Genomic DNA, 48,552 nt, shown 5'->3' with positions numbered 1-48,552 from the left:
ATGAAACCGCCGTATACGGAACCGTACGTACGGTGGTGTGAGAGGTCGGGGGTTAGTCACCCCCTCCTACTCGATTTATGGAAGATTCCGGGCAAAAAAAATAGGACGATTCAATAATCGTCCAACAAATGAAAACAAAAGGGGGAATACTTAGAAAGCTTAGTTTCAGTATGAACCGTTTTGAAGACTTATATACTTAAAGTTTGAAATTAATTTTGAATTTGTCCAGCCCCGGCGGATGTGGACAATAAGCCGCTTCCGCTTCTCTTATTCATATTTCACTTCGTACAGCATTTGCATGACGCGGAGAAAATCTTCTTCTGAGAATTCCTTCGCTTTTCTTAGGATGAGCTTGGTCCGTTTTGGACCGATTTCTTTGATCAGCTGCTCGATTTCAGAATCGATTCCTGAAGGATGATGATTGACTTCTTCGCGCTCCAGAAGTTCAGAAGCTGGAATGTCAAGAACCGTCGACAGCTTCAGGATGGTCTGTGTATCGGGAATCTGTTCATTGTTCTCATACTTCTCGATAGTACTTGCGCCCAAACGCGCCTTAAAGGCTAACTCGCGCTGAGAGATATTGCGATCTTCCCTGACTCTCTTTAAATTCTCACCAAAGTGTGACATCCTGGATCCCTCCCAATGATCATAGTTTCTTCTTACTTCTATTTTATCACCGGCTGGAAATAATTAGACGTTGGATCCTTGAACATTGTGTTAAAAAAATCCCGTCCTGCACACCTTACAGTGCAGGACGGGATTTCATTGGTTCAGGATAAGAATACCAATACAATCGCCACTGGAACGATGTAGCGAAGCAGGATGATCCAGGCGTTGAACATTCCACTTGATATGGAGGAACCCTGCTGAATTTCGTGCCGGACGTCCTCCCTTTTCAAGCGGTAAGAGACAAAAATGCTGATGAGGAGTGCGCCGATCGGAAGGCCGAAGCTGCTCGTGATATAGTCTGCGAAATCAAAGAAATTCCGGCCGAACAGGGTGAAGTCACCCAATACCCCGAATGACAGGGCACTTGGAATTCCAGCGATGAATACAAGGAATCCCATCAGCCACGTATATGGCATCCTCTTTTTTTGATTTCCTTTTGTAATGGCTGCGACACCGATTTCAAGTATTGAAAATGCAGATGTCAGCGTTGCAAACAGCAGGAGGATTAAAAATACGGTCAGAAAGATCCCGCCGAAAGCTATTTCATTAAAGACGGCAGGCAGAACGACAAAGGCGATCCCGGGCCCTTCGTCAGGCTGGAATCCCAGTGCATAGACAGACGGGAAGATCACCAGTCCTGCCAGCAGGGAAATGAAAATATTCAATCCAGTTACGGAAATCGCCGAACGCGGCATACTGTCCTCCTTTGAAAGGTAGGACGCATAGGTCACCATGACGGACAATCCCACCGTCAAGGAGAAGAAGGCCTGTCCAAGCGCAAGCAGGGCTGTTTCACCCGTCAGGTAGCTCCAGTCGGGGACCAGCAGGAACCTGACCCCTTCCATTGCACCTTCAAGGGTGAGCGAGCGAGCCATAAGAATAAGAAATAAAATGAATAAAGACGGCATCATATAGCGGCTGGCACGTTCTATCCCTTTTTGGATCCCGCCCTGCACGACCATGACTGTCAGGACGATGAATATTGCTTGTGTGATCAAGATTTCCCACGGGTTTGCAATAATGTTTTCAAATAAGGCTCCGTATTGTTCCTGGGTTTTACCGGAAAGTGCCCCTGTAAAGCTTCTAACAAGGTAAGAAAGGATCCATCCACCCACGACACTATAAAAAGAAAGGATGATAAAGGAAACAATCGTACCGAGATAGCCGATCAAATGCCAGGCTGATCCGGGTGCCAGCTTCTTATAAGAAGTAATGGCATCGGACCCTGTCCGTCTGCCGATCACAAACTCAGCAAGCAAAATCGGTGTGCCGATCAAAATGGTGAAAATGATGAAAAGGAGAAAGAAGACCCCTCCGCCGTTTGCCCCGGCCATATATGGGAATTTCCAAATGGCCCCGAGGCCGATCGCAGACCCCGCAGCAGCCAAAATAAATCCAATTTTCGAAGACCATTGTTGTTTCTTTGACATGTCGATGCTCCTTTCAGAAAACTATTTTTTAAGGATTAAAAACAAAACGATTTTTCCATACTACTATGTTTTACAAGGAGTGTACACAGGAGTTTTAAATGTTCAATATATTTTAAAAATGGTTGTAAATGTAATGATTTCATGGATTTTTCAAAAAGATCGGGATCCCTTCAGAAATAGTATGGTTGAAAGCACTTTAAATCATGAAAAAACTCCTATTTTATTGAAAATTTAAAAACGGGCTGGAAAAGTTAGAAAAGTATAGTATACTAATGGTAACAACACGTTCACAAATTGGACAAAAATTCGACATTAATTAGTCAAAATTGTAAGCGCTTAAATCAGGAGGGATCAATTATGGATATGTTTATGGTGTATTTATTCGTTGCCACGGCCACTCCTTTATTTTTATGGATCGAGCACCGGAAGTGGGCATTGATCCACATTCCATTTTTACTCGCATTATGGGCGATCTTCATTTATTACGTAGCTGTTCCTGAAATGGGAGGGTGGGGCCACGTTACATTCTGGAGCCTGTTTGTCTTTAACTTTGCTTTCGCTCATTTCGCAGCGTTCTGGTTATATGCTGCTCCGTACATGAGAAAGCACAGGAAGAAAATGATAGAAATGCGCAAATTTAACACTGAAAAATAAACCTTCGGCTCATGGGGGTTTATTTTTTTTGCCTCCAATCCCCAATGGTAGAATGGAAAGTGCGTATAAGATTTAAAAAATTTCCTCTTTTATGAAACAATATCCAATCCTGAAGCGTTACATAGTTAAGAAGAGCAGTATGGAAGGAGAGTTTACCGAAGTGGATGATCTAGAGCTCATCAAGAGAGCGAAACAAGGCGATCTGTCCGCCTACAGCAAACTGATCACTATTTATTCCCCCGTGGTGGAACGGTTCGCTTATCAGATGGGAAATCACATTGATGATATACCGGACATCAGCCAGGAGGTTTTCATCAGGGTCTACCGGTTCATCGACGGGTTCACCCATGCGAAGTTCACTACCTGGTTATATAAAATAACACTGAATGTATCGAGGGATTTCAAAAGAAAAGAGAATCAACATGCAAAGCGGCTTCAAAAAGTATTGAACGAACCGGGTGAAGGTGCAGTCCAAGAGAATGTACAATTAATAAGGGAAGAAGAGGATCGTGTTCTCCATGAGTGCATCCAGGAACTCGACGACAAATACAGGGCACCGATCATCCTTTATTATTTCCACGAAAGAAAATATGAAGAGATCGCAGACATTCTCTCTGTCAATCTTTCCACCATAAAAACAAGGATCCTGAGAGGGAAAGGTTTGTTGAAAAAATTGCTTGAAAAAGCGGAAAACGGGGAGGGGACAATCAATGGATGATAAAAGGTTTGATAAAAGGATGGAACTGCTTGACAGGTCATATAAGAAAATGCCAGTTCAGACGGATGCAAGTGACATCATCAAAGCCATCAGGGAGGAACAAAACCAATCTGTCAAAAAGCGCAGACCCCTCATTCACTGGCCTTATGCCGCCAGCTTCTTGGGTGTCCTTCTGATCGGGACCGTTTTGGCGTTTCAATTGACGATGGGCGGCGATAAACCTGGTGATGGAGAAGGACAAAGCCGTCAGGCGGCCGAGCAGCCGCATCAAAACGAAACGCTTCAGGCAGAAATGAAGGATGCAGAAGCTCTCTATGACCTCAGGAAAACACAGGCGATGGAGCGGCTCGGCTTTAATGAGGCAACCTTCAGCACCACACAGCTCGATAAGGATGCAAAAGGCCACTTGGTTTATGTGGAATCGATTCCCAAGCGTGATTATCCGCTTGGAGAGAAACTTGACTGGGTGGATCGGGGGAAGGACTGGATCGAAGAGTCACTGAGGACCCCGGATATGATGATGAGAAGCCTCAAGGACGGGATCCCAATGATGGAAGCTGAAGTGTGGACCAAAGAGTTCATGGAAAAACAGACTGATCTGCTGCCCATCTATGAGGTCAAATTGAATGAATACAAAGAAGCGTGGGAACCGCATATAGAGAATGGGGAAATCAATATGAAGAGCCTGAATGCCCCTCAACCGTATCCAGGTGAATTCAGAAAGATGCTCGACGGAATCACGAACAATGCCGTTCAACTGACTTACAATGAAAAGGAAGACATACTGGAAACATCAATAAACTTTGAGTATTTGGATATGATATCAGGCAGCGCCCTTCCGGATGTGTACGTATCCTATATGAAAACGCGGCAGTCAATCCTGAAAGCCGGGGAGTTTACAACCTCATGGAAGGAAGCGGGGGACCGCCTCATTCTTTTGGAACAATTGTTGAAGGAACTTCCTGAGGATTCCGCATTCAGAAATGAAGTAAGCAGGGATTTTGATCTGCTCTATCATTATTTTGTGAACGGGGGTGTCGATCAGCCGATTTTTTCAGAAAATGGCAGGCTGAAACCCGAAGTGCAGGAAGCGTATGAATATGTGGCAGAAACATATCCTTCATATGAAACCGGAGGCAAAGTGAAAGAAGTGCTTGAGGAACTGAGGGAATCAGATTATATGGAACCTGAGCGCTGGGTCCAGAATCCGCCGGTCATTATATCCTCCGAAACGGAAGATATATACGAAAGTCAGTAAAAAGCAAATATAGCCAATTGTTTTAATAATGAGGAAAATAGGGAAACATAACTAGTGAGATACGCATTTTTTAGATGAATGAAAGGAATAATCGATGCTCCTGTATAATTCCTTTTTGCCGAAAACCATAATCTATGGTATAATCTAAAATTGCGTGTAAAAGAGAAAAATAATATATATACTAGGAGTGTTACCATGACTACAAAATTCGAAACAGGATCTTTTGTAACAGGTAAAGTTACAGGCATCCAGCCATACGGAGCATTTGTTGCACTAGACGAAGAAACACAAGGACTTGTTCATATCTCTGAAATCACACACGGTTTCGTAAAGGATGTAAATGAACACCTTTCAGTAGGAGACGAAGTAAAGGTTAAAGTATTATCAGTGGACGAAGCAGCTGGTAAAATCAGCCTTTCAATCCGTGCTACAGAAGAAGCTCCTGCACCACAAGCAAAGCCTGCGGCAGCGAAAAAAGCACGCCGTCAAGGAAGTGTGAAACCGGCAGCTGAAGAAACAACTCCAGCTGGCTTCAACACACTTAAAGACAAGCTTGAAGAGTGGATCGAGCAATCTGAACGTGAAGATCTAATCAAGAAGTAATAGATTGAAGACCGCCCGGCTGTCCAAGCCGAGGCGGTCTTTTTTTACAATATAAAGGAAATAAAAGATTTGTATCGAATAGGTGTATTAAGGGGAAACGAAAGGAGAGTGTCAAGTACTGATGATGGAAGAAGAATTAAATGGTTTTGTAAAAACAAAACCTTGTACACACATCCTTTACTGTTACCACAACATAGATATGTATATAAAAAAGGTGACTGCCTATCTTGTGGATGGGGTGAAGTCAGGGGAGACGGTCATCCTGATCGAGAGTGAAAAAAACCTGATTGCTATGAACGAGCGTTTAAAAGCTGATTTGACGGATGATCAAATGAAACGGGTACATATAATCAGTAATTTCGATTTTTACCTGTCAAGCGGAAGTTATCATCCGCCTGCCATCTATGAGCAATTAATGAAGATCTACACACCATATTTCAACGGTGATACCCCGTTCAGAACCTGGACAAATGTAGAGTGGGGAGCGCTTGAGGACCCCGCACACATCGTGGATTGGTTTGAAAAAGAAACGGATAAATTGGTTAATGAACAGCAGCTTACTCTTGTGTGTGCATATGAAGCAGAAAAAATGCCGGCAGATATGCAGGCGATATTAGAACAAAGTCATCCTCATATCATGACTGACGAAGACCTTATCGAATCAACTTTACACAATAAAATCAAGCTGTAAACAGGAAAAGCGGCGAATTCCAAAAGAGGAATCCGCCGCTTGTTTTAGGTGCAGCAAATAATTTGGCGAAAAATAAATAATTTTCAAACAATATACTTGTCCGTACAACTCTTATCTACTATAATGATAAATGAAAGCGCTTTAATAGATAGGGGTACATAACAATCGGGAGGGAATACAATGCTTTATAACAATCCGAATACAGAAGGTTCACTGGTTCAATTCAAAGACACATATGATAACTTCATCGGCGGTGAATTTGTTCCGCCGGCAAGTGGAGAGTACTTCGAGAATGTTTCACCTGTAACCGGAAAAGTATTTACGAAAATCGCACGCTCAAACGAAGCGGATGTGGAAAAGGCCCTGGATGCAGCCCATGCTGCCAAGGATGCCTGGGGGAAAACGTCCGTAGCTGAAAGATCGTCCATTTTAAATAAAATCGCCGATCGTATTGAAGAAAACCTGGAAATGCTTGCAGTGGCCGAAACATGGGATAACGGAAAACCCGTCCGTGAGACATTAGCTGCAGATTTGCCGTTAGCGGTCGATCACTTCCGTTATTTTGCAGGCTGCATTAGAGCGCAGGAGGGGTCCGTCGGCGAGCTTGATCAAGACACGGTATCTTACCATTTCCATGAACCGATCGGGGTAGTGGGACAAATCATCCCTTGGAACTTCCCGATTCTGATGGCTACTTGGAAGCTTGCCCCTGCCCTGGCTGCCGGAAACTGTGTTATCCTGAAGCCGGCAGAACAAACACCTGCTTCTATCATGGTTCTTGTGGAATTAATCCAGGATCTGCTTCCGAAAGGGGTATTAAACGTCGTACAAGGGTTTGGTGTTGAAGCAGGTAAGCCGCTTGCACAAAGTAAGCGCATCGGCAAGGTTGCCTTCACAGGGGAAACAACGACCGGACGCCTGATCATGCAATATGCGTCTCAAAACATCATTCCTGTGACGCTTGAGCTCGGCGGTAAATCACCGAACATCTTCTTTGAAGATATCATGAATGAAGATGATGATTTCCTTGATAAAGCGGTAGAAGGCTTCGTTATGTTCGCGCTGAACCAAGGGGAAGTATGTACATGTCCTTCAAGGGCGCTTATCCAGGAATCAATCTATGACAAGTTCATGGAAAGAGCGATTGAGCGTGTGAAGCAAATCAAGCAGGGCAACCCGCTGGATACAGACACTATGCTTGGCGCACAAGCTTCTCAGGAACAATTGGATAAAATCCTTTCTTACATCGAAATCGGCAAACAAGAAGGGGCAGAATGTCTGATCGGCGGAGAGCAAAACAAATTAGACGGCGATCATGAAACTGGTTTCTACGTGAAGCCGACTGTATTTAAAGGCGACAACAGCATGCGTATCTTCCAGGAAGAAATATTTGGCCCGGTTGTCTCAGTTACAACCTTCAAAACAAAGGAAGAAGCGCTTGAAATTGCTAATGACACACTTTACGGCTTGGGAGCGGGAGTCTGGACCCGTGATATGAATACTGCTTACCGTTTCGGCAGGGAAATCCAGGCGGGACGCGTATGGACAAACTGTTACCACCAATACCCTGCACACGCAGCATTCGGCGGATACAAAATGTCCGGTATCGGCCGTGAAAATCATAAGATGATGCTGTCACACTATCAACAAACGAAGAATCTATTGGTCAGCTACAGCCCTAAGAAGTTAGGATTCTTCTAAAATGGAAAATAGACTGAAGGCGACAGAGCAGGCCGTCCAATTGATTGAAAAGGTTAAGAGCAAGCACGGACCTCTCCTTTTCCATCAATCAGGAGGCTGCTGTGACGGTAGTTCCCCGATGTGTTTGAGCCAGGATGATTTGATCATTGGTGACAGCGATGTATTGGTGGGTACTGTGGCTGATTGTCCTTTCTATATGAACTCACAGCAATATGAATACTGGAAGCATTTTAAGATCATATTGGATGTGAAGCCAGGGAGGGGAGGCGTGTTCTCTTTGGAATCCACCGAAGGCATGAGATTCATCACGGATTCCGAATTGATCAAGTCTTAGTCTTCTGGGGAAGTTCTATTCTTATTAACAGAATAATAGTGTAAAAAGACAACTTATTTCATTAAGTTGTCTTTTTTTAATAGTTATTAATTTATAATTATTATAATTTATTATTGACTTTCATTCTCAATTGATTAAAATAAAAATATACTTACTTAATAATGATTCTAATTTAAAGGAGTGTTCAATATGGATAGAAATAAATTAACGACAAATCAAGGTGCGCCAATCGGTGATAATCAAAACTCGATGACAGCGGGACGCAGGGGCCCGTCTTTATTGGAGGATTATCAATTGATTGAAAAACTGGCACATTTCGACAGGGAGCGAGTACCTGAACGAGTCGTTCATGCAAGGGGAGCGGGTGCTCACGGTGTCTTCATCACAAAAAAAAGCATGAAGAAATATACGAAAGCACAATTTCTGCAAAACCCCGGGACAGAAACGCTGGTATTTGCACGTTTTTCCACAGTCATCCACGGGCAGCATTCTCCTGAAACATTAAGGGATCCACGCGGGTTTGCCGTGAAATTTTACACGGAAGAAGGAAACTGGGACTTCGTAGGGAATAACCTCCCTGTCTTCTTCATCCGCGATGCCATGAAGTTCCCGGACATGGTACATTCCTTAAAGCCGGATCCGCGGACAAATATCCAGGACGGGGAGCGCTATTGGGATTTCATGTCCTTGTCTCCGGAATCGACCAATATGCTCGTCCATCTTTTCACCGATGAAGGGATTCCAGCCGGCTACCGCCAGATGAGGGGTTCAAGTGTTCATTCTTTCAAATGGGTGAATGAAGCAGGAAACACGGTTTATATCAAATTGAATTGGAAGCCGAAAGAGGGAATCGTGAATCTCTCGGCTGAAGAAGCGGCTGAAATCCAGGCTCATGACTTCAACCATTCAAGCCGCGACTTATACGAATCAATTGAAAAAGGAAATTACCCTGAGTGGGATCTATATGTACAGATCCTCGATCCGATGGATATGGATTCATTCGATTTCGACCCGCTCGACGCAACGAAGGACTGGCCGGAAGAAGAAATCCCGTCCCATTTCGTTGGCACGATGATTTTAAATCGGAATCCTGAGAACGTGTTTGCGGAGACGGAATCTGTCGGCTTCAATCCGGGAGTGCTCGTAAACGGCATGCTTCCTTCAGAAGACAAACTGCTGCAGGGACGGCTATTCTCCTATTCCGATACGCAGCGCTACCGTATCGGGGCGAACTATCAGCAGCTGCCGATCAACTGCCCGTTTGCAAAAGTCAATAATTATCAAAGAGACGGTGCAATGCCATTCAAACAGCAAACGAGCCCGATTAATTATGAACCAAACAGCTTCTCCGGCGAGCCAAAGGAAGTGGAAGGCTACACAGAAGTGAATCAGCCTGTCAATGGCGAAAGGGGTCGGCAGAAAATCGAGAAGACTGATGACTTCGGCCAGGCAGGACGTGTGTACAGAAGCTATTCACCTGACGTGAAGGCTCAGCTGGTAAAAAACCTTACTGCAGAGTTGAGTGCTGTCAGCGAACGCATCGCTCTCCGTTCAATCTGTAATTTCTACCGCGCTGATGAGGAACTTGGGAAGAGGATTGCAGAAGGTGTGGGAGTGGATCTGACTCCGTATTTGGAATATGTGAAATAGAGGTTTGTTGTGGAGTCGACTCCATTATTGGGAGTTTTGGAATCGTTGCTAAGGATAGCTATTATTGTTGGAGTGCCAGTCACTTTTCGGTGTTTTCCGGGAGTGGCTGGTGCTTTTTTGTTGGGTGCTGGTTTAGGGCGGGGGGTGTGTGGGGGTTTTGGGCTGATATTCGGGTGGTGTCTGATGCTTATTGGGATTTGCCGACAAAAAATAGGGGCTTGCCAACAATTATTGGGATTTGCCGACAAAAATTTAGAATTACCAACAATTTTTCCGATTTACCAACAAAAATCAATCACTTACCGACAATTCTTCAAAAATCGACAAATTTCACCCGCTCTCTATTGCATGGAAATGCTGCCTGCCAGATGACAAATTGCAGGAGAGATGGGCAAACTTTTTTCATCCGTTTTAACGACCGGAATTTAAATATATCGCCCATTTACTCAAGTTTTCGCCCGATTTTTAAATATATCGTCCAAATTAATCTCATATCGACCAAATCAACAAGATATCGACGATTCTTTAAAAATCGACAAATTTCGCCTCCCCCCCTCGCTGTGCAACTCACCAATCCCATATCGGAGCTGGAGGGTGGTGTTTTGCGCCCCCAATCTCCAACCTCAAATTCCATCCCCATCCCAATACAAAAAAGCCACACCCCAACCCCGGGGCATGGCCACTCCACCACAATACCAAACCTCACTTCAATACCCTGCCCCGCGCTCAATCCCATACTTTCTGATCCGGTACTGCAGATTCTGACGGCTCATGCCAAGTGATTTTGCAGTCTGGGTAATATTGTAATCATGGTGTTTTAAAGCTTTTTGAATATAATAAGTTTCGGCTTCCTCCACAAACTTTTCCAGTGGTTTTATATCGCTCCCCGTCTGGTAGAGAAAGTCAGATTGTTCTTTGACTCCCTGGCTGTAAAAACCGTGGTGCAGACGCTGTCTGAAACCGATGGGCAGATGATAGAAATCGATCATTTCTTCGAGGCCGGCCAGGTTGAAAGCACCTTCGATCACATGCTCCATCTCGCGAACATTCCCGGGCCAGTCGTATTCCAGGAAAGTATCTTCGACTTTCCTCGTCAGCCCCTTGATGTTCAAGGAGAAATGATGATTGAACTGCTTGATGAAAAATGACAGCAGTTCTTTCAAATCTTCTTTCCGCTCGCGTAGGGAAGGGATGAAGATGGAAATAACACTTAATCGATAATACAGTTCTTTCAACAGGCGTCCTTCTGCAATCGCATCGATCGGGTCTTCATTTACGGTGGCGATCACCCGCACATCATAAGGGAGATTCGATTCCCCTTCCAGGATGTTTAACAGCTTTTTCTGAAGGGAAGGGGTTAATAGGTTGATTTCATCGAGAAGCAGCGTACCGCCATGCGCCTGCTGAAAAAGGTTTTGGTGATTTACCGTTTCACTTAGGCCGGATGCTGCGGTGTGTCCATCGACCAGCATACTTTCAAGCATATCTTCCGGCAGGGAGGCGCAATTCTGTGCGATGAATGGATGGTCAGAGCGGGCGCTTCCGTTATGGATGCTCTGGGCGAACAGCTCTTTACCGGTCCCTGCTTCTCCGCAGATCAAGACCGGGGAAGAGGTCATTGCCGCTTTTTTGCCGGTTTCGACGGCTTCCTTCAGCCGGATGTTCTTTCCGACGATACTGTCGAATGTATAGAGGGTATTCATGCGTTTGTGCGGATTATCCCGCATCATCTTTTCCAGCATGGTGATATCCCGTGCGATTTCAATTGCGCCGATCAATACACTGTCATGGAAGATCGGAAACGTATCATTGATGGTCGTGATTTCGATTCCATTTATATTAAAGTAGGTTTGTTTGACATTGAGCGCCGGCTCCCTGGTTTTCAGGACTTTAAGAAGGGTGCTTTCCTCTTCGCCGCGGAATTGGAATACATCAAGCAGATTCTTGTCCAATACGTCTTCTATTTCCATTCCTTCTATTTCCCGCATTTTGCGGTTGTAGATGATCGTCCTGGCCCGTGAGTCGATGACATGGACACCCGTTTCGAGATGTTCAGCTACTTTTTCATACATATACAAGCGTTTTTCGGATTCCTGCATGATGTCCCTCTCCTCAATATTGATGTTCCGGATTCTTTTTATGGCGGTGTAAATCCAATAAAATAATTATTCCAGTAGAACAAATTTATTTGTAAGCGCTTAATGATAAAATTTTAAAAAAACTCTTGAAAAATGCAACCATCTTTTGCATTATTATAAATGTAAGGGTTTTCTAAATGCAAATTTTTTTTGCATGTCTGTTATTTAACCTTAAAAAAAGATTCCGCAAAGCAGTAATTTTTATAAAAGGCATCCGTCATTTCAAGTAAGGAGGAATTTTGTTATGTCAGTAAGTACTCATTCAATTATCGAACAAACAGAAAAGTATGGTGCGAAAAACTATCATCCGCTTCCAATTGTCATCTCACATGCAGAAGGTGTCTGGGTGAAGGATCCGGAAGGCAATAAGTACATGGATATGCTGAGTGCCTATTCAGCGGTCAATCAGGGGCACCGTCACCCGAAGGTCATTCAGGCGCTTAAGGATCAGGCAGACCGCGTGACTTTGACATCACGTGCATTCCATAACGATCAGCTGGCTCCATGGTATGAAAAGATCTGTAAACTGACTGGTAAGGATATGGCCCTTCCGATGAATACAGGTGCAGAAGCGGTAGAAACGGCCATCAAGACGGCTCGCCGCTGGGCTTATGATGTGAAAGGCGTGGAAGAAGACAGAGCGGAAATCATCGCTTGTAACGGAAACTTCCATGGAAGGACGATGACGGCAGTTTCCCTTTCTTCAGAAGAAGAATACAAGCGCGGATTCGGTCCGATGCTCCCGGGCATCAACCTCATCAATTATGGTGACCTTGATGCATTGAAAGAAGCGATTACGCCGAACACTGCTGCATTCCTGATCGAACCGATCCAGGGCGAAGCGGGAATCGTCATCCCTCCTGAAGGGTTCCTGAAAGCAGCTTACGAGCTTTGTAAAGAAAACAATGTGTTGTTTATCGCTGATGAAATCCAGGCCGGCCTTGCACGTTCAGGTAAAATGTTCGCATGTGAGTGGGAAGATGTGGATCCGGATATGTACATCCTTGGAAAAGCACTCGGCGGCGGAGTATTCCCGATCTCCTGCGTTGTTGCAAGCAAAGAAGTGCTTGGTGTATTCAATCCAGGTTCACATGGCTCGACTTTCGGCGGAAATCCGATGGCTTGCGCAGTATCGGTCGCATCCCTTGATGTCCTCCTTGATGAAAAGCTTGCAGACCGTTCACTTGAACTCGGTGAATACTTTATGAGTAAACTCCGTGAGATAGACAATCCTATGATTAAGGAAGTCCGAGGAAGAGGATTGTTCATAGGGGTTGAACTGCATGAACCTGCACGTAAATATTGTGAACAATTGAAAGAGGAAGGGCTGCTTTGTAAAGAAACGCATGACACTGTGATCCGTTTCGCTCCTCCGCTTGTGATTTCACAGGAAGAGCTCGACTGGGCAATCGAACGCATCAAGAAAGTCCTTTCCAAATAAGATAAAGCGGATTGGATAGAGCCCGAGCTTTCACGTTTTTCTTACGCCTTGAATAGATAAGTAGTGTCCCTTTAAAGCGCGTACGAAAGATTGTATTTATTTTTGAAAAGCCAATGGTTTAGTACAAGGTAATATGTTACAATATCTACGTTTCAGATCACATAATAAAGAGGCGAATGTTTAAAATGGGAGAAAACCTTAATCTGTTTACTTCTACACAGCATGTCATTAATGATGCTTTATCAAAATTAGGTTACTCAGAGGAAATGTATGAACTCCTGAAAGAACCGATCCGTATGCTGACTGTCCGTATCCCTGTGCGCATGGATGACGGCAGCATCAAGGTATTCACGGGTTACCGTGCACAGCATAATGATGCTGTCGGACCTACCAAGGGGGGCGTTCGTTTTCACCCTGAAGTGGATGAAGAAGAAGTGAAAGCTTTGTCCATGTGGATGAGTCTGAAGTGCGGAATCGTCGATCTGCCGTATGGCGGAGGAAAAGGCGGTATAGTATGTGATCCGCGTACAATGTCTTTCACAGAACTTGAAAAGTTAAGCCGCGGATATGTGAGGGCGATCAGTCAGATTGTAGGACCGACTAAAGATATTCCTGCCCCTGATGTGTACACAAACTCGCAGATCATGGCTTGGATGATGGATGAGTATAGCCGTCTCCGGGAAAATGATTCACCCGGCTTCATCACGGGTAAACCGATCGTTCTCGGCGGTTCGCAGGGCCGTGAAAAAGCAACTGCTCAAGGGGTCACAATCTGTATCGATCAGGCAGCGAAGAAACGGGGCATCGATATTAAAGGTGCAAAGGTTGTCATCCAGGGGTTTGGTAATGCAGGAAGTTTCCTTGCCAAGTTCATGCATGACGCCGGAGCGAAAGTGATCGCCATTTCCGATGCACATGGGGCACTTCATGATCCTGCTGGTCTGGATATTGATTACCTGCTGGACCGTCGCGACAGTTTCGGTACGGTGACGACATTATTCGAGAATACAATCTCGAATAAAGAACTGCTGGAACTTGAATGTGATATCCTCGTCCCGGCAGCGATCTCCAACCAGATCACGGAAAAGAATGCTCATGATATCAAGGCATCCATTGTGGTAGAAGCTGCAAATGGACCGACTACTCTTGAAGCGACACGTATCCTTTCAGAAAGAGGGATCCTGCTCGTGCCCGATGTACTGGCAAGTGCCGGCGGTGTGACGGTATCCTACTTCGAATGGGTTCAGAACAATCAGGGGTACTACTGGTCCGAAGATGAAGTAAACGAGAAGCTTGAAGCTAAACTTGTCGATGCATTTAACAATGTATATGAAACATCCCAGAACCGCCGGGTCAATATGCGCCTGGCTGCATACATGGTCGGCGCTCGCAAGATGGCAGAAGCCTCAAGATTCAGAGGTTGGGTGTAACCCATCAAATAAGAAGAACCTGTTCCCGATTCGTTCGGAACAGGTTCTTTTTGTTTTTTCAGCATATTACATAAGAATTATAATGGTGATTCATGCTATATTAACTTATATATGAATTTATGCAGAACGAGGAGGGATCTCATTGACGACAGCAATTGAAGAAACATCCCGTGAAATCATACATGACACAATTATAAAGCAGAAGCAGTTTTTTAAAGAAGGCAGTACGAAGTCTCTGGATATGAGGAAACAAACGCTGCAGAAACTGGCAGATATTATCTCAAAGCACGAAAAAGAAATTATTGTTGCGCTGAAACAGGATTTGAATAAATCCGAAATGGAGAGCTATACAACAGAGATAGGTTTTCTCCTTGAAGAGATCAGGTTCACCCTGAAGCACATCGATGATTGGGCGGCTCCTGTCAAGGTGAAGACGGCAAAGACGCATGTTGGATCGAAAGCATATAAAATACCGGAGCCATACGGAAGCGCCCTTATCATTGCACCGTGGAATTATCCTTTTCAGCTGGCACTTGCCCCTGTCATCGGAGCGATTGCTGCTGGAAATACAGTTGTCATAAAACCGTCCGAGCTCACACCGCACACATCGAACCTGATTTCGCGTATCTTCCATTCCCATTTCGATCCGGAATATTTAGCGGTCATCGAAGGAGGGGTGGAAACGACACAGCATCTCTTGGAGCAGCCCTTTGACTATATTTTCTTTACAGGAAGTGTGCCGGTCGGGAAAGTTATCATGGAAGCAGCAGCGAAACAGCTGATACCCGTCACTTTAGAGCTCGGAGGGAAAAGCCCGTGTATTGTAGACGATACGGCCAATATCCCCCTTGCAGCCAAACGAATCGCTTTCGGCAAGGTGACGAATGCAGGCCAGACTTGTGTGGCCCCTGATTATCTTTTCGTTCATGAAAATGTAAAAGAACGGTTCATCACTGAATTCCAAAAAGCGGTCCGGGATTTTTATGGGAAAAATCCGCTTACCAATGACTCTTACGGCAAAATCGTGAATGAACGGCATTTCAACAGGCTGACCGATTATTTGCAGGACGGAGAAATCCTGACCGGCGGACGGGTGGACCATGCCTCACTGAAGATAGAGCCAACTCTCATGGTTCCGAAAGACCAGACTGTACCTGTCATGCAGGATGAAATTTTCGGACCGATATTTCCTGTATTGGGCTACGAAGATTTGAATGAAGTGATTGATTTTATCAACGACCGCCCCAAACCGCTTGCTCTTTATCTGTTCACGAGTGACGACCATGTTGCGGATAAGGTAAATGAAGCTGTATCTTACGGCGGGGGCTGCGTGAACGACACGCTCATGCATCTGGCTACTCCCTACCTTCCATTCGGGGGAGTTGGGGAAAGCGGGATCGGCAGTTACCACGGGGAATCGAGTTTTTCAGCATTTTCGCATTACAAAAGCATTTTGAAGCAAACAACAAAATTTGACGCCAGTTTTAAGTATCCCAATTCGAAATGGGGATTGAAAATAATAAAAAAACTGATGAAATGATACGGAAGGGACTCATCGCAGAGGCTGATGAGTCCCTTTTTTTAAAAAACGAAAAACCCGCCCCCATGTGTTAAAAGAGAGGGACGGGTATAATCTGTAAATGTTAGCGCGTAGGTTCTGTGTGTGGTTCTCTTTCGATCTCTTCTGTTGGCTTGAATAATAATCCGAGATTTATGAGACCTGCGATTCCCACTAATCCGTAAATGATACGGGATAGGGCAGAATCTTGTCCACCGAAGATTGCCGCTACCAGGTCAAATTGGAAGAATCCGATCAAACCCCAGTTGATGGCACCGATGATCGTCAGAACCAAAGCAATACGTTGAATTGCACTCATGTTATTTTCCTCCTTAAACAATGGCTCATTTATAAGATGTCCACCCGCAGCATTCTTATTCCTGAAAAGAAAGTTTTTCTGTGTGCAGTTTCTTTGCATTTTGGGAAAGATATATTCGATAATAGAAAGGTGGATGAACGAGGCTGTAATGAAAGCCCGTCATGAATAAAGGAGGTAACGCAATATGAATACTTTTACTTTTTATAACCCGACCAAGTTGATTTTCGGTAAGGGGCAAGTGGAGCAATTGAAAGAACTGGTACCTCAATATGGAAAGAAAGTACTTGTCGTGTATGGCGGCGGAAGCATTAAACGAAATGGACTTTATGATCAGGTGATCTCCATTTTAAATAGCATTGATGCAGAAGTACATGAGCTTTCGGGTGTAGATCCGAACCCGCGTCTGTCCTCTGTAAGGGAAGGCGTTAAGATTTGTAAGGAAAACAATATCGATTTCCTTCTTGCGGTAGGCGGAGGCAGTGTCATCGACTGTACAAAAGCAATCGCAGCGGGAGCGAAATATGACGGCGACGCCTGGGATCTTGTGACGAAGAAGGCTATCGCACATGAAGCCCTTCCATTTGGAACAGTGTTGACGCTTGCGGCGACTGGTTCTGAAATGAATGCAGGATCCGTCATCACGAATTGGGAAACTCAAGAGAAATATGGCTGGGGCAGCCCTGTTACATTCCCTCAGTTCTCCATCCTTGATCCGGTAAACACATTCACTGTACCGAAGAATCATACGATCTATGGAATCGTGGATATGATGTCTCACGTGTTCGAGCAGTATTTCAATGACGCAACAAACACTCCTTTACAGGATCGTATGTGTGAGAGCACATTGAGAACAGTCATTGAAACGGCTCCGAAGCTGATCAATGACCTTGAAAATTATGAACTGCGTGAAACGATCCTTTATTCAGGAACAATCGCGCTGAACGGAATGCTTCAAATGGGCTATCGCGGCGACTGGGCAAGCCATAACATCGAGCATGCGGTTTCTGCGGTATATGACATTCCACATGCCGGAGGACTTGCGATTCTATTCCCGAACTGGATGAAGCACAACCTGAAGGTCAATCCTTCACGTTTCGCACAAATGGCTGAGCGCGTATTCGATGTGGATCCAACAGGAAAAACAGAAGAAGAAACGGCGCTTGAAGGAATCTCTAAGCTTCGTGAATTCTGGAGTTCAATCGGAGCACCATCCAGCCTGGCCGACTATGATATCGATGACAGCAAACTCGACCTCATGGCCGACAAAGCAATGGCAAACGGAGAATTCGGCAACTTCAACAAACTAAACAAAGAAGACGTCCTTGCAATCCTGAGAGCTTCTTTATAATACCCATCAAAAAGAGCAGCTTCTATGGCTGCTCTTTTTTTAGGCTGATAATATAATAACTAATCGGATATGAACGAAAGTTGCTTCATGAGAAAATTCCAGCATATTTGTTTTTTTAAGTATCCGCCATTATAAATGTTAGGGTGATTGGAGAGGAAGAAGACTACGGCGAAAATAACAGCCAATCAGAGTATCTTCTGTTCCAGCAAGGAAACTCAGGATCTCGATCGATCTAATGAAAGCTAACATCACATTTTTGTGTGTTTTTGGGGAGTATTATCCAAGTTAAAAACGGTTCCAGAGTTTGATTGGAGTGCAAAACGTAGACTCCTGCGGGAAAAGCGTGTTAGGTGAGACCCCGGAGGCGAAGCCGAGGAGGCTCACCAACCGCCCGCGGAAAGCGAAGTTTTGCACGGAAATCAAAAGCGGTGATGAATGGAATCAAATAAGTTGGGAAGTTAAGATTGCTTCTCTAATTAGGGCACTGGTTTCGTCAATAACATGAAGCTCACAAGCTACCCGCGGAAAGCGAAGCCTTGCACGGAAATCAAAAGCGGCGATTAAAATCCGTTTTAAATCACCAAAAACAGGGGAAAATCAACAAGATAAGAAAAATTTCATCATGACTGCGCTTTCATAAATGGCGCGTTCTTGATTATCGTCTCAGCATTCGATAAAGTGAGATAGAATAAAATAATTTAATCGGAGGATGGTTATGACACACATTCGTTTTGATTATTCAAAAGCGCTATCGTTTTTTGGAGAACATGAACTTACATATTTAAGTGATGCAGTGAAAGTTGCGCATCATTCTTTACACGAACAAACAGGGGCAGGCAGCGATTTTCTTGGATGGGTCGATCTTCCTGTCGATTATGATAAAGAAGAATTCTCCCGCATCCAGAAGTCTGCAGAAAAAATCAAAAATGATTCCGATATCCTTCTTGTGATTGGAATCGGGGGTTCTTATCTTGGAGCACGTGCAGCCATCGAAATGCTGAACCACAGCTTCTATAATGCCCTTCCAAAAGAAAAGCGTTCAACGCCGCAGGTCCTTTTCCTCGGACAGAACATCAGCTCCACTTATATGAAGGACCTTATGGATCTTTTAGAAGGAAAAGACTTCTCGATCAATGTGATCTCAAAATCAGGTACTACGACCGAGCCGGCGATTGCATTCCGTATTTTCCGCAAGATGCTGGAAGAGAAGTATGGTGTTGAAGAAGCACAGAAGCGTATCTATGCAACAACGGATAAGGCGAAAGGTGCATTAAAAACACTTGCGAACGATGAAGGTTATGAAACGTTTGTCGTACCAGATGACGTCGGCGGACGCTACTCTGTTCTTACAGCTGTAGGGCTGCTTCCGATTGCGGTGAGCGGTGTTGAAATCGAGCAGATGATGAAGGGTGCTGCAGAAGCACGTGAAGACTTCAGCAAGTCTGAATTAACTGAGAACCCGGCGTATCAATACGCAGCAGTGAGGAATGTTCTTTACAACAAAGGCAAGACAATTGAAATGCTGATCAACTATGAGCCTGGCCTTCAATATTTTTCTGAATGGTGGAAGCAGCTGTTCGGCGAAAGTGAAGGGAAAGACCAGAAAGGAATCTTCCCTTCATCTGCGAACTTCTCAACCGATCTTCATTCTCTTGGACAATATGTTCAGGAAGGGCGCCGCGACTTGTTTGAAACAGTTATCAAAGTACAGGAGCCGCGTCATGAGCTGAAAATTGAAAAGGCTGACAGTGACCTTGACGGTTTGAACTATCTTGCAGGAGAAACAGTCGACTTTGTGAATAACAAAGCATTCGAAGGGACCCTTCTTGCTCATACGGACGGAGGAGTACCTAACCTGATCGTTGAGATTCCGGCGATGGATGCTTATACATTCGGCTATCTCGTCTATTTCTTCGAGAAAGCATGTGCCATGAGCGGATACCTTCTCGGCGTCAATCCATTTGACCAGCCTGGTGTGGAAGCATACAAAGTCAACATGTTCGCCCTTCTCGGAAAGCCTGGATTCGAAGAGAAAAAAGCTGAACTGGAAAAGCGTTTGAAATAAAACTGCATCGTAAGGAGCACGTGGAAATCTATTTCACGTGCTTCTTTTTTATACATCTTTCCCCCTCTTTAGGAAAAACTACTCCTAAAGAAAGGGGATTGATTTGAGTGATTGAGCTTTCATCCAGTATTGAAGGTAAACATTATCAATTATACAAACTTGAACAGCTTCTGAAGCCTCTCGGTTATACGATCGGCGGAAATTGGGATTACGACCACGGATATTTTGATTATAAGATAGACGATGAGGTCGGCTATCAATTTTTAAGGGTACCGTTCAAAGCGGTTGACGGCCAGCTTGATTCGAGGGGTGCGACGGTTGAATTCGGCAAACCATTCCTGCTTGGGCACAAATATCAAAGGGGACTGGATGACTACGCCGCTGCAGGTGATTTTTCGGGGACGGTCAATCAATTCTCAGAGCCTCAGGATCCGGATGCGAGTATACCTGACAAGTACGTCGATATCGGCCGGGAGCTGGTAAAGGAACTTGAAGATATTATGATGACCAATTAAATTATACGATGAATAAAAAGAAGCTGGCTCCATTACGTGGGGACAGCTTCTTGTTTGTTAATTTGTGATGACGAGCAGTTCGTCTGAAGAATCTGCAGTTGTCGTCAACGGAGGGTTCACTAATGTTTCTTCGCCCTTTTTAATCCCGAGCAGGATGATGTTATGCTCCAGCAGCCTCTCGCTTAAAGATTGGAAGGTTTGGTTGAGGCAGTCCTCTGTAACGGGAACGAGCTGCAGATGATTCCCTTTAAGATGGTTCAACAGTTTCAGGATCGCCTTTGACATTCCTTTTGATATGATGCTGTTGATCATCACATAGCTTGACTGCAAATTAGTCTGGATTACTTCATCGGCGCCCGCCCGTTCAGCATTTAAGACCTGATCCTTCTGGAGGATTTCAACCACGGTATACACATTGGGGTGATTTCCTTTCACTGCGAGGAGTGTGAGGATGGAATGCATATCAGCTTCGATTTCATTTCGGTTCTGATCGGCTGTGATGAGGGCAATCGATGCTTCGTGCATGCTTGCCTTTTCCAGTACTTTATCTTTAAAAGGTTCTCCCTTGATAAAATGGATATGATGGTTGCGATAGGGGTTTTGCTGCAATGTTTCATCTATCAGGATGATATCCCCGCGGAAGTGGAGGGAATTTAACTGGTTGATGATTTCCCTGGCACGTTCATTCCAGCCGATGATCACGACATGATCCTTTCCTTTGAATGTCGCTTTCCCTTCGATATATGCATTTTGGGACATGACCGTATTTGTAGCAAGCGTGATGAAATAGGTGGATAGGAAACCCGCACCTACAAGGATGAGCAAGACGCCGAACAGCCTTCCTTCGGTAGTGGCCGGGACAAAGTCTCCGTAACCGACTGTCGACATCGTGATGACCGCCCACCATATCCCATCAAAATAGGAAGGGAACGTATCGGGTTCGACATAGTGGATAAGGATCCCAAAAACGGTCATTAGGCTTATCGCGATTAAAAAAATCCGCACTAATAAAGGCCAGCGCAGGAATTGATGAAACACTTGCTGAACCATTTCATCCAGCCTCCTTTTTCTTCTGCACTGACCATTATTGCCTATTAAGCCTTATTTCATAACTAATCCAGCCATTCTTTCTTTAACAGGCTGTACATATATGCATCATACATGGTGTCTTCCTGCAGGATATAATCACGCAGCAGTCCCTCACGACGGAATCCGAGTTTCTCGACAACCCTTGAGGAGGCCATATTATTAGGCACGATCACCGCTCCGATGCGGTTCATCTCCCTTTCTATGAACAGGTACGTGATAAGCGGTTTCAATGCTTCACCCATTATGCCGTTTCCCCAGTAATCAGGATGAAGGTCATATCCGATTTCACAGCGTTTATAAGACTTTGCAATCCCATGAAATCCGCATGTTCCCATCATCTGATCTGTGCTTTTATCCACGATCGCCCAGCGCATCGGGCCCCCTGCTTCGAACTGTTTTTCGAAATTATCGACCATGTTTTCAGCCACTTCTTTAGAAGAGATGGGGCTCATGCCGAAGTATTGCAGGACCTCCCTCGAAGTATAATGTTCAAATAAAAAATTGACATCCTCTTTTGTGATCTGCCTTAAAATAAGGCGCTCTGTTTCAAATATTGGATACGTTGTCGTCGTCATCTTCATCTCTCCTTCAGGCTCTCTATTTATATAAAACAGCTCTCTTTTAAAAGAGTATATCATGAGTGAATTAGAAAATAAGGAAAATTTCGAAAAAGTGAAGCGTTTGGAAGATGCATCTTAGCTTTCTGTTGAAAAATACAATAAATGGAATTAAACTAGTAGAGTATAACTATATGATATATTTTGGAAGTGAGGGGACAGTGCTATGAAGAAAGCGGTAAGGACAGGTTTGAAATGTTTACTCGCACTGGGTATGATTGCACCGGGTGCAGCGGCAATCAGCGTGACTTCTGCTTCGGCAGCAGGGGACTTTAACCGGGCGATAGAAGGGCCGCCGGGGGGATACGGCAGTCTATCATGGGTGTATCATGGGCAAAGCAGCACGACCTATTACACCATCAAAGAATACCTCGATACGACCCAGCAATACTGGAAAAAAGTATATTATGATAAAAACAATCAATATGTAAAATCAACGTTTGGCATAAATTAGCAAAAAAAGATTATGTCCGATGACATAATCTTTTTTCACTCATTATTTGAAAGATTCGGCGATCATCTTCAGGTCTCGCTTCCCCAATAAGATGTTTGAAGAACGGCGTTTATAGCCGACGTAGTACAAGGTACCATCTTTATACCAAGTCACGTGGCTCACTCCAAACTCCCGGTTTTCCCTGTAGCTGCCTTTCACACCCCAGATTTCCACCGGATCATTCATGGCCGGTGTTGCGGATTCAAGGCCGATATCCATATTGATCGTCAGTTTTTGTTTCTCAGGTCCCGTCAGTTTGATTGAAACCGAATCAATTCCATCTTCCCGGGTCTTTTTGTAGGTTCGGTCAACTACTTCAAAGGGGACCACGGTCGGCAGCTTGATATTATCCAGGTTTATATCATCTTCAACCACTTGAAGGTCGAGCTGCTGAAATTCAGCCTGACTCGCATTCTGTCCATCTTCGAAAATCCCAAGCTGGCTTCCGCCAAAATATACAAATAGTGACAGGCAGGCCAGCATAAATACGGCCGACAACATTGGTGCAAGTACCGGTCTCCTTTTATAGGAGGATTTGCTTTTACCGGAATGGATTTCGTTTAATATGTTTCTTCTCATTTTGTCAGTGAAGCCGTGATGCTTAAACGTTTCTTCTCTCATCAGTCCACGAAGGCGGCTCAATTCATCCATTGTCATACACCTCACTGTTTTGATATGCGGCACCAAGAAGCTTACGCCCTTTTGCCAGACGCGTCTTGACAGTATTCAGGTTCAGATCCATACACTCTGCAATCTCTGCCAGCTTCATTTCTTCAAAATAAAACAAAAATATGATTTCCCGGTATTTTACCGGGAGGGATAATAGATTTTTTACCAGCTCGCTTTTGGTTTCTTCCTGGATGAGGCTTTGTTCGGGTGTTCCGAATTTACCCTTCACCATTTCATTGATGGAGTTGGTGAACGAAATCATCCTCGTATCCCACCGCCTGAGGTAGTCCTTGCAGTGGTTGATTGCCATCCGGACAATCCATGTCTTTAAGGATGACTCTTCCCGAAAGGAATCGAGTTTCTTATAGACCTTCACGAAAACTTCCTGGGTCAGGTCTTCAGCCAGGCTGTGGTCTTTCACATACGAATACACTATGTAATAAATATCGTTGCCATACTCACTCATCGCTCTTTCCAGAATGAGGTCCCTTGATGAATCAGGAAAGGCTTCTTCTTGATTTTTCAGCAAAAAATCACCTGCTTTCGTCCTCTCCATTCTAACAATTTGACGTACGCGGTTGGAAAAAAGTTGTGGAATTTGTGAAAAATGTGAAGGATTATGAAACTTTTTCCAGTTGAAATCGTAGAAATAGATGAACGCTGAAAAGAGGGAGGGGGAGGGAAGCATGAATTATTATGTGAATGCCGGGTTTACAATCGTTCTTTTGATTGTCTTGACGATGGGGGCCTTTGCAATTGACTACATAGGCAAAGTACTGCAAAAGTCGATCAAACCTAAATATCTTAAAAGTACAATCATTTTTATGCTTCTTTTATTAATGGCAGGCGCTTCTTTTGCGTTGAGCACGCTCGGAGACTGGAGATTCATCGATACGATCTTTGTAACGAGCCTCTGTTTCTTCGGACTGGGCTGGATCACCAATATCACGAATCGGGCAAGCAGGAATGCGGCTGGGACGACGGCAAAATTCATCACGAACAATGCCTATAAACATCAATATGAAGCAGCCGGTACATACGGGATGAGTCTCTATTTCCTAGCCAGCCTGATTTTTCTTGCCGGGAGCTGGACAGTGGCATTTGCTGAGGCATTCTTATGAATATTCGGGCTGAAGGGAGAGGGGATACCTGATGAGGACAAGTGGCATTATATTGACAGCCATCATGGCAGGGGTATATTCAGGGATATTGGATGTTTTTGAAGAAAGCAGGGGGCTCGCTCCGATTGTCAGCGCGCTGCTATTAATTATCATGACATTCGGTACAGCTATCCTATTAAAAAAAGTCCTCCCGCAAGAGGGTGTGAAAAAATAGCAGGAGAACCGCACAATGGCGGTTCCCCTGCTATTTTATTTCTTCGAAACGGTCCAGGGCCCGCTGCCTGGCAGCTTTATGGTCGACAACGGGGTATGGGTAATCCACACCAAGTTTCACACCGGATTCTTCTAATACATCAGCGGGAGCCGTGGAAGGGGAGTGGATGTATTTGGACGGTATGTCCTTCAGTTCTGGAACCCACATCCGGATGTACTCGCCTTCCCCGTCGAACTTCTCGCTTTGAAGGGTTGGGTTGAAGATGCGGAAGTAAGGCGATGAATCAAAGCCGCTTCCGGCCACCCACTGCCACCCCATCGAATTGTTGGCGGTGTCGGCATCGATCAGCGTATCCATGAACCAGTCCGCTCCTTTTTGCCATGGGATCAACAGATGCTTTGTTAAAAAGGAAGCCGCGATCATTCGGACGCGGTTATGCATGAAGCCTGTTGCCCATAGCTCCCTCATGCCCGCATCTACAATTGGATATCCGGTTCTGCCTTTGATCCAGCTCTTCCAATGTGAGGCATTTTCTTCCCATTGAAACGCCTTGAATTTCTCGTGCAGAGGCTCTTCCGGGGACTGCGGGAAGTGCATGAGGACGGAATAGGAAAAATCCCTCCAAATCAACTGCTTGATGAACGGTTCGGTCTGTTTCTCGATTTTTTCAGTGAAGTGATGGAACAGGCTTCTTACTGAAACTGCCCCGATTGCCAGATAAGGGGAAAGAGTGGAATGGATGCCTGCTGCCGGATAATCCCTGCCTTCATCATAATCCTGGACTTGTTTGCTGAATCGCTTCATCCGTTTTATTGCTGCCTTCTCTCCGGGATCCCAGACTTTCTCCATTATCTTGTACCATCTGATTTGTGGCAGCAGCCGGAAATCCTCAAGCTGCATTTCATTGTCAGCAATTTCAGGTGCAGACAATGATTTAACGGTCGGAACAGGTTTCGGGACCTCCACTTTCCTAAGGGCCTTGTAGTAGGAGGTATACACTTTGTAAGGGGATCCGTCTGCTTTTGTAATCTTCCAGGGAGGAAGAAGGAGGGTCCCTTCAAACGTTTTGACCTCGATTCCATCCGCGGCCAGTTCCTCTGCAAGTTTCTTATCCCTTTCAAATATGTCAGGGGCGTACAAGCGATTCCAGTATACCGCTGCCGCCTCTGTCTTCTTTACCCATTTGGGAAGCACTTCTTCCAATTTGCCTTCGTCGAACAGCAGGCATCCGCCAATCGCTTCGAGGGATTTTTCATACTGTTCGAGATTCCTGTGGAGCCACCATTTCCTGGCTTCGCCCGGCGGTGACATGCTCTCATCATGAATATAAAGCGGGATGACGAGTCCCTCTTTGGACGCGTGATAAAGAGCGGGATGGTCATGGAGACGGAGGTCCTGCCTGATTAGGACGATCGTCGTTTTTGTCATGGCTGCACCCTCGCTTTCTTGTTCAAGTTGTTATGAAAATTATATAAAAATTAGGGGTCATGGTTCAAAAATGGATGGGTTTTTAGAATTCAGATTAAAAAAAGACATGATTGGGGCCTGTTTGTATATTTCTTATAGCCATTTGACTGTACCCCGCCTGATATATTATCAAAAACAGGGATGATATTATCAAAAACTGTGATTATATTACCAAAACCCATTAATTGGTAAAAGAAACCCACCATATTACTTTGCAAAGGCAGCATACCTCCGGAAATTTCAACAAAAATAGTCTAAATTTTCAAAACAGTCCATATGTCATACATAATTACGACATTCTGCGCACTAACAGGACTTAAGTGGTATAGACATCTATACTTTTAATTCCATAAACTAGAATAGTAAAGTAATTGGAAACCCTTACATTTATAACTAAAAGGAGGGAAAGATGGATGAAAAAGAAACCAGTTTCGATCGCTTTGACCGCTTTGATGTGTACGTCGTTACTTAGTCCCGCAGTATTTGCGGAAGGTGGGGATAAAGACAGACCGGCATCAAAAGCGGAACAGGTACGGGTGCATCCTGCATTCACATGGGGGAACCCCGCACCATCATCGCCTGTTCTCCATCCGGGCTCTGCACGGGGTGCAGGGATGATTCAGTCTACTTTGGACCGGATCGATCCAATGATGAAAGAGAAGATTGAAGAGGGTGTCATGCCAGGGGCTGTAGCGCTTGTTGCGAGAAGCGGCCAAATCGTGAAGCATGAAGCTTATGGGGATGCTTATCGTTATACAGATGGGGATTTCACAGAAGCTGACTCTCCGATGGCGATGCAGAAAGATACGATTTTCGATCTCGCCTCTATCAGTAAAATATTTACCACCACTGCCGCGATGATCCTTTATGAAGACGGGGCATTCGGGCTCGACGATCCGGTGGCTGAGTATATCCCCGAGTTTACAGCGAATGGGAAAGAAGATGTGACGATTCGTCAGCTTATGACGCATACGTCCGGATTCACGGCCTGGCTTCCTCTTTACAGTAAAGGGAATGATAGAGAAGACAGGCTGCAACTGGTATTCAACCAGCCGCTTGCGAATGAACCCGGCACCGCTTATACATACAGCGACTTAAACATGATTACCCTGGGTGCCATCATCGAACGATTGTCCGGCCAGCGTCTGGATGAATTCGTGAAAGAAAATATAACGGAACCTATCGGAATGAAAGATACAATGTACAACCCGCCTGCATCCTTAAAAGAAAGGATTGCGGCAACTGAATATCAGCCTGCGATCGGACGCGGGCTTGTGTGGGGAGAAGTACATGATGAAAATGCCTGGTCACTCGACGGAGTTGCCGGCCACGCCGGAGTATTTTCAACAGCAGAGGATCTGGCGAAATTTGCCCACATGTTTGTAAAAGACGGGCGTTATGGAAACAAACAGATCCTGAAACCGGAAACGGTCAAACTGCTCTCTGAAAATCAAATCCCCGAATTCCCGGGTGATGACCACGGACTTGGCTGGGAACTGAACCAGGGGTGGTTCATGGACGGTCTTGCAGGAGAGAATTCACTGGGCCATACAGGATACACAGGAACTTCAATCGTAGTAGATAAGGATAACGATACGATCGCCATCCTCCTGACAAATCGTGTGCATCCTTCACGGACCACAGTTTCGACCAATACGGTCAGACGTCCGTTTGCACAGTTGGTTGCAGATTCAATCCCTGTGGATATGGAAGGAAAAAAGAAGGAACAAGCCTGGTTCGCTGGGTACGGAGATAAAATGGAACGAAGCCTGGCGGCGGAAGTGAACGTTGATAAGGAGGCAGTTTTATCCTTTGATACCTGGTACCGGATCGAGAAGGATTCCGATTTCGGTCATGTAGAAACCTCAATGGACGGGGAGACCTGGACAGCGGCGGGAACTTCTTTTACAGGAAACAGTGAAGGCTGGACAGAAGAGGAAGTGAAAATACCTGCAGGGACAAGGTTCATCCGTTTCAGCTATGAAACAGATGCATCCGTTAACTACCGAGGGTGGTATGTGAAAGATATCGAACTGAAAGCAGATAACGGTCATAAGCTGAAGACGCATTTCCAAGGCTGGACTAAACGCAGTTATTAAAAAGCAGGGGAGGAACACGCATGAAACACTTTAATAAAATCTTTTCATTAACCGTCCTGGTACTTGCGCTCATCATTTCCGGGCTGCCGCTGAACAATGTGAAGGCGGAAAGCGTCCTGAAAGATTTGATCATTTATCAAAATGCACCGCAAGTGGAGGCGGGGGCAGGTGAAGAAATTGGCATGAAGGCATTGAATATCTATAACGACGGGCACTTTACGCTTGTGTCCGAAGGATTGAACTGGAGTTCTTCGAACAAAACAGTGGCCTCAGTGGATGAGGATGGAAAAGTCACTTTGACCGGCAAGAACGGGAAAACGTTTATCAAAGTGTCAAACGGAACCTATTCCGACCGCATTGCCGTGCATGTGAAGCCTGTCCATCACAAGGGTAAAAAAGGCAAACCTGCATCGGAAGCGAAAATTATTAAACAAAAAGGAGAGCGCTACAATCTGGTTGATGAAGCGATCGAAAACATGACGATCGAAGAGAAAATCGGTCAGATGCTCATGCCCGACTTCAGGAACTGGGACGGCGAGAACGTAACGGAAATGCTTCCTGAAATCGAGCAGCTTGTGAAGGACTATCATCTCGGCGGGGTTATTTTATTCCGTGAGAATGTGGTCACGACCGAACAAACAACGAAGCTGGTAGCAGATTATCAGGATGCTTCAGAGAAATATGGCCTGCTGATGACAATCGACCAGGAAGGCGGGATCGTCACACGTCTTCAATCTGGAACTGACTTCCCTGGTAATATGGCATTGGGGGCGACAAGATCACCTGAAATTGCCCGTAATGTCGGGAAAGCGATCGGGGAAGAACTTCATTCCCTTGGAATCAATGTGAACTTTGCGCCGGTTATGGACGTTAATATCAACCCTGACAACCCGGTGATCGGAGTCCGTTCTTTCGGCGGTGATCCCGAATTGGTCGCCGAAATGGGAGTTGCCTATACGGAAGGACTTCAGTCCGCCGGTGTAGCAGCGACTGCCAAGCATTTCCCAGGCCACGGTGATACTGCTGTTGATTCACACCTTGGGCTGCCGGAAGTTCCTCACGATAAGGAACGGTTGAAGGAAGTGGAGCTGTATCCATTCCAGAAAGCAATGGATGCTGGGATTGATGCAATCATGACGGCTCACGTCACGTTCCCTAAAATCGACGACTCCAAGGCCATTTCGAAAAAAACAGGAGAAGAAATTGCGGTCCCTGCCACTCTTTCTCATAAAGTCCTGACAGAATTGATGCGTGAAGAAATGGGATATGAGGGCATCATCACGACAGATGCCATGAACATGAAAGCGATCGCCGACCATTTCGGTTCAGTCGATGCGGCAGTCCGCGCAGTAAAAGCGGGAACGGACATCGTCCTTATGCCGGTTGGAATGAGCGAAGTGAGACAAGGGCTTCTTGATGCGGTCGACAGCGGTGAACTGACAGTTGATCGAATCGAAGCATCTGTTGAACGAATCCTTACCCTTAAAATCAAACGGGGAGTCATCAAGGAAGAAACCCCGCTTCCACTGGAAGAAAAAATCGCTGAAGCAAATGAAATCGTCGGATCTGAAGAACATAAACAAGTGGAAAAAGAAGCGGCAGAGCGTTCCATCACTCTTGTGAAAAATGAGCAGGCGCTTCCATTAAATACTACTGAAGATGAAAAGGTCGTTGTGATCGGCAATACGTTTATCGAGGATCTTGGAGAAGCTGTACAGGAACAGCATGAAAATACAACAGTCGTCAAGGTTTCATCGAATTACCAATTAACTGAAGAACAGAAAGCCGAAATCAGAGGTGCTTCGGCTGTCATCGCCGGTACTTACACCTACAATGTCTCGGGCAGATCTCCTGAGAGTGCCCAGATGCAGATGGTCAAAGCTTTACAAGACGAAACAGACGCCCCTGTAATCACTGTCGGCATACGCAACCCATACGACATCATGGCGTATAACGAAGAGGTTGACGCTTATCTTGCTCAATACGGTTTCCGCACGGCAAGCTTTAAGGCATCCGCCGCGACGATTTTCGGAGCGAACGCACCAGGCGGAAAGCTTCCGGTATCCATTCCGGGAGTGGATGAAGGCACCCTGTATGAATTCGGACACGGTTTGACGTATTAAATTTCAGTTAACGGGAGGGGAAGAATTTGAAAAAGTGGATGATTGCAGTGCTCACACTGATACTCATTTTTTCGACGATGTCTGCGGGCTCTGCGCATGATAACGGCAAAGGCAATGGACACGGGAAAGGGAAAGGAAAACATAAAGAATTCTCACTTGGTGTTGAGCAGCTCTTAAAAGAGGAAAAAGATCTGATTGAAGGGAAGAAAGTCGGCCTGATCACGAACCCTACCGGGGTGGATCAAGAGCTGAACAGTATCGTGGATACATTGCATAATGATCCGGATGTGGAATTGACTGCTCTTTACGGGCCTGAACATGGTGTGCGTGGAGACGCACAGGCAGGACAGTATGTCGATTTCTACATCGATGAACGCACAGGTCTTCCGGTATACAGCCTTTACGGGGCGACAAAGAAACCGACACCTGAAATGCTTGAAAATGTAGAAGTCCTTCTCTTTGATATCCAGGATGTGGGAACTCGTTTTTACACGTATATTTACACCATGGCATATGCGATGGAAGCTGCGAAAGAAAATGATATCCCGATCATCGTGCTCGACCGTCCGAATCCGCTGAGCGGATCAAAAGTCGAAGGTCCTGTACTTGATATGGAATATTCTTCATTCGTCGGAAACTACAGCATCCCGCTCCGTCATGGAATGACAGTCGGGGAACTTGCAAAATTGTTCAATACAGAATTTGATATCGGTGCCGACCTGACCGTTGTGGAAATGGAAGGCTGGAAACGCGACAAGTATTACGATGAAACACCGCTCGAGTTCGTCATGCCTTCACCGAACATGCCGACCCTTGATACAGCTTTAGTATATCCTGGAGCTGCACTCATTGAAGGGACTAATGTCTCTGAAGGGCGCGGCACAACGAAGCCGTTCGAACTGATCGGAGCACCGTTCATCAACGCTGCCGACCTTGCAGATGAACTGAATGGGCTTAAGCTTGAAGGGGTCACGTTCAGGGCGGCATCTTTCACTCCGGCATCGTCCAAGCACGCAGGCAAACTGTCACACGGAATCGAGATTCATGTCACTGACAGAAAAACATTCAAACCTGTCGAAACGGGACTTCACATCGTGAAAACAATTCACGACATGTATCCCGAAGACTTCCAGTTCCGTGCAGAAAACAGCGCCGGCGTCTCATTCTTCGACAACCTCATCGGAAACGGCTGGATCCGTCAAGGAATCGAAGAAGGAAGAAGCATAGAAGATATGACAGCCCAATGGCAGCCAGAACTAAAAGAATTCAACAAAGTACGAAAACAATACCTGCTATACTGATCCAAACCCCAAAAGAACCCAAGGCCTTATCAGCCGTGGGTTCTTTTCTTTTCATTACTATTAACAGTAGATTGATGACATTGCCCCCTGCAAAGATACTTACATTCTCAGTCATTTCTTGATAGCATGGTAGTGTAAGAGAATGGTTAAACAATAGCTAAGGAAAACAAATGCACAACCGGCCCCAGCTGTTGATTGGAGTGCAAGACGAAGACTCCTGCGGGAGAAGCGCGTTAGGTGAGACCCCGCAGTAGCGCAGCGACGAGGAGGCTCACCAACCGCCCGCGGAAAGCGAAGTCTTGCACGAAAATCAACAGTGGTATTTAGGGTGATTAACCACGGATGTTTTTTTGTAGTGTATTGTTTAACCTGCAAATTAATAATCGAAAAGAGGTTATCGATCATGCTAAAGAAATTCGCAAGTGATGCATTGGGTATCAGCGACATCGGAAAAATCATCAAACGTGAAGACTTCGACAAAACACAATCAGACGATTATGTCCTAAGCGAAGACGGAGAAAAAATCCACTTCCTCATCAAGTCCAAAACCGACGAATACTGCTTCACCAATCGTGCGCTCATTCATTTAGATGGTGAAAAGGCCTCAAGCAGCAAGCGCAACCTTTACCGCTATGACTATTACAAACATCCGATCAGCAATGTATCCATTGAAACGGCTGGCACCATCGACCTGGACCTTGAAATCAAATTCACCATGGGCAGCAAGGCATTCTCAGTCGATATCGATAAAAAAGAAGGAGAGGCAATCGCCGACCTTTACAAATCACTTCTTGCCATCTCCCACATCCAGGATGAAGGGAAGCGGATCATCGACTCTGCAGAGAAGAGTCTGTCTACGGCAAGGGAACTCATAGCCAATAACCGATTCCATGATAATGACATATCAGACGAATTCAAACAAACGACAAGCTTTGCGTTCGAATGGTTCAATGACCATTATAATGCCAATACTAGAAAAGACTTTGGAGAGGTTTTCAATAAGTATATTCAAAACTAGATAGATAACCAGAATCGCCTGCCGCTTAAGAGCGGCAGGCGATTTTCACATTATTACAGGAGAACTTTATCCAATTCATACATTCGGTCATAAGCGCTTATCAGCTCTCCAGGCACCAACGTCCGCCCATATATCCACGCATTTTTCTCAATCAGATTCTTAAGGTCTGTTTTCTCTTTGTCATCGCCGTACATCAATATTCTTGTATCATGCTTATTTTTCTTAAAATCCAGATAATAACCGAGAACCCGGTAAAGGACAATCCGTACAAGATCCTCCTTTGGCTGCCTGATATTCAACTTTGCTATATATCCATTGATCTTCAAATAATTAAATCTGATTGTATTATGGGATACGTTATAACTCATTGGCACAGTGAGACTGTTGCTTGATTCATAGTTGATCTTCAAGTTGTGCTGAGATAGTGTCTGCTGGATGATCTTCTCTATATTCCATATGTATAGCATTTTGTATCACTGCCCTTCAAGAACTTACTAATCAGTATAAGAACTAACAGGGATTTGGTCAAAGATCTGAAACAAGGAACAGCTGCCATGATGCATATCGGGGAGCAGGTTTCGGATTAACTGTATTCTTGAGTCGCCGGGATGCTATAATATGTGGACCGAAGAATGAAAAAGAGAGGTGTAGGCATGGATATACGTCACTTAAAATATTTCATCGAAGTAACTCGATTTAAAAGTTTCACCAGGGCAGCGGATCACTTATTCGTGACTCAGCCTACCATCAGTAAAATGATCAGGAACCTTGAAGAAGAACTCGGGGTGGAGCTGTTTGACCGCTCGCGGAGGCAGCTTGTGCTGACCGATGCCGGAAGGGCAATCCTGCAGCAGGCACAAACAATCGATAAAGCATTCGAGAACATCCAGCATGAACTCGATGACATTATCGGGCTGCAGAGGGGGCATATCAGGATCGGGCTGCCGCCGATCATGGATGCCGGTCATTTTATCCGTGTGCTTGGGGAATTTCACAAGCTGTATCCACGCATCACGTTTCAGCTTATTGAAAACGGGACGAAAAGAATAGAAGAAGACATCATGTCAGACCAGTTGGATGTCGGGATTGCCGTCCTTCCTGTGAGCGGCGATGATTTTCATCATTTTTCCTTCATGAAAGAAGAACTCCTGGCAGTCATTCCGCCAAGCCATAAGTTCGCCCGCAGAAAACAGATCAAGATGGAAGAATTGGAGGAAGAATCATTCATTCTTTTCAATAAAGATTTTGCACTGAATGACCGGATTAAAGCAGCGTGTAAAGAAGCCGGTTTTATGCCGCAGGTCGTTTCCGAAAGCTCTCAGTGGGATTTTATCGGGAAGATGATCGAGGCGGAGCTGGGGATTTCCATTTTGCCTGCGAGCGTATACAGTCTTCTCAAGGAGGATCTCACCGCAATCAAAGTGGTGAAACCTGTCATTGAATGGGATCTTGCAATTATATGGAGAAAAAATCAATATTTATCTTATGCGACTTCCGAGTGGCTGAAGTTCACCCAGGACAGGTTGATGGGGAGCATCTCTGATTAAAAGGGATGCTCTTTTTTAGTTTAAATAGTAAAAAAATTCATTAGGATTTTCCAAAATCATACGCTGATACCATTTGGTTGAAAGCATTCTCATTGATGATATCTATGACACGGATAAAGAACATTCATTTCACTTATGGGACACTCAGGCGTACACTTTGGGTATCAAACGTTTGAAATACGAATTCACAAAGAAGGGATTGTTCACCATGAAAGAAGCCAAGCATCCTAAAGAAAGCCTGGTCGTCAGTACGGACCAGGTTATGATCAATGATCTGAATAACTACAATACATTGTTCGGGGGTGTATTGATGAAGAAGCTTGATAATAATGCAACATTATCGGCGAGGCGCCATGCAAGAGTGAAAGAATGCGTGACGGCATCAACAGACTCCATCGATTTCCTTTATCCGATACAGCAATCCGATTCCGTATGCGTGGAGTCATATGTCTCTTACGTTGGAAATAAATCAATGGAGATTTTCTGCAAGGTGATCGCTGAAGACATGATGACAGGGGAAAGAAGGATGGCCGCAACAGCCTTTTTGACCTTTGTGGCACTGGATGAAAATAAAAAGCCGGTCAAGGTGCCGGAAATCATCCCGGAAACAGAAGAAGAGAAGTTCCTTTATGAATCAGGCAAAGAACGTGCCGAAAGAAGAAGGATCCGCCGCAAGCACAGTAAAACACTGACTCAAATCATCGGGCTTGAGAAGCCTTGGAACTTGGGAGGTGAAGCTTCATGACAACTATGCTTGAAAGTTTACACGATCTGAACGATGCAAAAAAAGATGTGGAATCTCTGAAGCATGAATATCCGGAATTGAACGAGCAGATTGTTCATGTGGTCAGCCTGACAAGACAGCTTCAATTGAAATATGGGTATATGGGATCTTTATTGAGGGATAAGGAACTGCCGGATTACGAGCCGCGCTTCGTAAGGGGATCGATTCTTACTTTGTATCAGCAGGAAGTGAGAAAATTAAAGGATCATCCGCAAGTCATTCAATTGAAGGAACTTATGAAGAAACACCGAAACATCAGTGATTCAAAACTGTTTTTACTGATTCTTGGCGCCAAGCCGGAACTGCTTCAGGGGTCGACAATCATTAAATAAGGAAGAAAAACCGTCAGCTTACGTAATCTGGCGGTTTTTCTATAAATAAAAAAAACAGGGAAAACCATTAAGGTTTTCCCTGTTTTCGGTATGGAGCATAGCGGGATCGAACCGCTGACCTTTTGGCTGCCAGCCAAACGCTCTCCCAGCTGAGCTAATGCCCCGTGTTTCAATATGTATGCCTCGTTAACGGCTATGAAAATAGTTTAATGGATAGGCTGTTTTGTTGTCAATAAAAATTGTAAATAGAATTGATTTTTTTACTTTCTTTCTTATTTAAATGGGTCATCACTATTCACCGTATAGGAAAGTCTGCCGCGAGGATAATAAAAATTAATTAACCATACCGGTTTTCTGGCTATCCATAAGAGGTATGTTAACATGGTACGGTACATAATTTTGAGAGGTGACACATGAAACAGGCTACACGAGTATTTTGGTATTCACTATTTATTACTTTGATCGTTGTCATTTGGGGATCTGTTGCTCCAAAACATCTGGAAAAAATCACGGCTGCATTCACACAGGGAATCCTGGATAAATTCGGCTGGTTTTATTTGCTTATTGTCATTGCCATTTTACTTTTCTGCGTATATTTAATGTTTTCGCGTTACGGGAAAATCAGGCTCGGCAAGCATGGAGAAAAACCTGAGTTCAGCAACTCTTCATGGTTTGCCATGCTGTTCAGTGCAGGAATGGGGATGGGGCTTGTCTTCTGGACGACGGCAGAACCAATATCCCATGCGTTCAAAAGCAGTCCGGCAGCGGAGCTTGGGACGGATGCTGCGGTAAGGGACGCGCTTAAATATTCCTTTTTTCACTGGGGAATCCACGCCTGGGCGGTATACGGCATTGTTGCGCTGGTATTGGCCTACTTTAAATTCAACCGCGGGGCACCTGGATTAATCAGTGCCACGCTCACCCCTTTATTCGGCGAGAAACGTATGAGGGGTCCATTGGGACAAGGGATTGATGTCCTTGCTGTATTTGCGACGGTTGTCGGTGTTGCCGCTACCCTTGGGTTCGGGTCCGCACAGATAACGGGAGGGCTTTCCTTTTTATTCGGCACCCCCAACAATTTCACTGTACAGCTGATTGTATTGGCGGTTTCCACCGTTTTATTCATCTGGTCTGCATGGTCAGGCATCGGGAAAGGGATCAAATATTTGAGTAATATCAATATGGGCCTTGCTGCATTCCTGCTAGTTCTATTATTCATCGTCGGACCGACCATGCTGATTTTGAACATGTTTACGAATACGCTGGGCAATTACGCTGCCGATTTCTTCAAAATGAGCCTGCGCATCGCACCGATGGATGCCGAAGGACGGACGTGGATCAATGGCTGGACCATTTTCTACTGGGCCTGGTGGATCTCCTGGGCGCCTTTCGTCGGCATATTCATTGCGAGGATATCAAGGGGCCGGACAATCAAAGAGTTTTTATTCGGTGTTCTATTGCTTCCTTCCCTCGTATGCTTCATTTTCTTCTCTGTATTCGGGGTTTCCGCTCTTCGTTTAGAGAATCTTGGGATCGCGACCATCTCTAAGTTAAGCCTTGAGACCTCGACATTCGGGACGCTTGCTGAATATCCGCTCGGAACCTTTATGTCCATCATTACGATTTTTGTCATCGCCATTTTCTTCATCACTTCCGCGGATTCCGCTACCTTTGTATTGGGCATGCTCAGTACCGACGGCCGTTTGAATCCGGGAAATCAGGTCAAGATTTCTTGGGGGTTGATTCAATCGATGATGGCGGCAGCTGTCGTTTACTTTGGGGGCACCCAGGGACTGCAGAATATGCTGATCATCGCAGCTCTTCCATTTGCCCTGGTCATCATCCTGATGGGAGTCTCTTTTTACAAGGACATACGATCGGAATTAAGGTCCAAGTCACATGATCAAAAACATCAAGCATTGAAAAAAGGCAGCTGATCTCAGCTGTCTTTTTTTATGGTGCACCGGATATTGTTCACAAAGATTTCCTTTTATTAAAAATCCGTTTGATGTTATAGTAGGAAAATATATTTTCTACTATAGAAGGGGTTTCTATTAATGAATTATAAAATGATCGTTCTTGATTTAGATGATACACTGCTTCGGGATGACCAGACGATTTCCGGACGCACCAAAAAAGCACTGATGACAGCTCAGGAGAACGGTGTGAAGGTGGTCCTCGCATCTGGCAGGCCGACCTATGGTATGCGCAGGGTGGCGGAAGAACTGAAACTGAATGAGTTTGGAAGCTATATTTTATCCTTTAATGGATCCGTGATCATCAATTGCAGTACGGATGACGAAATTTACAGCCGCTCATTATCTGCTGAAACAGCCCACCGTTTATATGATTTAAGCAAACGTGAAGGCGTCGGGATCCTGACGTATTCTGAAGATGCGATCCTTGTAGAGGAACCGAATGAATTTGCAGAGATCGAAAGCAGGCTGACCGGGCTTCCAGTGCAGGTGGTACCTGATTTCAAAGAAGCGGTTGCCGGACCGGTCGTCAAGGCCCTTATGCTGAAAGAAGCGGAACGACTGGTGGAAGTGGAGAAGAAGCTTCAGGAGGAATTGGACGGCGAACTTTGTGTCATGCGCTCAAAACCATTCTTTCTCGAGTTTACGCAGCTTGGAGTGACAAAAGGCGCTAGCCTGGATTATTTGATCAAACCCCTTGGTATCACCAGGGAAGAAGTCATCGCAATCGGAGACAGCTATAATGATCTGGCTATGATTGAATTCGCCGGGCTGGGTGTCGCGATGGGCAATGCGCCGGAAGACATAAAGAAGAAAGCCGATCATGTCACATCTTCTAATATGGAAGACGGCGTAGCTGAAGTTGTGGAAAAATTTGTGTTGAAGGAATTGACCCGGGTTTAAGTGTACGATGAAAGATTGAAGTGTGAAGTCTTCAATCTTTTTTTGTAAAAAGCTTTACATTTGGTTAATTTTACATTTACATTCCAGGTTTACAGGCGGTATAGATGAGGGAAAGAGATAAAGGATAAAAACAACGGAAACATCTTTCTTGTATTTATTTACAATTCATGTAACTGCAGCCACGTATCTAAATTGTATTTCATTTCGAAATTACGTAACAACCCTTGTCATTATCGTATTCCACTATTGAAGCCAACTATTTTTGTCGAATCACGGTGAAATCTTTTTGTTACGAATCACACCAAAATGTTATACAGCTGAAATTAATTTCTGTTATAATACTTTCTGTTGACTCAATCTGATTTACAAAAACTACAAATTAACTTTACTAAATTTTAATAATAAAGGTGATGAAGCATGAACTTCTTTAAGAACCGTTTCAATGACATGCGCAGTGAGATGCGTGCTGGGAAGTTGACTTTCTTCTTTACAGTCGTCATTCTATTCTGGTTAAAAACATATGCTGTCTATTTAGCGGAATTCAATCTTGGCATCCAAAATGCCATGCAGCAATTTTTGTTATTCTTTAATCCGCTGAGTTCAGCACTATTTTTCTTTGGTATAGCACTCTTTTGGAAAGGCAGAGGGCGATACATTGCATTTATCGTCATTAATTTATTGATGTCTTTCATTCTATATGCAAACGTCGTGTATTATCGTTTCTTTAATGATTTCATTACAGTGCCGGTTCTTTTGCAGGCGAAAACGAATAACGGACTTGGAGGCAGTGCACTCGAGCTGATCAATCCTCTTGATATCCTTTACTTCCTTGATCTGTTCATCATCATTGGACTTGTGATCGCCAAGAAAGTGAAGCCTCAGGAAAAATTGCGCTTCCGTGCAGTGTTTGCAGTCATGACATCAGCGGTGCTTGTGTTCCTGTTGAACCTTGGACTTGCGAATATTGACCGCCCGGAGTTATTGACACGCAGCTTTGACCGTAACTATCTTGTGAAATATTTAGGTACAACTAACTTCACGATTTATGATGTCGTCCAGAACTCTAAGACACATGCCAAGCGTGCCATGGCCGACAGCAATGAAGTATCAGAAGTGGAAAACTTCGTAAAAGCGAATAAAGTCGCTCCAAACCCAGAGGCATTTGGAAAAGCCGAAGGGAAAAACGTTATCTATATTTCAATGGAATCCCTGCAGTCGTTCATGATTGGAAGAGAGCTGAATGGCGAAGAGGTCACTCCATTCCTGAACTCATTGGTTGAAGATCAAAATGCCATGTATTTTGATAATTTCTTCCATCAAACAGGACAGGGAAAAACATCCGATGCGGAATTTATCCTTGAAAATTCATTATATCCACTTCCTCAGGGAGCAGTGTTCATGACACACGCAAACAACACGTATCAATCTGCCCCTGCTTTATTAAAGGATAAAGGGTACACTTCTGCGACGTTCCACGGTAATTACAAGACGTTCTGGAACCGTTCAGAGATGTACCGCTCTATGGGATATGATAAATTCTTTGATGCAACATACTATGATATGAACAATCCGGAAGAACAGCTTCCTTACGGTCTAAAGGATGGCCCGTTCTTCAAGGAATCAATGCCTATGCTGGAAAGTCTGAAACAGCCGTTCTATGCGAAGTTCATTTCGTTATCCAACCACTTCCCATTCGACCGTCATGAAGAAGATGCCAACTTTGATACAGCTGACACGCATGATGGTGTAGTGAACCGTTATTTCCAAACTGCCCACTACATGGATAAACAGTTGGAGAACTTTGTGAACGACCTGAAAGAAAAAGGTCTTTATGATAATACAATGATAGTCCTATACGGAGACCACTATGGTATTTCTGATAATCATAATAAAGCGATGTCTGAAATACTTGGCAAAGAAGTCGGTCCTTATGAAAGTGCACAGCTTCAACGAGTGCCGTTGTTCATCCTGAACTCCGGTGCAAAAGGTGGAGTCAACCATACCTACGGCGGCCAAATCGATATTCGCCCAACGGTTATGCACCTTCTTGGAGTGGACACGAAGGACTATCTAAGCTTTGGTCAGGACCTGCTTTCTAAAGAACGCAAGCAAATCGTTCCTTTCCGTAATGGTGATGTCATTTCTGACAAGTATTCAAACATCAAAGGTGTCTGCTATGATAACGAAACAGGCAAGCCGGTTGAAGAAGGTAATGAAGAAGCCAAAAAGGCTTGTGAAGCTATGAGTAAAGATGCTCAGAAGCGTCTCGAGCTATCAGACAAAGTAATCTATGAAGATTTATTGCGCTTCTATGAACCGGAAGGATATACACCGATCGATCGTAAAGATTATCAGTATGTCAATCCTAATCCGAAAAGCTCAGAAAATCCTGAAGCACAGCAGCATGAAGAAAATCACGAATAATAGTGTTTGATATAAAGCCAGTTCCGGGTTGTTCCCGGGGCTGGCTTTTTTAGTGTTATTGGATGATGGTTCGTCCTGACCCGCAGTAATCCATTGTGGATGTTTTTGAGTGTTTTGTGATTGTTTTTGAATGAAAATGATAGATAATGATTGATTTCTGAAAACGTTCTCATTATAATAAGGGTAACAAAGAGTTGCAGGAGGAGCTTATGCTTACTGAAGAACGGCATCGAATCATTATAGACTTGCTGAAAGACAAGGAAACCGTAAAAATTCATGAGATCGCTGAATTGACAGAAGCATCCGAATCAACGATCCGCCGGGATCTGACCCAGCTTGAACAAGAAAAGTATTTAAAAAGGGTTCACGGGGGAGCTTCAAGGCTGCAAGGAAAGTTGAAGGAGCTGACTGTTTCTGAGAAAACATCCAAAAGCCTTCATGAAAAAAACGTGATCGGACGTTTTGCTGCAGGACTTGCGGAAGAAGGGGATTGCATATTTCTCGATGCAGGAACCACGACACTCGGTATGATTGAATTTCTTCCTCAGGTTGATATCGTGATTGTGACAAACGGGTTGACTCATGTGGATGCCCTGCTCCAAAAAGGATTCAAGACGTACCTCATCGGAGGGAACGTGAAGCCGACAACGAAAGCGATGATAGGAAGCGGAGCCATTGAAGCTCTTCAGAAGTACCGTTTTGATAAAGCGTTTCTTGGAACGAATGGGATCCATCCGCAATACGGATTTACTACACCTGACCCTGAAGAAGCGCAAGTGAAGAAGACGGCCATCGAACTTTCGAGAGAAGCGTTTGTGCTGGCTGACGATTCTAAATTCGGTGAAATCGCGTTCAGCAAAATAGCTGATTTAAATGAAGCGGTTGTCATCACAAATAGGAGCGGAGACGAACCAGACCCGGCTTATATGGAAAAAACGACAGTAAAGGTTGTGACAACATGATATACACATTAACCCTGAATCCATCAGTTGATTATATTATGGAGCTTGACCAGTTCACTAAAGGAGGATTGAACCGGTCGGCGAAAGAAAATGCTCTTCCCGGCGGAAAAGGAATAAATGTCTCACGGGTCCTCCATGTCCTGGATGTGAAAAGCACGGCATTAGGATTTGCTGGGGGATTCACTGGGGAATTCATCAAGCAGTTTTTAAAAGATGAGCAGATTGAAGCTGAATTTGTGGAAGTGGATGAAATCTCCAGGATCAATGTGAAGGTGAAGGCTGAAGATGAAACGGAAATAAACGGAAACGGCCCGTCCATTACAAAGGAGCAGCTGAACCGTCTTCTCAGTAGGATTTCGACTTTATCAAAGGATGATACCCTCGTACTTGCCGGGAGTATTCCTGCTTCCGTCGCTGAATCCTTTTATCAGGAAGCTGCTTCACTCTGCGGGAAGCGGGAAGCGCGGATTGTCATCGATGCTGAAAAGAAATTGATCGCACCTGTCCTTTCCTTGAAACCGTTCTTGATCAAGCCGAATCATCATGAATTGGGGGAAATGTTCGGAGTAGAGATCAATTCTGTTGAGGATGCAGTCTTTTACGGAAAAAAACTGAAAGAAAAAGGACCGGAAAATGTGATTGTATCCATGGCGGAAAAAGGTGCCCTCCTGTTATCCGGGAAGGACGTATACCAAGCGTCCGTCCCGGACGGAGAGCTAAAAAGTTCAGTAGGGGCAGGGGACTCAACCGTAGCAGGATTCCTCGCTGGACTTTCGAAGGGATACAGTATGGAGGACTCATTCCGGCTTGGGACGGCGGCGGGTTCTGCGACGGCTTTTTCCATAGGTCTTTGTGATGCAAATAAAGTTAACGACTTATACAAACAAATTGAAATCAGTAAAAGATAAAAGGGAGGAAGTACAATGCGTATAACAGAGCTTTTAAGAAAAGAGACAATCGCATTGAATCTGAAAGCATCATCCAAAGGGACCGTCATTGATGAACTTGTTTCCGTCCTGGATAAGAGTGGGAAACTACAGGATGCGGAGGAATTCAAAAAAGCGATTCTCAATCGGGAATCACAAAGTACGACAGGGATCGGGGAAGGGATCGCCATCCCCCATGCGAAAACATCTGCAGTAAAGTCGCCGGCTATTGCTTTCGGGAAATCGGCTGACGGAGTCGATTATGAGTCCTTGGACGGGGCACCGGCACATCTATTCTTCATGATTGCTGCAACCGAGGGAGCCAATCAGACTCACTTGGAAGCGCTCAGCCGCCTGTCTTCCATGTTGATGGACGAGGACGTACGGAAATCACTGGTGAATGCTTCTTCAGAGGAAGAAGTATTGGAAATTATCAACTTGCATGATAAAGAGGATGAAGAGGAAACTGTGTCGGAAGAGTCTTCCTCAGGGGAAGGGCAGGTGCTCGCTGTAACTGCATGCCCTACCGGCATCGCCCACACCTACATGGCAGCGGATGCCCTGAAGGCAAAGGCGAAAGAACTTGGTATCAAACTCAAGGTTGAAACAAATGGTTCAGGCGGAGCAAAGAATGTGCTGACTGCAGCCGAAATTGAAAGCGCTACAGCCATCATTGTCGCAGCAGATACGAAAGTGGAGATGAATCGGTTTAAAGGTAAGCCTGTCATCGAAGTCCCTGTGGCAGAAGCAATCAGAAAACCGAAAGACCTGCTGGAAAAAGCAGTGGAAAAAGATGCACCATTATACAGTGGAAGCAAGGGATCAGAAGATCAAGAGGAGCAGGGTGCTGAGAAAAAGAAACGCACAGGCTTCTTTTATAAGCATTTGATGAACGGTGTATCCAATATGCTTCCGTTTGTTGTCGGCGGAGGAATTCTGATCGCGATTTCGTTCCTTTTCGGCATTCAATCTGCGAATCCGGATTCTCCACAATACAATGAATTTGCAGCCATTTTAAATAAAATAGGCGGAGAGAATGCATTTTACCTGATGGTTCCGGTTCTAGCAGGGTTCATTGCCATGAGCATTGCAGACCGTCCTGGCTTCGCGCCGGGTATGGTCGGGGGTCTGATTGCCGCGACTGGTCAGAGTGGATTTTTGGGAGGAATCATTGCCGGTTTCCTTGCAGGTTATGTTGTCGTTGGAATCAAGCGATTAACGAAGAATTTCCCGGCCGCGCTTGAAGGCATTAAACCCGTTTTGATTTATCCGTTGTTCGGGATTTTCATTACCGGTTTCATTATGCTCCAGTTCCTTGTTGAGCCGCTGAGTACAGTGAACAGCGGGATCCAGAACTGGCTGGATGGACTGGGCACAGGAAACCTGGTATTACTTGGTTTGATCCTTGGCGGAATGATGGCGGTTGATATGGGTGGACCAATCAATAAGGCCGCATTCACATTCGGAATCGCGATGATCGAAGGAGGAAACCTTGCACCACACGCAGCGATTATGGCGGGCGGTATGGTTCCTCCGCTTGGATTGGCGCTTGCCACTACATTCTTTAAAGGAAAATTTAAAGATAATGAAAGAAAAGCAGGGATTGCAGCCTACTTCATGGGAGCATCCTTTATCACGGAAGGGGCGATCCCGTTTGCAGCGGCAGATCCTTTCAGGGTCATCCCTTCGATTGTGACTGGTTCCGCAGTTGCCGGAGCCCTGACGATGGCCTTTGGCATCGGACTGCCTGCCCCGCACGGAGGACTATTCGTCTTCCCGGTCGTAGAAGGTAATCCGTTCCTTTACCTGGTGGCTGTGCTGGTTGGTTCAGTCATTACGGCCTTGATGGTTGGTTTCTTGAAGAAGCCTGTAAAATAATATGAACATGTGCCAGGTGACGTTTGTCGCCTGGTTTTTGTTTTTGAAAGACGATTCAGCGCCGCCTCCAAAATGAAGGGTTTTAAAATTGGCGTTTCAGGTTAAAAGTATACGTAATAGAAGAAAGTGAAAAGGTGACGCTTATGGACTATTTCGAATGGGTGCCGGAACTTCCGGACGAGTATGAAACTTCCTTGATCCGCATCATGCTTATTGTGATTCTGAGCGGTCTGATCGGGATTGAGAGGGAATCGAAGAATCACCCGGCCGGACTGCGGACGCATATCCTTGTTGGTGTAGGGTCTTGTTTATTGATGCTGGTTTCATTATATGGTTTTGAACCTTTCCTTGAGGAGCACCCGGAACTGGTGGGGTTCGATCCAAGCCGAATCCCGTCTTATGTTATCTCAGGGATCGGTTTCCTCGGTGCAGGAACAATCATGGTGCATGGAGGGGTGACGGTCAGGGGACTGACTACCGCAGCGAGCATCTGGGTTGTGGCGGGACTCGGACTAGTTGTAGGGATCGGTATGTATTATGAAGCGATATTTACAACTTTGATTATCGTCATGACCTTATTTTTCTTAAATAAATTTGAAATGTTCTATAAAGAAAGAGTCAGGCATAAGAAACTCCTGCTTCTAAGCCTTGTTGTGAAAAAAGGTGAAGGGAATATTACTGCCATCAATGAGGCGATCACCAGCCACGGCATTGAAATCACACAGTATCAAATCGAGGACGACGATGACCTTAAAGGGCTGGATAGTTTTAAATATTCCCTGCTTATCCTTACCCCTGACATTGTGAACTTCAATGGTGTACTTGAAGTGGTGAAAAAACTTCATTGCATTGAAAAGATCCAGCTTCATAAAAAATGACCCCCATGGCTGCCAGGGGGTCATTTTACTTTTACAAACTTTCAATTTCAACATCCTTGATTCCTTCAATCTCGGATATCCTGTAATAAATATCCGTTGTCTTCTTTCTAAAATCAACAATGATCTTCAACTCAAGCAGATGTAAATTATTTTTCAAATCTTTAATACGGATGTTTTCAATTGCAATATCCTCTTGTTTGATTTGATCGATGATTGCTCTGATCTCATGCTTTTCCTTGATGGTAGCCCGAAGGAATAATTCCTTTTCGCGAAGTCGTTTCGGTCCTATGAACGTAATGATCGTAGGAACGACTTCCACGGAAACGATGATAAGGATGACTCCTGCAGTTGCTTCCATATAGAAGCCCGCCCCCACAGCAATTCCGATGCCCGCCGCCCCCCAGATCATCGCTGCTGTTGTAAGCCCGGAAATACTGTCATTTCCCTTCCGCAGGATGACACCTGCGCCAAGAAATCCGATTCCAGATACAATTTGAGCTGCGAGCCGGAGCGGATCCATGGTGATATTCACTTTTTCAGAGCCTTCGGAAATATACGCCGATTCAATGGATACGACCGTCAAAAGGCAGCTTACGATACAAATGACAAGTGAAGTCTTAAGACCGACCGGCTTCCTTTTTAATTCTCTTTCAAGTCCGATAACCAGCCCGAGTACTGCAGAGATTCCCAGCTTCATATATAGTGCCGTGTCTATGAAGTCCACTTGACCCCCTCCATCTCCCTTTCAACTATTGTAAAAAATGATGAATTTGGTTATAGTATTCTTTCTCTTAATTTATTAAAATGAGAACAATTGAATATGAAGGCTGCACGCCTAGTATTACATTCAAAAAGCACGGGGGTGTTTCCATGTCAGATACAAAAGTAAATCCTTATCTTATACTTGCGATCGGGGTGATTTCCGTATCAACCTCAGCCATCTTAGTGAAGGTATCGAGTGCTCCTGCCGGGATTTTGGCATTTTACAGGCTCTTCTTCACAATTTTATTAATGACCCCGGTATTTTTCTTAAAATATGTGAGGGAACTCAAACTTATTACTTTGAGAGATTGGGCATTTTCCATCATAGCCGGTATTTTTCTGGCATTTCATTTTATTCTTTGGTTTGAATCTCTGAACTACACTTCGGTTGCCAGTTCAACTGTACTTGTTACCCTTCAGCCGCTGTTCGCATTTATAGGTGCGTATCTATTCTTTCAGGAAAAGCTGACCGGAAAAGCAGTCATTAGTGCACTCCTGGCCGTGGCAGGAAGCTTCATCATCAGCTGGGGGGATTTCAGGATCAGCGGGGAAGCGCTGTGGGGGGATATCTTAGCCTTGCTTGCCTGCGCTTTGGTGACAGGCTATCTCCTTTTCGGACAGACCATCCGTAAAAGGCTTTCGCTGATTACCTATACGTACCTGGTTTATACAATAAGTGCCATTGTTCTTTTATTTTATGCTCTAAGCCGTGGTGAGAGTCTCGGACCTTATCCCAGAGAAGACTGGCTCTACTTCTTGCTCCTGGCAATTGTCCCAACGCTTCTTGGTCATACCCTCTTTAATTGGTCACTGAAGTGGTTAAGTACATCGACCATATCGATGGCGATTTTGTTCGAACCCATTGGGGCCTCTTTACTAGCCTATTGGCTGTTGGCTGAAAAAATACTTCTTACTCAGGTAGTGGGCGGTTTGATCATCATTCTTGGAGTAACGCTCTTTCTAATAGAAGAAAGAAAGGTGAAGAAAATGGTTCAACAAGTGAATGAGGTGAAAAACAATGAAGGAGTACCATATTAGAAAAGCGGTACCTGAAGATGCAGAAGGGATTGCTGACGTTCATATAAACAGCTGGAAAACGACGTATAAAGGAATCGTGTCAGATGATTACCTTGATTCCTTAAATGTGGAGGAGAGAAAGGTCAGGTGGGAAGGCATTCTAAGCGGCCCTCATCAAACCTATGTATGCGTACTGGACACCGGCAAAATTGCAGGGTTCGTTTCCATAGGCCGGGAACGTGATAAACAGTATGAAGGTGAACTTTATGCCATCTATCTATTAAAAGAAAATCAGCGGACTGGAATCGGAAGCGCCATTTTTCGTTTTGCGATGGCCGAGTTAAAAGCACAGGGTCATTCCAATATGCTCGTCTGGGTATTAAAAGAAAATCCATCTAAACATTTTTATTACCAATTCCGTCCTGAGATCGTCAAAGAGCAAAAGATATCAATCGGCGGAAACGAATATGATGAAGAAGGCTTGTTGTTTGGATTATAGATTGTAAGGAAATGCAAAAAATCAGGAAGGGACGTATATTATTCTGCCTAAGTAAGACCCTAATGAAATTGCTTTCTATCAGGCAAATTCATTAGGGTTTTCAGTTTGCACGTTATGTTAGATATTATTAGTCCTTTCAAGCGTTTGATTGGAGTGCAAGGCGAAGACTCCTGCGGGGGAAGTGGCCGATGTGAGACCTGTCTAGCTGCGGGGCTTAGAGGCACATGTCATAAGTCAACTCGCCCAAGAAGGCAAAGAACGCCTTCGTGGCCGATTCGCCTTATGCCACCCGCCTCTGATCAAAGCCCTTCCGCTTTTCTTCCCGCAGGCGAAGCCGAGGAGGCTCACGGGTCACCCGCGGAAAGCGAAGTCTTGCACGGAAATCAAAAGCGGTGTTAAAAGTCCGCTCTTCCTATTTTATTATGAGAACGTGTAAGTGAAACACGAAAAGACAAATGCCATGACTACTGACAAAATAAAAGTCAAACCTCTGACTGGTTTTGTGCTTTCACAGATTTTCAGTCCGGTTACATATGAGTACGCAAACAGATAAATGGCCATAAAGTAAGAGAGGTACTGGGCTGCATCCATAACTGTCATTAACTGAAACTCCTTTCAGGAAAGTCTACTTTCATATATATGAAGCTTGTCCTAAAGGAAGAACAAGAAAAAAATGGACAGAGAATAATTTTTTTGTAAAAATATATTGCAATAATTTTTAGAGCGTGATATATTAATAAACGTCGCTGATACAGCAAACAACATTTCGGAAAAAGAAATTAAAAAAGTTGTTGACGCGAAAACGAAAGATGTGTTATATTAATAAAGTCGCTTCAAACGGAGCGCGTGCAACAAATTGAACCTTGAAAACTGAACAAAACAAGACAATACGTCAACGTTAATTCTAGATTTACCGTAACGAATATCGTTA

At 44.8% G+C, this 48,552-nt stretch carries 45 protein-coding genes and 1 tRNA gene; 33 read left to right on the top strand and 13 right to left on the bottom strand.

Annotation, left to right across the window (positions count from 1 at the left end):
* Positions 1-267: 267 nt before the first annotated feature.
* Both ACKA06_RS19115 and ACKA06_RS19110 read right to left on the bottom strand, forming a co-directional pair.
* Positions 268-627: a helix-turn-helix domain-containing protein gene (locus tag ACKA06_RS19115; protein WP_032086381.1), complete on the bottom strand. Its 360-nt coding sequence runs from the start codon at positions 625-627 to the stop codon at positions 268-270.
* A 143-nt stretch (positions 628-770) separates the two neighbouring features.
* Positions 771-2,099 carry a sodium-dependent transporter gene (locus ACKA06_RS19110; RefSeq protein ID WP_064567309.1) on the bottom strand — a complete coding sequence of 443 codons (1,329 nt, stop codon included), beginning with the start codon at positions 2,097-2,099 and terminating at the stop codon, positions 771-773.
* A gap of 357 nt (positions 2,100-2,456) precedes the next feature.
* Between ACKA06_RS19110 and ACKA06_RS19105 the strand changes: the two genes are divergently transcribed.
* The 8 genes from ACKA06_RS19105 (at position 2,457) to ACKA06_RS19070 (ending at position 9,708) form a co-directional block, all read left to right on the top strand.
* On the top strand, positions 2,457-2,753 hold the full coding sequence (locus tag ACKA06_RS19105; protein WP_197669314.1) for a spore morphogenesis/germination protein YwcE: 297 nt from the start codon (positions 2,457-2,459) through the stop codon (positions 2,751-2,753).
* A 160-nt stretch (positions 2,754-2,913) separates the two neighbouring features.
* The gene (locus tag ACKA06_RS19100) at positions 2,914-3,471 is read left to right on the top strand and encodes an RNA polymerase sigma factor (protein ID WP_197671500.1); all 558 of its coding nucleotides are present in this window, start codon (positions 2,914-2,916) and stop codon (positions 3,469-3,471) included.
* Positions 3,464-4,729 (top strand): hypothetical protein, encoded by a 1,266-nt coding sequence (locus ACKA06_RS19095; protein WP_411160396.1) that lies wholly within the window; start codon positions 3,464-3,466, stop codon positions 4,727-4,729. The genes ACKA06_RS19100 and ACKA06_RS19095 overlap by 8 nt, the downstream gene beginning before the upstream one ends.
* Positions 4,730-4,924: 195 nt before the next feature.
* Positions 4,925-5,332: a S1 domain-containing post-transcriptional regulator GSP13 gene (gene yugI, locus ACKA06_RS19090; RefSeq protein ID WP_411160395.1), complete on the top strand. Its 408-nt coding sequence runs from the start codon at positions 4,925-4,927 to the stop codon at positions 5,330-5,332.
* A gap of 121 nt (positions 5,333-5,453) precedes the next feature.
* Complete coding sequence (locus ACKA06_RS19085; protein WP_032086376.1) at positions 5,454-6,023, top strand: MEDS domain-containing protein; 570 nt, start codon at positions 5,454-5,456, stop codon at positions 6,021-6,023.
* Positions 6,024-6,203: 180 nt separating this feature from the next.
* Entirely contained in the window at positions 6,204-7,724 is a 1,521-nt protein-coding gene (gene adh / locus ACKA06_RS19080; RefSeq protein ID WP_058299719.1) for an aldehyde dehydrogenase, read from the top strand.
* Between the two features lies 1 nt (position 7,725).
* Entirely contained in the window at positions 7,726-8,058 is a 333-nt protein-coding gene (locus ACKA06_RS19075) for a DUF779 domain-containing protein (protein ID WP_032086374.1), read from the top strand.
* Positions 8,059-8,247: 189 nt separating this feature from the next.
* Positions 8,248-9,708 (top strand): catalase, encoded by a 1,461-nt coding sequence (locus ACKA06_RS19070; protein WP_411160394.1) that lies wholly within the window; start codon positions 8,248-8,250, stop codon positions 9,706-9,708.
* 707 nt (positions 9,709-10,415) lie between these two features.
* On the opposite strand, the gene ACKA06_RS19065 is transcribed toward ACKA06_RS19070, so the two are convergent.
* Complete coding sequence (locus ACKA06_RS19065) at positions 10,416-11,807, bottom strand: sigma-54 interaction domain-containing protein (protein WP_411160393.1); 1,392 nt, start codon at positions 11,805-11,807, stop codon at positions 10,416-10,418.
* A gap of 283 nt (positions 11,808-12,090) precedes the next feature.
* Here ACKA06_RS19065 and ACKA06_RS19060 point away from each other — a divergent pair, with 283 nt between their 5' ends.
* The 3 genes from ACKA06_RS19060 to ACKA06_RS19050 all read left to right on the top strand — a co-directional run bounded on the left by ACKA06_RS19060 (position 12,091) and on the right by ACKA06_RS19050 (position 16,257).
* Entirely contained in the window at positions 12,091-13,287 is a 1,197-nt protein-coding gene (locus ACKA06_RS19060; RefSeq protein WP_058299722.1) for an ornithine--oxo-acid transaminase, read from the top strand.
* Between the two features lie 185 nt (positions 13,288-13,472).
* Positions 13,473-14,717 carry a Glu/Leu/Phe/Val family dehydrogenase gene (locus ACKA06_RS19055; protein ID WP_032086368.1) on the top strand — a complete coding sequence of 415 codons (1,245 nt, stop codon included), beginning with the start codon at positions 13,473-13,475 and terminating at the stop codon, positions 14,715-14,717.
* A gap of 142 nt (positions 14,718-14,859) precedes the next feature.
* Complete coding sequence (locus tag ACKA06_RS19050; RefSeq protein ID WP_411160392.1) at positions 14,860-16,257, top strand: aldehyde dehydrogenase; 1,398 nt, start codon at positions 14,860-14,862, stop codon at positions 16,255-16,257.
* A gap of 103 nt (positions 16,258-16,360) precedes the next feature.
* Here the strand turns inward: ACKA06_RS19050 and ACKA06_RS19045 are convergent, their stop codons facing one another.
* Complete coding sequence (locus tag ACKA06_RS19045; protein ID WP_032086367.1) at positions 16,361-16,594, bottom strand: DUF378 domain-containing protein; 234 nt, start codon at positions 16,592-16,594, stop codon at positions 16,361-16,363.
* 184 nt (positions 16,595-16,778) lie between these two features.
* Between ACKA06_RS19045 and ACKA06_RS19040 the strand changes: the two genes are divergently transcribed.
* The 3 genes from ACKA06_RS19040 to ACKA06_RS19030 all read left to right on the top strand — a co-directional run bounded on the left by ACKA06_RS19040 (position 16,779) and on the right by ACKA06_RS19030 (position 20,522).
* On the top strand, positions 16,779-17,942 hold the full coding sequence (locus ACKA06_RS19040; protein WP_411160391.1) for an iron-containing alcohol dehydrogenase: 1,164 nt from the start codon (positions 16,779-16,781) through the stop codon (positions 17,940-17,942).
* A gap of 715 nt (positions 17,943-18,657) precedes the next feature.
* The gene (locus ACKA06_RS19035; RefSeq protein WP_214871979.1) at positions 18,658-20,007 is read left to right on the top strand and encodes a glucose-6-phosphate isomerase; all 1,350 of its coding nucleotides are present in this window, start codon (positions 18,658-18,660) and stop codon (positions 20,005-20,007) included.
* 107 nt (positions 20,008-20,114) lie between these two features.
* A complete protein-coding gene (locus tag ACKA06_RS19030; RefSeq protein ID WP_197669307.1) occupies positions 20,115-20,522 on the top strand; it encodes a YugN-like family protein in 408 nt (135 codons plus the stop codon).
* A gap of 57 nt (positions 20,523-20,579) precedes the next feature.
* On the opposite strand, the gene ACKA06_RS19025 is transcribed toward ACKA06_RS19030, so the two are convergent.
* Together ACKA06_RS19025 and ACKA06_RS19020 are read right to left on the bottom strand one after the other, a co-directional pair.
* Entirely contained in the window at positions 20,580-21,572 is a 993-nt protein-coding gene (locus ACKA06_RS19025) for a potassium channel family protein (RefSeq protein ID WP_058299726.1), read from the bottom strand.
* A gap of 62 nt (positions 21,573-21,634) precedes the next feature.
* Positions 21,635-22,186, bottom strand: a complete 552-nt coding sequence (locus ACKA06_RS19020) for a GNAT family N-acetyltransferase (RefSeq protein ID WP_052011376.1) — start codon at positions 22,184-22,186, stop codon at positions 21,635-21,637.
* A 208-nt stretch (positions 22,187-22,394) separates the two neighbouring features.
* Between ACKA06_RS19020 and ACKA06_RS19015 the strand changes: the two genes are divergently transcribed.
* Positions 22,395-22,682, top strand: coding sequence for a hypothetical protein (locus ACKA06_RS19015; RefSeq protein WP_064567287.1), 288 nt, complete (start codon positions 22,395-22,397; stop codon positions 22,680-22,682).
* A 42-nt stretch (positions 22,683-22,724) separates the two neighbouring features.
* Here the strand turns inward: ACKA06_RS19015 and ACKA06_RS19010 are convergent, their stop codons facing one another.
* Both ACKA06_RS19010 and ACKA06_RS19005 read right to left on the bottom strand, forming a co-directional pair.
* Entirely contained in the window at positions 22,725-23,372 is a 648-nt protein-coding gene (locus tag ACKA06_RS19010; RefSeq protein ID WP_032086360.1) for a hypothetical protein, read from the bottom strand.
* Positions 23,365-23,919, bottom strand: coding sequence for a sigma-70 family RNA polymerase sigma factor (locus ACKA06_RS19005; RefSeq protein WP_074440084.1), 555 nt, complete (start codon positions 23,917-23,919; stop codon positions 23,365-23,367). The genes ACKA06_RS19010 and ACKA06_RS19005 overlap by 8 nt, the downstream gene beginning before the upstream one ends.
* 157 nt (positions 23,920-24,076) lie before the next feature.
* Between ACKA06_RS19005 and ACKA06_RS19000 the strand changes: the two genes are divergently transcribed.
* Positions 24,077-24,511 (top strand): hypothetical protein, encoded by a 435-nt coding sequence (locus ACKA06_RS19000; protein ID WP_411160390.1) that lies wholly within the window; start codon positions 24,077-24,079, stop codon positions 24,509-24,511.
* 31 nt (positions 24,512-24,542) lie between these two features.
* Positions 24,543-24,725 (top strand): hypothetical protein, encoded by a 183-nt coding sequence (locus ACKA06_RS18995; protein ID WP_032086358.1) that lies wholly within the window; start codon positions 24,543-24,545, stop codon positions 24,723-24,725.
* A 30-nt stretch (positions 24,726-24,755) separates the two neighbouring features.
* On the opposite strand, the gene ACKA06_RS18990 is transcribed toward ACKA06_RS18995, so the two are convergent.
* Complete coding sequence (locus ACKA06_RS18990) at positions 24,756-26,153, bottom strand: cryptochrome/photolyase family protein (protein WP_411160389.1); 1,398 nt, start codon at positions 26,151-26,153, stop codon at positions 24,756-24,758.
* Positions 26,154-26,605: 452 nt separating this feature from the next.
* On the opposite strand from ACKA06_RS18990, the gene ACKA06_RS18985 reads away from it, so the two are divergent.
* The 4 genes from ACKA06_RS18985 to ACKA06_RS18970 all read left to right on the top strand — a co-directional run bounded on the left by ACKA06_RS18985 (position 26,606) and on the right by ACKA06_RS18970 (position 32,733).
* Positions 26,606-28,291, top strand: coding sequence for a serine hydrolase (locus ACKA06_RS18985; RefSeq protein WP_411160388.1), 1,686 nt, complete (start codon positions 26,606-26,608; stop codon positions 28,289-28,291).
* A gap of 20 nt (positions 28,292-28,311) precedes the next feature.
* Positions 28,312-30,414 (top strand): glycoside hydrolase family 3 N-terminal domain-containing protein, encoded by a 2,103-nt coding sequence (locus ACKA06_RS18980; protein ID WP_411160387.1) that lies wholly within the window; start codon positions 28,312-28,314, stop codon positions 30,412-30,414.
* A 26-nt stretch (positions 30,415-30,440) separates the two neighbouring features.
* Positions 30,441-31,715: an exo-beta-N-acetylmuramidase NamZ family protein gene (locus ACKA06_RS18975; RefSeq protein WP_032086354.1), complete on the top strand. Its 1,275-nt coding sequence runs from the start codon at positions 30,441-30,443 to the stop codon at positions 31,713-31,715.
* 403 nt (positions 31,716-32,118) lie between these two features.
* Positions 32,119-32,733, top strand: coding sequence for a PH domain-containing protein (locus ACKA06_RS18970; protein WP_058299735.1), 615 nt, complete (start codon positions 32,119-32,121; stop codon positions 32,731-32,733).
* A gap of 53 nt (positions 32,734-32,786) precedes the next feature.
* Here ACKA06_RS18970 and ACKA06_RS18965 read toward each other — a convergent pair whose 3' ends face one another.
* Complete coding sequence (locus ACKA06_RS18965; protein WP_032086352.1) at positions 32,787-33,200, bottom strand: hypothetical protein; 414 nt, start codon at positions 33,198-33,200, stop codon at positions 32,787-32,789.
* 186 nt (positions 33,201-33,386) lie between these two features.
* Between ACKA06_RS18965 and cidR the strand changes: the two genes are divergently transcribed.
* The 3 genes from cidR (at position 33,387) to ACKA06_RS18950 (ending at position 35,396) form a co-directional block, all read left to right on the top strand.
* Entirely contained in the window at positions 33,387-34,280 is an 894-nt protein-coding gene (gene cidR / locus ACKA06_RS18960; RefSeq protein ID WP_411160397.1) for a cidABC operon transcriptional activator CidR, read from the top strand.
* Between the two features lie 208 nt (positions 34,281-34,488).
* Positions 34,489-35,025, top strand: coding sequence for an acyl-CoA thioesterase (locus ACKA06_RS18955; protein ID WP_032086436.1), 537 nt, complete (start codon positions 34,489-34,491; stop codon positions 35,023-35,025).
* Positions 35,022-35,396, top strand: coding sequence for a hypothetical protein (locus ACKA06_RS18950; protein WP_058299736.1), 375 nt, complete (start codon positions 35,022-35,024; stop codon positions 35,394-35,396). The genes ACKA06_RS18955 and ACKA06_RS18950 overlap by 4 nt, the downstream gene beginning before the upstream one ends.
* A gap of 91 nt (positions 35,397-35,487) precedes the next feature.
* Here the strand turns inward: ACKA06_RS18950 and ACKA06_RS18945 are convergent.
* Positions 35,488-35,560 (bottom strand) — tRNA-Ala (locus tag ACKA06_RS18945).
* Positions 35,561-35,809: 249 nt separating this feature from the next.
* Here ACKA06_RS18945 and ACKA06_RS18940 point away from each other — a divergent pair.
* From ACKA06_RS18940 to ACKA06_RS18910, 7 genes are all read left to right on the top strand, one after another.
* Positions 35,810-37,333 (top strand): glycine betaine uptake BCCT transporter, encoded by a 1,524-nt coding sequence (locus ACKA06_RS18940; protein WP_214871974.1) that lies wholly within the window; start codon positions 35,810-35,812, stop codon positions 37,331-37,333.
* Positions 37,334-37,453: 120 nt separating this feature from the next.
* Entirely contained in the window at positions 37,454-38,275 is an 822-nt protein-coding gene (locus ACKA06_RS18935) for a Cof-type HAD-IIB family hydrolase (protein ID WP_197669301.1), read from the top strand.
* 447 nt (positions 38,276-38,722) lie between these two features.
* Entirely contained in the window at positions 38,723-40,699 is a 1,977-nt protein-coding gene (locus tag ACKA06_RS18930) for an LTA synthase family protein (RefSeq protein WP_064567468.1), read from the top strand.
* A gap of 209 nt (positions 40,700-40,908) precedes the next feature.
* Positions 40,909-41,661: a DeoR/GlpR family DNA-binding transcription regulator gene (locus ACKA06_RS18925; protein WP_214871972.1), complete on the top strand. Its 753-nt coding sequence runs from the start codon at positions 40,909-40,911 to the stop codon at positions 41,659-41,661.
* Entirely contained in the window at positions 41,658-42,569 is a 912-nt protein-coding gene (gene pfkB / locus ACKA06_RS18920; RefSeq protein ID WP_411160386.1) for a 1-phosphofructokinase, read from the top strand. Before ACKA06_RS18925 ends, pfkB begins: the two co-directional genes overlap by 4 nt.
* 15 nt (positions 42,570-42,584) lie before the next feature.
* Positions 42,585-44,465, top strand: coding sequence for a PTS fructose transporter subunit IIABC (locus ACKA06_RS18915; RefSeq protein WP_411160385.1), 1,881 nt, complete (start codon positions 42,585-42,587; stop codon positions 44,463-44,465).
* A gap of 143 nt (positions 44,466-44,608) precedes the next feature.
* Positions 44,609-45,343: an MgtC/SapB family protein gene (locus ACKA06_RS18910; protein WP_032086344.1), complete on the top strand. Its 735-nt coding sequence runs from the start codon at positions 44,609-44,611 to the stop codon at positions 45,341-45,343.
* A gap of 31 nt (positions 45,344-45,374) precedes the next feature.
* Here the strand turns inward: ACKA06_RS18910 and ACKA06_RS18905 are convergent, their stop codons facing one another.
* Positions 45,375-46,040 (bottom strand): MgtC/SapB family protein, encoded by a 666-nt coding sequence (locus tag ACKA06_RS18905; RefSeq protein ID WP_032086434.1) that lies wholly within the window; start codon positions 46,038-46,040, stop codon positions 45,375-45,377.
* 173 nt (positions 46,041-46,213) lie between these two features.
* Here ACKA06_RS18905 and ACKA06_RS18900 point away from each other — a divergent pair, with 173 nt between their 5' ends.
* Both ACKA06_RS18900 and ACKA06_RS18895 read left to right on the top strand, forming a co-directional pair.
* Positions 46,214-47,143 (top strand): DMT family transporter, encoded by a 930-nt coding sequence (locus tag ACKA06_RS18900; protein WP_058299742.1) that lies wholly within the window; start codon positions 46,214-46,216, stop codon positions 47,141-47,143.
* Positions 47,124-47,621, top strand: coding sequence for a GNAT family N-acetyltransferase (locus tag ACKA06_RS18895; RefSeq protein ID WP_032086343.1), 498 nt, complete (start codon positions 47,124-47,126; stop codon positions 47,619-47,621). Before ACKA06_RS18900 ends, ACKA06_RS18895 begins: the two co-directional genes overlap by 20 nt.
* Positions 47,622-48,041: 420 nt before the next feature.
* Here ACKA06_RS18895 and ACKA06_RS18890 read toward each other — a convergent pair whose 3' ends face one another.
* Complete coding sequence (locus ACKA06_RS18890) at positions 48,042-48,221, bottom strand: hypothetical protein (protein WP_032086342.1); 180 nt, start codon at positions 48,219-48,221, stop codon at positions 48,042-48,044.
* Positions 48,222-48,552 lie beyond the last annotated feature (331 nt).

The sequence above is a fragment of the Rossellomorea oryzaecorticis genome (assembly GCF_045897515.1).
Taxonomy (GTDB): Bacteria; Bacillota; Bacilli; order Bacillales; family Bacillaceae_B; genus Rossellomorea; species Rossellomorea enclensis.
Note: the sequence above shows the minus strand (reverse complement) of the source record. Positions and strands in the feature narration are given on the sequence as shown.

Coding starts and splice junctions, on each gene's coding strand:
- ACKA06_RS19115 (WP_032086381.1), bottom strand. CDS start 627: ATGTCACACTTTGGTGAGAATTTAAAGAGAGTCAGGGAAGATCGCAAT.
- ACKA06_RS19110 (WP_064567309.1), bottom strand. CDS start 2,099: ATGTCAAAGAAACAACAATGGTCTTCGAAAATTGGATTTATTTTGGCT.
- ACKA06_RS19105 (WP_197669314.1), top strand. CDS start 2,457: ATGGATATGTTTATGGTGTATTTATTCGTTGCCACGGCCACTCCTTTA.
- ACKA06_RS19095 (WP_411160396.1), top strand. CDS start 3,464: ATGGATGATAAAAGGTTTGATAAAAGGATGGAACTGCTTGACAGGTCA.
- yugI (WP_411160395.1), top strand. CDS start 4,925: ATGACTACAAAATTCGAAACAGGATCTTTTGTAACAGGTAAAGTTACA.
- ACKA06_RS19085 (WP_032086376.1), top strand. CDS start 5,454: ATGATGGAAGAAGAATTAAATGGTTTTGTAAAAACAAAACCTTGTACA.
- adh (WP_058299719.1), top strand. CDS start 6,204: ATGCTTTATAACAATCCGAATACAGAAGGTTCACTGGTTCAATTCAAA.
- ACKA06_RS19075 (WP_032086374.1), top strand. CDS start 7,726: ATGGAAAATAGACTGAAGGCGACAGAGCAGGCCGTCCAATTGATTGAA.
- ACKA06_RS19070 (WP_411160394.1), top strand. CDS start 8,248: ATGGATAGAAATAAATTAACGACAAATCAAGGTGCGCCAATCGGTGAT.
- ACKA06_RS19065 (WP_411160393.1), bottom strand. CDS start 11,807: ATGCAGGAATCCGAAAAACGCTTGTATATGTATGAAAAAGTAGCTGAA.
- ACKA06_RS19060 (WP_058299722.1), top strand. CDS start 12,091: ATGTCAGTAAGTACTCATTCAATTATCGAACAAACAGAAAAGTATGGT.
- ACKA06_RS19055 (WP_032086368.1), top strand. CDS start 13,473: ATGGGAGAAAACCTTAATCTGTTTACTTCTACACAGCATGTCATTAAT.
- ACKA06_RS19045 (WP_032086367.1), bottom strand. CDS start 16,594: ATGAGTGCAATTCAACGTATTGCTTTGGTTCTGACGATCATCGGTGCC.
- ACKA06_RS19040 (WP_411160391.1), top strand. CDS start 16,779: ATGAATACTTTTACTTTTTATAACCCGACCAAGTTGATTTTCGGTAAG.
- ACKA06_RS19035 (WP_214871979.1), top strand. CDS start 18,658: ATGACACACATTCGTTTTGATTATTCAAAAGCGCTATCGTTTTTTGGA.
- ACKA06_RS19025 (WP_058299726.1), bottom strand. CDS start 21,572: ATGGTTCAGCAAGTGTTTCATCAATTCCTGCGCTGGCCTTTATTAGTG.
- ACKA06_RS19020 (WP_052011376.1), bottom strand. CDS start 22,186: ATGACGACGACAACGTATCCAATATTTGAAACAGAGCGCCTTATTTTA.
- ACKA06_RS19015 (WP_064567287.1), top strand. CDS start 22,395: ATGAAGAAAGCGGTAAGGACAGGTTTGAAATGTTTACTCGCACTGGGT.
- ACKA06_RS19010 (WP_032086360.1), bottom strand. CDS start 23,372: ATGGATGAATTGAGCCGCCTTCGTGGACTGATGAGAGAAGAAACGTTT.
- ACKA06_RS19000 (WP_411160390.1), top strand. CDS start 24,077: ATGAATTATTATGTGAATGCCGGGTTTACAATCGTTCTTTTGATTGTC.
- ACKA06_RS18995 (WP_032086358.1), top strand. CDS start 24,543: ATGAGGACAAGTGGCATTATATTGACAGCCATCATGGCAGGGGTATAT.
- ACKA06_RS18990 (WP_411160389.1), bottom strand. CDS start 26,153: ATGACAAAAACGACGATCGTCCTAATCAGGCAGGACCTCCGTCTCCAT.
- ACKA06_RS18985 (WP_411160388.1), top strand. CDS start 26,606: ATGAAAAAGAAACCAGTTTCGATCGCTTTGACCGCTTTGATGTGTACG.
- ACKA06_RS18980 (WP_411160387.1), top strand. CDS start 28,312: ATGAAACACTTTAATAAAATCTTTTCATTAACCGTCCTGGTACTTGCG.
- ACKA06_RS18970 (WP_058299735.1), top strand. CDS start 32,119: ATGCTAAAGAAATTCGCAAGTGATGCATTGGGTATCAGCGACATCGGA.
- ACKA06_RS18965 (WP_032086352.1), bottom strand. CDS start 33,200: ATGCTATACATATGGAATATAGAGAAGATCATCCAGCAGACACTATCT.
- cidR (WP_411160397.1), top strand. CDS start 33,387: ATGGATATACGTCACTTAAAATATTTCATCGAAGTAACTCGATTTAAA.
- ACKA06_RS18955 (WP_032086436.1), top strand. CDS start 34,489: ATGAAAGAAGCCAAGCATCCTAAAGAAAGCCTGGTCGTCAGTACGGAC.
- ACKA06_RS18950 (WP_058299736.1), top strand. CDS start 35,022: ATGACAACTATGCTTGAAAGTTTACACGATCTGAACGATGCAAAAAAA.
- ACKA06_RS18940 (WP_214871974.1), top strand. CDS start 35,810: ATGAAACAGGCTACACGAGTATTTTGGTATTCACTATTTATTACTTTG.
- ACKA06_RS18935 (WP_197669301.1), top strand. CDS start 37,454: ATGAATTATAAAATGATCGTTCTTGATTTAGATGATACACTGCTTCGG.
- ACKA06_RS18930 (WP_064567468.1), top strand. CDS start 38,723: ATGCGCAGTGAGATGCGTGCTGGGAAGTTGACTTTCTTCTTTACAGTC.
- ACKA06_RS18925 (WP_214871972.1), top strand. CDS start 40,909: ATGCTTACTGAAGAACGGCATCGAATCATTATAGACTTGCTGAAAGAC.
- pfkB (WP_411160386.1), top strand. CDS start 41,658: ATGATATACACATTAACCCTGAATCCATCAGTTGATTATATTATGGAG.
- ACKA06_RS18915 (WP_411160385.1), top strand. CDS start 42,585: ATGCGTATAACAGAGCTTTTAAGAAAAGAGACAATCGCATTGAATCTG.
- ACKA06_RS18910 (WP_032086344.1), top strand. CDS start 44,609: ATGGACTATTTCGAATGGGTGCCGGAACTTCCGGACGAGTATGAAACT.
- ACKA06_RS18905 (WP_032086434.1), bottom strand. CDS start 46,040: ATGAAGCTGGGAATCTCTGCAGTACTCGGGCTGGTTATCGGACTTGAA.
- ACKA06_RS18900 (WP_058299742.1), top strand. CDS start 46,214: ATGTCAGATACAAAAGTAAATCCTTATCTTATACTTGCGATCGGGGTG.
- ACKA06_RS18895 (WP_032086343.1), top strand. CDS start 47,124: ATGAAGGAGTACCATATTAGAAAAGCGGTACCTGAAGATGCAGAAGGG.
- ACKA06_RS18890 (WP_032086342.1), bottom strand. CDS start 48,221: ATGACAGTTATGGATGCAGCCCAGTACCTCTCTTACTTTATGGCCATT.